The 48,736-nt window shown below is 70.8% G+C and carries 35 protein-coding genes, 1 rRNA gene and 2 pseudogenes; 16 read left to right on the top strand and 22 right to left on the bottom strand.

All coding sequences use genetic code 11. From position 1 onward, the window contains the following. Positions 1 to 169: ribosomal RNA gene (locus tag ACIPEK_RS37300) — 16S ribosomal RNA — on the bottom strand; the annotation flags it as partial. A gap of 701 nt (positions 170 to 870) precedes the next feature. Between ACIPEK_RS37300 and ACIPEK_RS37295 the strand changes: the two genes are divergently transcribed. After that, positions 871 to 1,320: a PTS glucose transporter subunit IIA gene (locus ACIPEK_RS37295; RefSeq protein WP_189281020.1), complete on the top strand. Its 450-nt coding sequence runs from the start codon at positions 871 to 873 to the stop codon at positions 1,318 to 1,320. 76 nt (positions 1,321 to 1,396) lie between these two features. Further along, on the top strand, positions 1,397 to 3,067 hold the full coding sequence (gene ptsP / locus ACIPEK_RS37290; protein ID WP_402005711.1) for a phosphoenolpyruvate--protein phosphotransferase: 1,671 nt from the start codon (positions 1,397 to 1,399) through the stop codon (positions 3,065 to 3,067). A 62-nt stretch (positions 3,068 to 3,129) separates the two neighbouring features. Here ptsP and ACIPEK_RS37285 read toward each other — a convergent pair whose 3' ends face one another. Both ACIPEK_RS37285 and ACIPEK_RS37280 read right to left on the bottom strand, forming a co-directional pair. After that, positions 3,130 to 4,065 carry a hypothetical protein gene (locus ACIPEK_RS37285; protein ID WP_402005709.1) on the bottom strand — a complete coding sequence of 312 codons (936 nt, stop codon included), beginning with the start codon at positions 4,063 to 4,065 and terminating at the stop codon, positions 3,130 to 3,132. Positions 4,066 to 4,132: 67 nt separating this feature from the next. Beyond that, positions 4,133 to 6,109, bottom strand: coding sequence for an acetoacetate--CoA ligase (locus ACIPEK_RS37280; protein WP_402005706.1), 1,977 nt, complete (start codon positions 6,107 to 6,109; stop codon positions 4,133 to 4,135). A 223-nt stretch (positions 6,110 to 6,332) separates the two neighbouring features. On the opposite strand from ACIPEK_RS37280, the gene ACIPEK_RS37275 reads away from it, so the two are divergent. Then, a complete protein-coding gene (locus ACIPEK_RS37275) occupies positions 6,333 to 8,684 on the top strand; it encodes a TIM-barrel domain-containing protein (RefSeq protein ID WP_402005703.1) in 2,352 nt (783 codons plus the stop codon). Positions 8,685 to 8,690: 6 nt separating this feature from the next. Here ACIPEK_RS37275 and ACIPEK_RS37270 read toward each other — a convergent pair whose 3' ends face one another. Next, complete coding sequence (locus ACIPEK_RS37270; RefSeq protein ID WP_402005714.1) at positions 8,691 to 9,251, bottom strand: NUDIX domain-containing protein; 561 nt, start codon at positions 9,249 to 9,251, stop codon at positions 8,691 to 8,693. A 69-nt stretch (positions 9,252 to 9,320) separates the two neighbouring features. Between ACIPEK_RS37270 and ACIPEK_RS37265 the strand changes: the two genes are divergently transcribed. From ACIPEK_RS37265 to ACIPEK_RS37250, 4 genes are all read left to right on the top strand, one after another. Further along, positions 9,321 to 10,127, top strand: coding sequence for a M15 family metallopeptidase (locus tag ACIPEK_RS37265; protein WP_402005700.1), 807 nt, complete (start codon positions 9,321 to 9,323; stop codon positions 10,125 to 10,127). 116 nt (positions 10,128 to 10,243) lie between these two features. Further along, complete coding sequence (locus tag ACIPEK_RS37260) at positions 10,244 to 10,591, top strand: Mpo1-like protein (protein ID WP_402005697.1); 348 nt, start codon at positions 10,244 to 10,246, stop codon at positions 10,589 to 10,591. Between the two features lie 49 nt (positions 10,592 to 10,640). Next, on the top strand, positions 10,641 to 11,138 hold the full coding sequence (locus ACIPEK_RS37255) for a Zn-ribbon domain-containing OB-fold protein (protein ID WP_402005694.1): 498 nt from the start codon (positions 10,641 to 10,643) through the stop codon (positions 11,136 to 11,138). Then, on the top strand, positions 11,135 to 12,325 hold the full coding sequence (locus ACIPEK_RS37250; RefSeq protein WP_402005692.1) for a lipid-transfer protein: 1,191 nt from the start codon (positions 11,135 to 11,137) through the stop codon (positions 12,323 to 12,325). Before ACIPEK_RS37255 ends, ACIPEK_RS37250 begins: the two co-directional genes overlap by 4 nt. 192 nt (positions 12,326 to 12,517) lie before the next feature. Here ACIPEK_RS37250 and ACIPEK_RS37245 read toward each other — a convergent pair whose 3' ends face one another. The 4 genes from ACIPEK_RS37245 to ACIPEK_RS37230 are packed head-to-tail and all read right to left on the bottom strand — an operon-like array spanning position 12,518 to position 16,876. Further along, the gene (locus ACIPEK_RS37245) at positions 12,518 to 13,123 is read right to left on the bottom strand and encodes a GTP-binding protein (protein ID WP_402005689.1); all 606 of its coding nucleotides are present in this window, start codon (positions 13,121 to 13,123) and stop codon (positions 12,518 to 12,520) included. Continuing rightward, entirely contained in the window at positions 13,104 to 13,526 is a 423-nt protein-coding gene (locus ACIPEK_RS37240; RefSeq protein WP_327276368.1) for a DUF742 domain-containing protein, read from the bottom strand. The genes ACIPEK_RS37245 and ACIPEK_RS37240 overlap by 20 nt, the downstream gene beginning before the upstream one ends. A 9-nt stretch (positions 13,527 to 13,535) precedes the next feature. Continuing rightward, complete coding sequence (locus tag ACIPEK_RS37235; protein WP_383079484.1) at positions 13,536 to 13,979, bottom strand: roadblock/LC7 domain-containing protein; 444 nt, start codon at positions 13,977 to 13,979, stop codon at positions 13,536 to 13,538. After that, positions 13,976 to 16,876, bottom strand: coding sequence for a nitrate- and nitrite sensing domain-containing protein (locus ACIPEK_RS37230; protein ID WP_402005686.1), 2,901 nt, complete (start codon positions 16,874 to 16,876; stop codon positions 13,976 to 13,978). Before ACIPEK_RS37230 ends, ACIPEK_RS37235 begins: the two co-directional genes overlap by 4 nt. A gap of 402 nt (positions 16,877 to 17,278) precedes the next feature. Between ACIPEK_RS37230 and ACIPEK_RS37225 the strand changes: the two genes are divergently transcribed. Further along, positions 17,279 to 17,761, top strand: a complete 483-nt coding sequence (locus ACIPEK_RS37225) for a hypothetical protein (RefSeq protein ID WP_402005683.1) — start codon at positions 17,279 to 17,281, stop codon at positions 17,759 to 17,761. Between the two features lie 294 nt (positions 17,762 to 18,055). Here ACIPEK_RS37225 and ACIPEK_RS37220 read toward each other — a convergent pair whose 3' ends face one another. The 8 genes and pseudogenes from ACIPEK_RS37220 to ACIPEK_RS37185 all read right to left on the bottom strand — a co-directional run bounded on the left by ACIPEK_RS37220 (position 18,056) and on the right by ACIPEK_RS37185 (position 33,457). Further along, entirely contained in the window at positions 18,056 to 22,867 is a 4,812-nt protein-coding gene (locus tag ACIPEK_RS37220) for a hypothetical protein (protein ID WP_402005680.1), read from the bottom strand. Between the two features lie 59 nt (positions 22,868 to 22,926). Continuing rightward, positions 22,927 to 23,859, bottom strand: a complete 933-nt coding sequence (locus ACIPEK_RS37215) for a hypothetical protein (RefSeq protein ID WP_402005677.1) — start codon at positions 23,857 to 23,859, stop codon at positions 22,927 to 22,929. A gap of 184 nt (positions 23,860 to 24,043) precedes the next feature. Then, positions 24,044 to 25,570 (bottom strand): hypothetical protein, encoded by a 1,527-nt coding sequence (locus ACIPEK_RS37210; RefSeq protein WP_383079489.1) that lies wholly within the window; start codon positions 25,568 to 25,570, stop codon positions 24,044 to 24,046. A 73-nt stretch (positions 25,571 to 25,643) separates the two neighbouring features. Continuing rightward, on the bottom strand, positions 25,644 to 29,300 hold the full coding sequence (locus ACIPEK_RS37205; protein ID WP_402005674.1) for a hydantoinase B/oxoprolinase family protein: 3,657 nt from the start codon (positions 29,298 to 29,300) through the stop codon (positions 25,644 to 25,646). Next, positions 29,297 to 30,286 (bottom strand): annotated as a pseudogene (locus tag ACIPEK_RS37200) (SGNH/GDSL hydrolase family protein). Before ACIPEK_RS37200 ends, ACIPEK_RS37205 begins: the two are co-directional and overlap by 4 nt. After that, positions 30,283 to 30,992, bottom strand: a pseudogene (locus ACIPEK_RS37195) (glycosyltransferase); the annotation flags it as partial. The pseudogenes ACIPEK_RS37195 and ACIPEK_RS37200, both read right to left, overlap by 4 nt. A 434-nt stretch (positions 30,993 to 31,426) precedes the next feature. After that, a complete protein-coding gene (locus ACIPEK_RS37190; RefSeq protein WP_383079490.1) occupies positions 31,427 to 32,845 on the bottom strand; it encodes a HEAT repeat domain-containing protein in 1,419 nt (472 codons plus the stop codon). A gap of 219 nt (positions 32,846 to 33,064) precedes the next feature. Next, on the bottom strand, positions 33,065 to 33,457 hold the full coding sequence (locus ACIPEK_RS37185; RefSeq protein WP_383079491.1) for an ankyrin repeat domain-containing protein: 393 nt from the start codon (positions 33,455 to 33,457) through the stop codon (positions 33,065 to 33,067). A gap of 314 nt (positions 33,458 to 33,771) precedes the next feature. On the opposite strand from ACIPEK_RS37185, the gene ACIPEK_RS37180 reads away from it, so the two are divergent. Next, entirely contained in the window at positions 33,772 to 33,966 is a 195-nt protein-coding gene (locus tag ACIPEK_RS37180) for a hypothetical protein (RefSeq protein ID WP_037696696.1), read from the top strand. 37 nt (positions 33,967 to 34,003) lie between these two features. Further along, a complete protein-coding gene (locus tag ACIPEK_RS37175) occupies positions 34,004 to 35,614 on the top strand; it encodes a hypothetical protein (protein WP_402005670.1) in 1,611 nt (536 codons plus the stop codon). A gap of 68 nt (positions 35,615 to 35,682) precedes the next feature. On the opposite strand, the gene ACIPEK_RS37170 is transcribed toward ACIPEK_RS37175, so the two are convergent. Then, positions 35,683 to 37,182 carry a PLP-dependent aminotransferase family protein gene (locus tag ACIPEK_RS37170; RefSeq protein WP_402005667.1) on the bottom strand — a complete coding sequence of 500 codons (1,500 nt, stop codon included), beginning with the start codon at positions 37,180 to 37,182 and terminating at the stop codon, positions 35,683 to 35,685. A 102-nt stretch (positions 37,183 to 37,284) separates the two neighbouring features. Between ACIPEK_RS37170 and ACIPEK_RS37165 the strand changes: the two genes are divergently transcribed. The 4 genes from ACIPEK_RS37165 to ACIPEK_RS37150 all read left to right on the top strand — a co-directional run bounded on the left by ACIPEK_RS37165 (position 37,285) and on the right by ACIPEK_RS37150 (position 40,840). Continuing rightward, a complete protein-coding gene (locus tag ACIPEK_RS37165; protein ID WP_402005664.1) occupies positions 37,285 to 38,010 on the top strand; it encodes a YitT family protein in 726 nt (241 codons plus the stop codon). After that, positions 38,007 to 38,771: a glycerophosphodiester phosphodiesterase gene (locus ACIPEK_RS37160; RefSeq protein ID WP_402005661.1), complete on the top strand. Its 765-nt coding sequence runs from the start codon at positions 38,007 to 38,009 to the stop codon at positions 38,769 to 38,771. The genes ACIPEK_RS37165 and ACIPEK_RS37160 overlap by 4 nt, the downstream gene beginning before the upstream one ends. Before the next feature lie 46 nt (positions 38,772 to 38,817). After that, complete coding sequence (locus tag ACIPEK_RS37155) at positions 38,818 to 40,191, top strand: MFS transporter (RefSeq protein WP_402005658.1); 1,374 nt, start codon at positions 38,818 to 38,820, stop codon at positions 40,189 to 40,191. Positions 40,192 to 40,465: 274 nt separating this feature from the next. Beyond that, positions 40,466 to 40,840 carry an RNA polymerase-binding protein RbpA gene (locus ACIPEK_RS37150; protein WP_007262928.1) on the top strand — a complete coding sequence of 125 codons (375 nt, stop codon included), beginning with the start codon at positions 40,466 to 40,468 and terminating at the stop codon, positions 40,838 to 40,840. Between the two features lie 94 nt (positions 40,841 to 40,934). Here ACIPEK_RS37150 and fxsA read toward each other — a convergent pair whose 3' ends face one another. From fxsA to ACIPEK_RS37130, 4 genes are all read right to left on the bottom strand, one after another. Then, positions 40,935 to 41,522 (bottom strand): FxsA family membrane protein, encoded by a 588-nt coding sequence (gene fxsA, locus ACIPEK_RS37145; protein ID WP_402005655.1) that lies wholly within the window; start codon positions 41,520 to 41,522, stop codon positions 40,935 to 40,937. 85 nt (positions 41,523 to 41,607) lie between these two features. Beyond that, on the bottom strand, positions 41,608 to 42,375 hold the full coding sequence (locus ACIPEK_RS37140; protein WP_402005652.1) for a polyprenol monophosphomannose synthase: 768 nt from the start codon (positions 42,373 to 42,375) through the stop codon (positions 41,608 to 41,610). Positions 42,376 to 42,925: 550 nt separating this feature from the next. Continuing rightward, entirely contained in the window at positions 42,926 to 44,572 is a 1,647-nt protein-coding gene (locus ACIPEK_RS37135; protein ID WP_402005650.1) for an amidohydrolase, read from the bottom strand. Between the two features lie 46 nt (positions 44,573 to 44,618). Continuing rightward, positions 44,619 to 45,059, bottom strand: a complete 441-nt coding sequence (locus ACIPEK_RS37130; RefSeq protein WP_024493538.1) for an Lrp/AsnC family transcriptional regulator — start codon at positions 45,057 to 45,059, stop codon at positions 44,619 to 44,621. Between the two features lie 203 nt (positions 45,060 to 45,262). Here ACIPEK_RS37130 and ACIPEK_RS37125 point away from each other — a divergent pair, with 203 nt between their 5' ends. Next, a complete protein-coding gene (locus ACIPEK_RS37125) occupies positions 45,263 to 45,661 on the top strand; it encodes a hypothetical protein (protein WP_402005647.1) in 399 nt (132 codons plus the stop codon). 465 nt (positions 45,662 to 46,126) lie between these two features. On the opposite strand, the gene ACIPEK_RS37120 is transcribed toward ACIPEK_RS37125, so the two are convergent. After that, the gene (locus tag ACIPEK_RS37120) at positions 46,127 to 47,299 is read right to left on the bottom strand and encodes an acyl-CoA dehydrogenase family protein (RefSeq protein ID WP_327276348.1); all 1,173 of its coding nucleotides are present in this window, start codon (positions 47,297 to 47,299) and stop codon (positions 46,127 to 46,129) included. A gap of 378 nt (positions 47,300 to 47,677) precedes the next feature. Between ACIPEK_RS37120 and ACIPEK_RS37115 the strand changes: the two genes are divergently transcribed. Next, the coding region (locus ACIPEK_RS37115) for a glycoside hydrolase family 18 protein (RefSeq protein WP_402005644.1) at positions 47,678 to 48,736 on the top strand (1,059 nt) is incomplete at its 3' end.

Raw genomic sequence — 48,736 nt, 5'->3', positions numbered from 1 at the left:
CCGGTATTAGACCCCGTTTCCAGGGCTTGTCCCAGAGTGAAGGGCAGATTGCCCACGTGTTACTCACCCGTTCGCCACTAATCCACCCCGAAGGGCTTCATCGTTCGACTTGCATGTGTTAAGCACGCCGCCAGCGTTCGTCCTGAGCCAGGATCAAACTCTCCGTGAATGTTTTCCCGTAATCGGGACACACATCACGAGAGCGGAACGATCAGCCGGAATAAGACCGATCGTTCACAGCGTCCTCGCTGTGTAAATTGCCTACCGGAACCGTGAGGCCCGGCAGGACTTTCAAAGGAACCACCAACCTGCCGAAGCAGGCCGGGGTATCAACATATCTGGCGTTGACTTTTGGCACGCTGTTGAGTTCTCAAGGAACGGACGCTTCCTTTGTACTCACCCTCTCGGGCTTTCCTCCGGGCTTTCCCTTCGGTCTTGCGTTTCCGACTCTATCAGACTCTTTCGTGTCCGATTCCCGGTCGAAGCGGCCCCCTGCAGAGCAGGAGAATTTTTACTGCGCTTTCCAGTTCTTCGCTTTCGCGTTTCCCTTTCCGGCGAGTCCGACTCTATCAGGCCTTTTCATTTCCCTTAACCAACCTCCTGCAGACATGCAGGTGCCGATCCGGGTTAGAGTCAGGGCTTAAAAGTCGCCGCCAACCCCCGACTTGAAGTCGCGCTGGGGCCAGGCAGGAGCACGACAGTACAGGGCGCCGGGAGTTGAGGCAAATCGTTTCCGGTGCCCCTCTAGGGCCGCGAACCGTCAGGACTCAGGCGGAACCGGAACTTCCTATGACTTACTCTGCTGAACAGTACGCCGTCGCCCACAAGCTGTGCCGGCGCCATTCAAGCTCCACCCCTGGGAGGTTCCCCATGACCACTGTGACGTCCCCTCTTGCCGGACGTGCCATCGGGCTCGCTGCGGTACCGGACCCGGTCTTCTCCGGCGCGATGGTGGGTCCTGGAACCGCCATTGATCCCGTGCGCGAGCCGTCCGAGGCCGTATCGCCGGTCGACGGCATCGTTGTCTCCCTGCACCCGCACGCGTTCGTCGTCGTGGACGAGCACGGGCGCGGCGTTCTCGTACACCTCGGTATCGACACCGTTCAGCTCAATGGTGAGGGTTTCGAGCTGCTCGTGAACAAGGGGGACACGGTCACGCGCGGTCAGGGGATCGTGCGTTGGGATCCTGCGGGCGTCGAGGCGGCCGGCAAGTCCCCCGTGTGCCCGATCGTCGCGCTGGAGGCCACCGCTGATTCCCTCTCCGACGTCCGCGAGGACGGGGACGTGAAGATCGGCGACACGTTGTTCGGTTGGCAGTAACGGACTCGGCGCAGTGATAGCCGACTGGATATCCACCGCGGAGGCACGGGCCGCCGCACAACCGGGGACGGGTGAAATGGAGACAACGCTGCGAGGCGTCGGTGTGAGCCACGGAGTGGCGATCGGCGAGGTGCGCCATATGGGCACGACGGTACTCGAACCGCCGGCCAAGCAGATCCCGGCCGAGGAGGCGGAGCGCGAACAGGGGCGCGCTCGCCAGGCTGTGGAGGCTGTGGCGGCCGACCTGATTGCGCGCGGCAATCTGGCCGGTGGCGAGGCTCAGCATGTGCTCGAGGCCCAGGCCATGATGGCTCAGGACCCCGAGCTGATGGCTGATGTGGATCGGCGCATTGCCGTCGGCAGCACTGCCGAGCGCGCCGTCTACGACGCGTTCGCCGCCTACCGGGCTCTGCTCGCCAACGCCGGGGAGTACCTTGCGGGTCGGGTTGCCGACCTCGACGACGTGCGCAACCGGATCGTGGCTCGCCTGCTCGGTGTGCCGATGCCAGGCGTGCCGGACAGCGACGAACCCTACGTGCTGATCGCACGGGATCTCGCGCCCGCCGACACGGCGCTGCTCGACCCGGCTCTGGTGCTCGGCTTTGTGACCGAGGAGGGCGGGCCGACCAGTCACAGCGCGATTCTGGCGCGGGCGCTCGGTGTGCCTGCCGTGGTGGCGCTCCCCGGTGCCGGTGAGCTGGCCGAGGGCACGGTCGTCGCGGTGGACGGCAGCACCGGTGAGATCTTCGTCCAACCCAGCGCCGAGAAGCGTGCGGAGATGGAGAGCGCCGCTGCGGCGCGCAAGGCCGCACTGTCCGCTTCGACCGGTCCTGGCGCCACCTCCGACGGCCACAAGGTCCCGCTGCTCGCCAATGTCGGTGGGCCGGGCGATGTGCCGGCGGCGGTCGAGGCCGGTGCCGAGGGCGTGGGTCTGTTCCGTACCGAGTTCCTGTTCCTGGACGACAGCAAGCAGGCACCGTCCGAGGAGAAGCAGATTGCGGCGTACCGGGCAGTGCTCGAGGCGTTCCCCGAGGGGCGTGTCGTGGTGCGGGTACTGGATGCCGGCGCCGACAAACCGCTGGACTTCCTGACGCCGGCGGACGAGCCGAACCCGGCGCTGGGTGTGCGCGGGCTGCGGACTCTGCTGGACCACCCCGAGGTACTGCGAACCCAGCTGACCGCGCTGGCGAAGGCGGCCGAGGGTCTGCCTGTCCACCTTGAGGTCATGGCTCCGATGGTGGCGGACCGTAAGGATGCGAAGGCCTTCGCCGATGCCTGCCGTGAGGCCGGGCTGCGGGCGAAGTTCGGCGCGATGGTGGAGATTCCGTCCGCGGCGCTGCGGGCGCGCTCGATCCTGCAGGAGGTGGAGTTCCTCTCGCTGGGCACCAATGACCTCGCGCAGTACACCTTTGCCGCCGACCGTCAGGTGGGTGCGGTGTCCCGGCTGCAGGATCCGTGGCAGCCGGCGCTGCTCGACCTCGTGGCCCTTTCGGCGGAGGCGGCCGGGGCGGAGGGCAAGAGCTGTGGTGTCTGTGGTGAAGCCGCCTCCGATCCGCTGCTCGCCTGTGTCCTGACGGGGCTGGGTGTGACGTCGTTGTCGATGGGGGCCGCGTCCATTCCTTATGTCCGTGCCACGCTGGCGAAGTACACGCTTGCGCAGTGCGAGCGTGCCGCTTCCGCCGCGCGCGCGGCGGACTCCGCCGAAGAAGCACGGGTGGCGGCTCAGGCGGTGTTGTCGGGCGAGTAGCCCTGCGGCGTCCGTGGTGAAGGGGCTCCCTGCTGATGGTGGCGGGGAGCCCCTTCGGCTTGTCAGTGGTGTGATTCCGGTTCGTCCGCGCCCAGGTCGAAGCCCGCGCAGTACTCCACATGTGACTCCGGGGCGACCGGTTCGCCGGTGTCCGCGTCGGTGCAGTAGGCGCTGAAGACCTCACCGGCGGTGAGCGGGACCAGGCTGCCGCGGGCCAGCCGCCAGCCGTGGACCCGGTCCTGGGTGCCGGGGTTGCTCGTGCGGAGTACGACTCCCCCGGGCTTTTCGAGGGCGATTCCGACGGCGAGCACCGTGACGAACTCGGCTCCTTCCGCTGTTTCGAGGCGGGCGGGTCCCGCGGTGTCTCGCTCGGTGTGCAGGACGGCGAGCAGATGCTCGTTCTCGGTGGGGGCGCTGCAGACGAGGTGGTGGGTGCCCGGGCCTGCCGCCTCCAGCATGCGCAGCAGCAGGTGGGAGGCACGATCGAAGGCGGCGCGCCCGATGTCCTGGCCGCAGTCCGCGCAGTCTCCGAGGCCGGCCAGAGTCATCGTGCCGTACTCCCAGGTGGCCTGGCGGACGGCTCGGCTGACCAGGAGCGGGATCAGGGTGTCGATGGGCTGCCCGGCGTACGCGACGGTGGCCCCGACTGAGGCGATCTCGGCGGTGAAGCGGCTGCGGCTGGCGGGAGCGTCGGGAGCGATTCCCGACTCGGTGCAGAACTCCGCGTACTCCTCCGGGTCGAAGAGAGCGACCGTGGCGTGCATGCCCTGTGCGGCGAGGGCTTTGAGCAGGCCCTCGACCTGCTGCAGATAGACGGTGTGGTCGTCGAACGTGAAGGTGCGGTAGCGCTGCATCGCCGCGAAGTCCTGCTCGTCGGCCAGGAGGCCGATGGTGCTGGGTGCTTCGCGGCGCAGCGTACGTCGCATGGATGTGCCGGAGCGGCTGTACCCGGCGGTCGCGCTGTGCTTGGCGTGCTTGGTGTTCCTGGTGTGCGCCATGACTCCCCCAGTGCGCTGTCGATCATTGCTCACTCAGAGTAATCAGGGGCACTGACAATGCGGACGGTCAGGCACGCTTGCGGGCGAGGTCCTCGTAGAAGCGGAGGAGTTCGAGGTTGTCGACCGAGCCGGGATTGACCGCCTTGGCCAGGGCCGTGCCTTGCAGAAGGCGTTTGACCGGAACCTCGATGCGCTTGCCGGTGAGGGTGTGCGGAATGCCTGGGACCTCGATGACCTCGTCCGGGACATGGCGCGGGGACAGGTTCTCGCGGATGGTCTGCTTGATGCTGTTGCGCAGGTCGTCGTCGAGCGCGGCCCCGTCGGCGAGGTGGACGAAGAGCGGCATCCAGTAGCCGCCGTCGGGCTCCTCGATGCCGATGACGAGGGATTCGCGGATCTCGGGGAGCCGTTCGACGGCTTCGTAGATGTCGGCGGAGCCCATGCGTACACCCTGGCGGTTGAGGGTGGAATCGGAGCGGCCGTGGATGATGACCGAGCCGCGTTCGGTGATCGTGATCCAGTCGCCGTGGCGCCACACACCGGGGTACATGTCGAAGTAGCTGTCGTGGTAGCGGCTGCCGTCGGGGTCGTTCCAGAAGCGGATCGGCATGGAGGGCAGGGGTGCGGTGACGACGAGTTCGCCGACTTCGCCGATGTGCGGCTTGCCTGCGGGGTCCCAGGACTGGAGGTCTGTGCCGAGGCACGGGGCCTGGAGTTCGCCGATGTGTACGGGGAGGGTGGGGACCGCGCCGGCGAAGCAGCTGCAGACGTCCGTGCCGCCGCTGACGGAGGCGGTCCAGAGATCGTCGGCGACTTCGTCGTGGAGCCAGCGGAAACCGTCGGGCGGGAGCGGGGAGCCGGTGGTGGCGACGCACTGGATACGGGAGAGGTCGAAGTCGCGGCCCGGGTGGATGCCGGCCTTGCGGCAGGCCATGACATAGGCGGCGGAGGTACCGAAGAGGGTCGCTCCGGTCTGTTCGGCGACGCGCCACTGGGCGCTGACGTCCGGATAGCCCGGGCTTCCGTCGTACAGCACGAGCGTGGTCCCGGTGAGCAGGCCGGAGACGAGGAAGTTCCACATCATCCAGCCGGTGGAGGTGTACCAGAAGAACCGGTCGTCGGGGCCGAGGTCGCAGTGCAGGCCGATCTGCTTGAAGTGTTCCAGCAGGATGCCCCCCTGGGACTGGACGATCGCCTTGGGGAGTCCGGTCGTACCGGAGGAGTAGAGCACCCACAGCGGATGGTCGAAGGGGACCTGCTCGAAGACGGGCTCGGTGTCCGCGGATGTGAGGGCGGACCATTCGAGAGCGCCTTCCGGGGCCTCGGTACCCAGCAGCGGGATGTGGACGACGGCGCGCAGAGTGGGAAGTTCGCGGCGAAGCTCCGCGACCGTGTCGGCGCGGTCGTGTTCCTTGCCGCCGTAGCGGTAGCCGTCGACGGCGAAGAGCACGACGGGTTCGACCTGCTGGAAGCGGTCGAGGACGCTGCGGGCGCCGAAGTCGGGGGCGCAGGAGGTCCATACGCCGCCGACGGCCGCGGTGGCGAGGAAGGCGACGACGGCCTGGGGGACGTTGGGGAGGTAGGCGCTGACACGGTCGCCCGGTTCGACGCCGAGGGCACGGAGCTCGGCGGCGAGCGATCCGACCCGGCCGCGGAGTTCGGACCACGAGATGGGGACCTGGGTGTGGGTCTCGTCGACGTGGAGCAGGGCGGGGGCGTCTGCGCGCAGGGGGTCCTCCGCAGCGCGCAGGGCGTGTTCGGCGTAGTTGAGGGTGGCGCCGGGGAACCACTGCGCGCCGGGCATGGTGCGGTCGCCGATGACGGACTCGTACGGGGCGGAGAACCGTACGTCGAACCAGTCGGCGACGGCCTGCCAGAACGTGTCGAGTTCATCGACCGACCAGCGGTGCAGGGCCGGATAGCCGCCGTCGGCCGGTGCTCCGTACCGCTCGGCCGCCCAGCTCTGGAAGCGGGTGACGGCCGCGGCCGCGATGCGGTCGGGGCCGGGCTGCCAGAGGGGGGCTTCGTTGGCTGCTGCGGTCATGGGGCGGCTCCCTGGCTTTACGGGTACGCGGGATGGGCGTGGGTCGCGCGCACACGTGCTGGGGTGTGCGCGTGAGGCGGCTTTTACGGACGATGCCATGTGATCGTCTTTCGCACCAGGGTTCGCCACCCATGGTCGCCTGTCCGGCTATGTGGTCCGGCCACGGGTGAACGGAAGTTGAACGGAGCCCGCTCCTGCCCTGTCGGGTGGCAGGGTGAATTGCATGAACGGTCGTGACCTGGTGCGCTCGGTGAAGATGGTCGGTTCGGTGCAGGGGCTGCGCGCGGTGCGCTCCTCCTTGCGGCGTCGGAATGCGGATGCGCGGGCGCTGCCGCGGCGCGGTGCGGAGCGGGCGAGAGTGCCGGGACTTGTGGTGGGGGCGGATCCGGGTCCGGGCGGGGGTGTGGTGCGGTTCGCGCGTTCGGAGTTGCGGGTCCGGGTGGCGGTGGGCGGTGCGGTGTTCTGGGGCTGGGACGGCGCGGAGCCGTTGCCGTCGTACGCACTGGCCGGTACAGCGCCCGAGGCGGATCCACGGGCCGGGCTGGAACCGGACAAGGACGGCGGCTGGCAGGTGGTCTCGGAGCGGCTGACCGTTGCGGTGTCACGGCACGGGGCCGTGGAACTGCGTACTCCTGGCGGGGTGGTGCTCCGGCGCGAGTTGCCGCCGCGCTGGTGGGAGCCGGTGGCGGGTGGTGCGGCTCGGTGGGTGCAGCGTTCCGAGGTGCCTGCGGACGCCCGGTTCTTCGGGCTCGGCGGACGGGCGTCGGGGCCGCGACTGCGGGACGGTGTGTACGAGCTGTGGAACACCGATCCGGGCGGGCACTTCGGGCCGGATGACGATCCGCTGTATCTGACGATGCCGGTGCAGATGGTGGTCTCCGATGCGGGGACGCATCTGGTGTTCCACGACAACACCTGGTCGGGGCGGGTGGCGTTGCGCGAGGGCGAGGAGGGTGCGGGGTCCGGCCATGACCGTCCGGGGATGTGTGAGGTGCGGATGGACGGGGGGCCGCTGCGCTGCTGGGTGACGGCCGGTACGCCGGCCCGGGTGCTGCAGGGCTGGACGGCGCTCACGGGTGCGCCGGCGCTGCCGCCGTCCTGGGCGTTGGGTCCGCAGCATGCCCGTTGGGGGTTCGGGAGCGAGCGGGAGGTGCGGCGGATCGTTGCCGGGTACCGGGAGCGGGGGCTTCCCCTCTCGGTACTGCATCTGGATATCGACCACTACGACGGGCATCGGGTGTTCACCGTCGACCGTGAGCGTTTCCCCGATCTGCCGGGGCTGGCGAAGGAGTTGCGGGAGGACGGGGTGCGGCTGGTGTCGATCGTCGATCCCGCGGTGAAGGCGGAGCCGGGGGATGCGGTGTTCGACTCGGGTAGGGCGGTCGGGAGCAGCGGGGCGTTCGTCCGGGATGCGCGGGGGCGGGCGGTGCGCGGGGATGTGTGGCCGGGTGAGTGCGTGTATCCGGACTTCACCGATCCACAGGTGCGGGAGTGGTGGGGCGGTCTGTACGAGGAGCGGCTCGCGCAGGGGTTCTCCGGTGTGTGGCACGACATGAACGAGCCGGTGTCGTTCGCGGCGTTCGGGGATCCGACGCTGCCGCGGTCGGCGCGGCACTCTCTGGAGGGTCGCGGGGGTGATCACCGCGAGGCCCACAATGTGTACGGGCTCGCAATGGCGCGTGCCGGGTACGAAGGGCTTCGCCGGCTGCGGCCGGAGACGCGCCCTTTTCTGTTCTCGCGTTCCGGTTGGGCGGGGATGCAGCGTTACGGGGGCACCTGGTCCGGTGATGTGGAGACCGGCTGGCCGGGACTGCGGGCCTCGCTGGCGCTGGTGCTGGGGCTGGGGCTGTGCGGGGTTCCGTATTCGGGGCCGGATGTGGGCGGGTTCGACGGCTCGCCGTCGCCGGAGTTGTATCTGCGGTGGTTCCAGCTGGGTGCGTATATGCCGTTGTTCCGTACCCATGCGGCGATCGGCGCGGGACGGCGGGAGCCGTGGGAGTTCGGACCGCAGGTGCTCGAGCATGCGCGGGCCGCGCTGGAGGAGCGGGAGCGGCTTCACCCGTACTTCGTGACGCTGGCGCAGCTGGCCCGGCTGACCGGCGCGCCGTATGTGCGACCGGTCTGGTGGGGTGCACCCGGGGAGCGGGCATTGCGGGAGTGCGAGGACGCGTTCTTGCTGGGTGACGCCTTGCTGGTGGCGCCGGTGCTGGAGCGTGGCGCCGATCGCCGGGCCGTGCGGTTGCCGCGGGGGCGTTGGTACGACACGGCAACGGGTGAGGTGTACGAGGGGCCGGGGCAGGTGTTGCTCGATGCGCCGTTGTCGCGGGTGCCGGTGTTGGCGCGGGCGGGTTCGGTGCTGCCGGTGCGAGGTGCGGACGGGGCTGTGGAACTGGAGGTGTGGGCTCCGGCCGCGGGGCGCAGTGGGGGCGGTCTGGTGGTCCGGGATGTGGGTGACGGCTGGGAGCGGGCGGAGGTCGAGCGGTATACGTCGCGGCTGGTGGACGGGGAGGTTCGGGTGGAGCGGGAGGGCGGGGAGGGGCCGTTGAACCACCCGGTGCGTGTGCGGGGGTTGTAGGCCGGGTCACGGTGTGCGGAGGGGCCGTCGGGCAGGTGAGTGGTAGCCGCCTTCGAACCACGTGCGGGCGGCCCGGGTGTGCAGGGGGAAGGCGAGCTCTGTGGGTGTGCGGAGCAGCTGGAAGCCGGAGGTCTCGTCGGTCGGGCCGGAGGGCGGGAGGCCGGTCGCGGGGCGTTCCGGAAGCAGGCCGAAGAGGAGCAGGTGGCCGTCCGGGGCGCTGAGGGCATCGGCGAGGCGGACGTCCTGTTCGTCGGCCTCGATGCCGGTCTCCTCGCGGAGTTCACGTACGACTGCGTGCTTCCAGTCCTCGTCGTGGTCGATGAAGCCGCCGGGAAGGGCGAGACCGCCGCGGTGGGGCGGGATGGTGCGGGTGATGACGACGAGTCCGGTGCCGTCCCGGTCGGTGACGGGGAGCAGGGCCACGGCGACCGGCAGCGGGTTGCGGTAGGCGGTGTCCCCGCAGACGGTGCAGGTGCGGGGCCAGGCCTTGGGGGACACCGAAACGACGTACGGCGCTCCGCAGGCACCGCAGTGGGAGTCCTTGACCGGCTTGTCGGGGTTGCTCATGGGCGCAGACACGCGCGGACTGTATCCGATCGCCTGCCGGCCTCCCCCACACTGTTGAATTATGTGCTCATGACAGTTCTCGCTTCCGCTTTCCGTATCCTGGCAGCCGCTGCCGCCACCCTGCTCGCCGTCACCGCCGCCGCCCCCGTGGCGCAGGCGAAGCCCGAGCCGAAGGCCCCCGAGGAGTTCGTCGCGCTGCGTTCGGTGGATCCGACGATCATCCAGGAGATGCGCTACCCCACCGCACACAACTTCATGGGCGTTCCGGTGGACGGCTACCGCCAGCCGCTCTGCATCCTGACCCGGCCGGCGGCCCGTGCCCTGCACCACGCACAGACCCGGCTGCTGAAGCAGGGCTACTCGCTGAAGGTGTACGACTGCTACCGGCCGCAGCGGGCGGTCGACCACTTCGTACGGTGGGCGAAGGACCTCGACGACGAGACCATGAAGGGCGAGTTCTACCCCCGGGTCGACAAGACGCGACTGTTCGCCGACGGTTACATCGCGGAGAAGTCCGGGCACAGCCGCGGCAGCACGGTGGACCTGACGCTGGTGAAACTGCCCGCCGCACCGACCGGACCGTACCTGCCGGGCCAGAAGCCGGTGCCCTGTTATGCGCCCGAGGCCGACCGCTTCCCGGACAATTCCGTGGACATGGGCACGGGATTCGACTGCTTCGACACGCTCTCGCACACCGATGACCCGCGCGTCCAGGGAACTCAGCGTGCCAATCGGCAGTTCCTCAAGAAGACACTCAACGACGCCGGGTTTGTGAATCTGGCCGAGGAATGGTGGCACTACACCTTCAAGCCCGAGCTGTTCCCGGACACCTACTTCGACTTCCCGGTGGCCAGGAGGTCCGTCGCGGGACACTGACGGGAGAGCGGAGAAAGGGCGGCCGGGACCACCCCCGTGGGTTCCGGCCGCCCGTTCTTCTTCTCGGACGTGGATCGGCCGTTTCCGGTTGCCGCTCAAGCCATTACGGTGCCCGTATGTCACAACAGACGTTCGATTCATACGAAGAGTTCTGGCCCTACTACGTCGCGATGCACTCCAGGGCCGCCACCCGCTGGGTCCATCTGACGGGCACCCTCACCGGTCTCGCGGTCACCGCGTACGGCCTGGCACGGGGGCGCAAGAGGTACGTGGCCGCCCTGCCGCTGATCGGGTACGGGACCGCCTGGCCCGCGCATTTCCTGATCGAGAAGAACAATCCGGCCACCTTTGGGCATCCCGCCTGGTCACTGCGCGGCGATGTACAGATGATCCGGATGATGCTGGCGGGCCGCGACGGGGAGCTGGCAGAGACCGCCGCCAAGTGGCTCGCCGACAACCGCTGACCGTGGCACACTTCTGACGTCTCGTCAGATCTCGTGCTGGGGAGGGGTTTTGCCACAGACGCGCACACCAGTGGTGGCCGGATGGTTCACCGGGGACAGCACCGACCGCGAATTCCGGCTGCTGGGCACCCGCTGCTCCGCCTGCTCGTCGGTCTTCTTCCCGCGTCAGGACGTCTTCTGCCGCAATCCGCGGTGCGCGGGCGGTGAGCTGGCCGAAGTGCCGCTCTCCCGGCGCGGCACGGTCTGGTCGTACACGGACGGCCGCTACCGGCCGCCTGCCCCCTACCTCTCCGACCCCGACGTGCCCTGGGAGCCGTACACGCTGGTGGCCGTCGAGCTGGCGGCCGAGCGCATGGTGATCCTTGGCCAGGCTGCGCCGGGGGTGGGCGTCGCGGATCTGGCGGTCGGGATGACCGTCGAGGTGGTGCCGGGCGTGCTGAGCGGGGGCGCCGCCGCCGGGACCGATTCGGCCCCGGTGTGGACGACCTGGCACTGGCGGCCGGTACCGTCCGAGGGCACCGGCGGGGCCCGGGGCGGTGCGGCATGACCGAAGAGGTGGCCGTCCTCGGCGCCGGGATGCATCCGTGGGGCAAGTGGGGGCGCAGCTTCGTCGAGTACGGCACGGTGGCGGCCCGGACGGCGCTCGGTGACGCGGGGATCGACTGGCGGGACGTGCAGTCGGTGGTCGGCGCGGACACCGTGCGCGGCGGCTACCCGGGCTATGTGGCCGGTGCGACATTCGCGCAGGCACTCGGCTGGCAGGGGGCGAGGGTCGCCAGCGTGTACGCGGCGTGTGCGTCGGGTGCCCAGGCGATCAACACCGCCAGGGCGCAGATCCTCGCCGGCCTGGCGGAGGTGGTGCTCGTGGTGGGTGCGGACGCCGCGCCCAAGGGGTTCTTCGCCCCGGCGGGCGGCGAGCGGCCGGACGACCCCGACTGGCTGCGCTTCCGGGTGCTCGGCGCGACGAACCCCGCGTACTTCGCGCTGTACGCCCGCCGACGCATGGCCGTACACGGAGACACCCCAAAAGACTTCGCACTGGTCAAGGTGAAGAACGCGGCGGCCGGCGCGCTGAACCCCAACGCCCGCTACCGCGCGCCCGTGACCGCCGAGCAGGTCGCCGCCTCCGCCGTGGTCGCCGATCCGCTGCGGCTGCTGGACATCTGCGCGACGTCCGACGGCGCGGCGGCACTCGTGCTGTCCGGCATGGAGTTCGCCCGGCGTCACGGGGCCGCGGATCCGGTCCGTATCCGCGCCGTCTCCACCGTGACGCCGACCTACCCGAAGGCCGTACTCGACCTTCCGGACATCGCGACCGATTCGGCAGTCGCCATGGAGCCGGCCGCGGAGAGCTTCCGCGCCTCGATCGCCCGGGCGGCGTACGAGGAGGCGGGCGTCGGACCCGAGGATCTGTCCCTGGCCGAGGTGTACGACCTGTCGACCGCTCTTGAGCTGGAGTGGTACGAGGACATCGGACTGTGCAGTGCGGGTGAGGGCGCCAAGCTCGTACGTGAGGGGGCGACGGCGCTCGGTGGCCGTATCCCGGTCAATCCGAGCGGCGGGCTCGCCTCCTTCGGGGAGGCCGTGCCCGCGCAGGCCATCGCCCAGGTCTGCGAGCTGACCTGGCAGCTGCGCGGCGCTGCGGGCCGACGGCAGGTTCCGGGCGCGCGGGTAGGGATCACTGCGAATCAAGGGCTGTTCGGCCATGGTTCCGCAGTCATCGCGGTCCGCTGAGCGCTTCCCGGCCACTTTGCAGTGCGCGACGGTCCGTACCGCACCTGTGGTGAACAGCACTTGGTGTCAACAGCCTTGACGGCCCATCACACAAGGAGAAAAATCCTTGCCCAGTCAGGCAACAACGCGCGGCCCGTACCCCGGTCGGCGGGGGTGCGGGCCGCGTTCCCGGCCCTGTGCCGGCCGATGGGCCTACGTCGTTGCGGGCTCGCGGGGACGCTCAGCGCGGGCCACTGCGTGCTCGACGACCGCCACCAGTACGTCCCGTGCGGAGGAGCGGTCACGTGCGTCGCACATGAGCACCGGCACCTCCGGGTCGAGGTCCAGCGCCGCCTGCACCGTCTCGGTGGGGAACTTGCCGGCTCCCTCGAAACAGTTGACGGCGACGGCGAACGGAATCGCTCGGCGCTCGAAGTAGTCGACCGCCGCGAAGCAGTCCTCCAGCCGCCGGGTGTCCGCGAGCACGACCGCTCCCAGCGCGCCCTGGGCGAGTTCGTCCCACAGGAACCAGAAACGGTCCTGCCCCGGGGTGCCGAAGAGGTACAGCACCAGGTCCTCGCGGAGTGTGATCCGGCCGAAGTCCATGGCCACGGTCGTGGTGGTCTTCGCCTCCACGCCCGCCAGGTCGTCCACCGGGCGGCCCGCCTCGCTGAGTCTCTCCTCCGTACGCAGCGGCCTGATCTCGCTGACCGCGCCGACCAGAGTCGTCTTGCCCACTCCGAAGCCACCCGCCACCAGGATTTTCAGGGTAACGGGCTCAACGGGCCGCCTGTTGCGGCTAGAGCGCCCGAAGGCCATTGATCACCTCGCGAAGAATGTTCACGTCCGGCAGCTCGGCCGGCGGAACGGGACGGGTTACGTGCACCAGCTCGTCCTCGACGAGATCACCGACCAGCACCCGGACCACCCCGACGGGGAGATCCAGGCCGGCCGCGAGCTCGGCGATCGACTGGGGCATGCCACTGCAGAGTTCGACGATCTCCACATGTTCCGGGGAGAGCGTCTGGTCCCGGCCGGGATCGTCGGCCGCAGGTTCCGGGACGACGATCGCGATCAGGTCGAGCCGATGACGGGAGGCGCTGCTGGTACGGCCCCGGGTCATCGCGTACGGACGGACCACAGGGCCCGCTTCGGCGTCGTACCAGCGCGATGCCTGCGGGTCCGTGGGCGTTGCCGGAGATCTGGAGGAGTCAGCACTCATGCCGTCCAGTCACCCCCCGGCGGTCAGACCGGTCGTCCGGGGGGCGTTGGCCAGGTGGGCGCCGACGCGCTTGACCATCAGCGTCATCTCGTACGCCACCTGGCCGACGTCGGAGTCGGCGTCGGCCAGCACGGCGAGAGCGCTGCCGTCACCGGCCGCTGTGACGAAGAGGAACGCCTCGTCGAGTTCGACGACGGTCTGGCGGACCCGGCCCGCGTCGAAGTGGCGTCCCACGCCCTTGGCGAGGCTGTGGAACCCGGAGGCGACGGCCGCCAGATGTTCGCTGTCCTCGCGGGTCAGGTCCTTGGATGTGCCGGTGGCGAGGCCGTCGCTGGAGAGCACCAGCGCCTTGTGGATGCTGGCGACGCGGTCGACGAGTTCGTCGAGCAGCCAGTTGAGCTGGCCTGAGCCCTGGCGTGCGGCGTTGGGTGCTGCGGCGTTCGGTGCGGTCATCGACCGTCCCCTCCCGGAGTGGTTCCTTGTGCTGTTTCACCGGGACCGGTCACGTCCTCGGCGTTCTGCCCACGGCCGCGCTGCCAGCCGCGTTGGAGCGAAGCCATGCGGCTGCGTACCTCGTCCGCATCGCGCTCGAAGTCCTGAGACGGTTCCGTTACGGCCGGCTCCGCATCGCGGCCGCCGGAGACGTCGCGAAGCTGCGGGGCGAGGCTGGCCTGCCGGATGCGCCGGGGCAGACCACCCACGGTCTCCCGGGCCGCGCTCGGCGCTGTCACAGGCGCGGGCTCAGGAGGTGTGGCCGGCCCGGCGGGTTTCCGGAAGCCGGTGGGCTGCCGGGGTCCGGTGGGGTGCCGCGGCTCGGTGGGTCTGCCGGTGTCGACGGCGGAGGGCCACGGGACGACGCCCGACGGCCTGATCCCGGCGTCGGTGGAGGCACTGCCGGTTTCGGCCGGCCCGGGTGAGGAGTCGGGCTCGGCGGTTGTGGGGTGGGTGCGGCCCGCCTCGTCGACCCGGCGTCCGTTGTCGGCGACCAGGGTCGGCGGTTTGCGGCGGGGCAGCGGCACCGGGCCGCCGGGGCGCATCGCCCGTACATCGGCCGCGGACTCCCCTGCCTGGTCGGAAGCCTGCTCGTGCTGTTCGCGGTCGCCCTCGCGCCGGGGGTCGCGGGCACGGAAGATGCCGCCGCGTTCACTCTCGGTGTCGTCGATGTCGCAAGCACCGCCCAGCAGAGGGTCGATCAGCGGATCGAGTACGGGGTCGTTCTCGAAGCCCAGCGGTCCGACGGGTCCCTCCAGCTCGACGGGCCCGTCCAGGAGGGCCGGGTCCACGAGGCCGGTGGGGACGGGGGCGAGGCCGGAGGGCCTGCCGGCGGCGCGGCGGTCCGGCACGCCGTCCCTGCGGCCCTTGTCGCTGCGCGGTCCTTGGCCGGCTGCCCTTCCGCCACTGCCGATCGCCTTCTCGGACCGGCGGTCGAGGCGGAAGCCGGTGCCGTGCGTCTCCGGGGCGTCGGTGAGCAGCGCCGCCGGGATGAAGACGACGGCGGTCGTGCCACCGTACGGAGAAGTCTGCAGCGAGACACGGACGTTCTGCCGCTGCGCGAGGCGGCTGACCACGAAGAGACCGAGCCGGTCGGTGTCGGAGAGTTCGAACTCAGGGGTCTCGGCGAGTCTCAGGTTGGCGTCGAGGAGGACGTCGGGAGCCATGCCGAGACCGCGGTCGTGGATTTCGAGCGTGAAGCCGTTGGAGACGCGTTCGCCGTGCACCTGGACCCCGGTGTGCGGCGGCGAGAACACGGTGGCGTTCTCCAGGAGTTCGGCGATCAGATGGGTGAGGTCGGCGACGGCGGGGCCGCCGACACCGATGCGGGGCAGTCGGCGGACCTCGATCCGCTCGTAGTCCTCGACCTCGGCGACCGCTGCCCGTACCACGTCCATCAGCTGGATCGGCTTGCGCCACTGACGGGACGGTGCGGCACCGGAGAGGATCACCAGGCCCTCGGCATGGCGCCGCATACGGGTGGTCAGGTGGTCGAGGCGGAAGAGGTCCGCGAGTTCATCGGTGTTCTCGGTGCGGCGCTCCATGGTGTCAAGGAGCGTCAACTGCCGGTGCAACAGGACCTGGTTGCGGCGGGCGAGATTGACGAAGACCTCGGAGACCCCGCGGCGCATGTCCGCCTGCTTGACCGCGGCTTCGACGGCGGCCCGTTGCAGGGTGTTGAGTGCCTGGCCGACCTGGCCGATCTCGTCCCGTTCGTACTGGAGGTGCGGTGCCTCGGTCTCGACATCGACCTGTTCACCCGCGGCAAGCCGGCGCATCACGCTCGGCAGCCGTACGCCGGAGACCTCATGGGCGTCCTTGCGGAGCCGGGAGAGGTCACGGATGAGCTCGCGGCCGATGCGTACGGAGACGAACACCGAGGCGAGCAGGGCGAGGAATCCGAGGACACCCGCGACCCCGGCCTTGATCAGGACGCTGTAGCCGGCGGGCTTGCCGCGGTCCTGGAAACGGTTGTTCATCTCGGTGGAGTCGTTGGCCAGCCGGTCCAGGACCGGCGGGGCCACCTCCTGCCAGCGCTCGGCGTCGACCGCTCGCGGGTCCTGGGTGGGGCCGCTGCTGATGAGGGTGTTCTCCGCGGTCCTCAGCGCTTCGCTGTCCGGGCTCGCCCAGTACTGCTCCACGCGTCGGCGCTCCGACGAGGGCAGCATCTCGCCATTTATCTCGTAGAGCAGCTTGCGATTGGCGACGAGGTCGGAGATCTGGCGCAGTTCGGAAGCGGTCAGCCGTCCGGCGATGAGTGACGAGGCGACCAGAGCGTCTTCGCGGGAGAGCATTTCGCGGGCTCGCGAGATGCCCACGAGTGCGCGGACCTGCTTGTCCATCGACACGTTCTCCATCGTGCGGAGGCCGGTCAGAAAGCGGTAGCAGGGGTCTATGAGACGGTCGTAGAACTCCATCGCCTTGAGGCGGTCGATGGTGCGTTTGCCGACCGCATCGCGGAGTGCGCCAAGGCCCTCGACCGTGCCGAGGACCGCGTTCAGCTGTGATTCGTCCTCGGGCCGCAGTGCATCGCGGATGCCCTTCTGCCGTGCGCTGTCCCTGACGTCCGCCACGACACGGTCGGTGGCTGCTCGTTGGCGCTCCAGCAGGGGCAGAGCGTTGGAGGCCCTGGGGTCGGCAAGGAAGACAAGGGTCTGACGGCGCTCGTCCTGAATGGCACGGACTGTGCCCTCCAGAGGATGACCGACCTTCTCCACGATGGTGCTCGCACTCATCAGATGGCCGGCCTCGCGCCCCGTCAGGAAAGTGGCGAAACCCCAGAGTCCGGTGAGGGAGACGAGCGGCACCAGCAGCAACGCCACGATCTTCCTGCGGATGGACTTCCCGCGAAAGCGCATGGCCTCCTCCAGCCCGGCCCCACGGGGCGGTGGTCGTGTTCCGTCAATAAACGGCGCGAGCCTACTACCGACAGAGAGACAACCCGAAGGGATGTCCGGACGATTTTCAGCCGCACTCCATGGCGTTGATCATGAGTTTTCCAGGTATTCCGGGCAATGAAATTCGCGAAAGCGGCAGAAGAGACCTGTCAGAGCATCACACTGTTCGGCAGGGCAGTTGGCTGGAATTCTTCGTTCGGTGACGGGTCGAGGGAATCTTCACAGCTGGTCACTCGTCTCTCTGTACGGGTCAGGGGGAACACGGGAAGCGCTCAGGGCAGGACGGTCCGGTCCGCTCGCGTAGAAACAGCACATGCCGGGCAGCAACCCTGAGGTTGGACACTGGTGGGGAGTTGAGAGTCCTTGGATACAAAAGAGCGTCGGAGTCCGGTGTCGTCGGCACCGGCGGCGACGGCGGTCTCGGCGGCGACCGGCGGGGCGAAGATCCCGTGCCAGCAGCACCGGCAGCTCTGGGTGGAAGAGCCTGCGACGCGGCGGCGGATGCCGGACCCGGTCCGCAGGGCTGCCGTGCGTGCCGTGCTCATCATGTCGCTGACGATCATCCAGGCCATGGTGGCGTTCCTGTGCACGCTGGCGGGGTCCTGGCTTGCCTTTCCGATGGTGCTGAGCAGTGTGGGCAGCACGGTGGTTACGACCTGGTCGGTGCTGGATGTCTGGGTCACCCGGCAGGTCTGGAATCAGCGCAACGGCGTGGTGTCCGTACCGAGCAGTTCGGCGCGGCAGTTGCGCCGTGAGCGGCGCAGAGCCCGGCGGGCGGCGCGGACCGCGCAGCGGGACGACGCGCGGATACGCCGCAGGGGCGCGGGCAGCCTCTCGCAGGCCTGAGCGCCGCCCGACCTGTCCCATGGGTCGAGCCGGGCTCTCTCGCGGCTTGCGGCCGCGCCGGTTCCTTACTCGTCGTTCCTGCTCGCCGTCCTTGGACCGACCGGCACATGGGGGGTGGGAGAAGGAGCGGGGCTGGGTGCGTGCAGCTGCAAGGCGGAGGAGGGAAGCAACGCGAAGGGGGTTTCCCCCATGCCTTAGGGCCCTCCAGGGCTATGGGGGAGTTGTCGACCGACGACAACGCCGCAGGTGTGCGTGCCCAGCCCCGCGACGCCGCCCCCCATGTGCCGGTCGGTCTTACTTGTCGGACGGGCCCTGAGCGGGAACCCGGGCGGTGTCGGGCGGCGTCGTGGCGCGCTTGAACATGCGGGTGGCGGTGATCTCGCCGTGCACCGTCTCGCCGTTCGGGTCCTGCTGCGGCAGCCCGGGGCGAAGGTGCTCCTCCACGCTGATGTACTTCAGCCCGGCCCGCAGGTCCGCGTCATTGCGCAGTCGGATGACCAGCGGGAATTCGGCGAGCGCCGTGGTGTCGAAGAGTCCGGTCGTGTAGAGCAGTTGTACGCCGAGGGCGTCCGACACCGCTCGCTGGAGCTCCAGCAGATAGGTGGCGTTGGCCCGGCCGATGGGGTTGTCCAGGAACAGCGTGCCCGCGTGCCGGTGCTCATGCCGGTCGCGGCCCCGGTCGTTGCTGCGCAGTGCGGCCATCGTGCAGTAGAGGGCGATGGCGGCAGTGAGCAGCTGACCGCCGGAGAAGACGTCCCCCATCTGTCCGACCGGGACGCGTTCGGCACGGAGTACCGCGTCCGGCTTGAGGATCTCCACGGCGATGCCCTTGGGCTCCAGCGCCGCCTGCACACCGCGCAGCAGAAGGGACATGCCGTCCCTTCGCAGATCGGAGTTCTTCTTCAGGGCGGCGCGGGTGGCCTCGTCGACGACCTCGCCGAGACGCTCGGTGAGCGTCGCCTGATCGGGTTCCTCGAAGCGGATCCGGAGGAACTCCTGGCCTGACCACTCCCCCAGTCCTTCGGGGAGCTGGGAGAGCCGCTGGGCGGAGCGCAGGGTGGTGAGCGCGGACTCCACGAGGCCGCGAAGCCGATCGACGATGGAGTCGCGGTTACGCTCCAACTGGGCCAGCTCGTCGGTGAGGACACGGAGCCGGGGTGCGAAGGCGGCGGCCCACTTCTCGGCGTGCTCGGGCAGTGCCGCGGCCGGCAGTTCGCGGATCTGCTGGCGGGCGGGGGTGCGGACCTGTTCGTAGCGGGTGGAGTTGGCGTGCCGTACGAGGACGTCGCTCGCTTCCCGTACGGCGCCCTCCGCGGCGGACAGGTCGGCGGCGCAGCCGCGCAGTGAACGGCGGGCCTCTGCGGCGGACTGCCGGGCCTCGTCGAGGCTGCCCGGGTACGGCTCGGGGGCCTCGGTGTCGTCGTCCGCGCCGTGGTCCCTGAGGAGGTCGCGCAGAAGTGCCGCGGTCTCGTCGAAGCCGCCTGCGGAGTCCTCGGCGGTGCGGTGGGCGTGCAGCAGCTCGGCGTGGGCGGCGCGGGCGGTGTCCAGGGTTGCGGTGGCGGAGGCCAGTTCGGCCGTGGCGGTCCGCAGGAGGGCCTGGGCCTGCTCGGCGTCGGCGGGGACCAGCTCGTCGGGGAGTTCGGTGTGATGGGTCTCGCCGTCGACCGGGGCCAGGCGCTCGGCCTCTCCCCGCAGCCGGCCCAGCTGCTCGCTCGCGGCGGAGGCCCTGGTTTCCAGGAGCTGCACCAGGGATTCGGCGCGGGCGGCGGCCGCCTGCCTGGAGGGGCCGTCGGCGCCGTCGGTGCCTTCGAGAAGCTGGGCGGCCCGGGTGCGGACCTTGTTGGTGAGCCGGTCCAGCTCGGCAAGGGCGGCACTCTCGTCGCTCTCCGCGCGGGCCTGTTCGGCGCGCAGGTCGGCGCCGACGCCCACCTTCTCGTACAGCTGGGATGCGGCTCGGTAGGCCTCCCGCAGCGCGGGAAGCGCGGGGCGTGGGGTGTCGCCCCCGGGCTCCGGGAGGTGCTCGGGGGCACCTGCGATCTCGGCACGTTCGGCGCGCAGGGCGCGGGCGGTGCGGCGGGCGTCGTCGGCGGCGCGCTGAGCGGCCCTGCGGTCTTCGTCGGCTGCGCGGGCCCGCTCCAGGCAGACGGTGGCTCGGGCCTCGGATTCGGCTGCTTCGTCGATCAGTTCGCGCAGTTTCGTCCGCCAGCCCGCGCGTTCGCGGAGTCGGTGAGCAAGGCCCGCGAGGGCGTCGGCGGCGCGGCGGGCGCGCTGGGCGGCCTCCTGGCGTTCGTCGCGGACGCGGGCGGTGTCCGCGGCGGCCTCGTCGCCCTCGGCGCGCACGGTACGGGCTTCGGCGAGTGCGGCCTCCGCCGCCTCGGCGGCCGAACGGGCGGTGCGGGCTGCTTCGGCGAGCTCGGAGAGCATGCCGGGCGGGCAGTCGGCGCGCCAGGAGCCGATGCGGGCAGCCAGAGAGCGGTCGGCGGTGAGGCGGGCCGCGAGGGTGCGGATGTCCTCGTCGCGGGCGGCGGCCCTGCTCCTGAGAGCCTGCCGCTCCTCGTCGGCCGCGTGTTCGTCGTGCATCGCCGGGTTCGGCGGAACGAGGAACACCCCTTCCGTGCTCGCGGCCGAGCCCGTGCCGGTGGCCGGGACGGGGGCGAGCAGTGCGGCGGCGGTGCCTACAGCGACGGCGGAGCGCGGCAGAAGGGCGGCGCCGCTCAGGACCTCGCGTGCGCGGGCATGCGAGTCGGGGTCGGTGATGACCACGCCGTCGACAAGTTCGGGACGGGCGGCGAGTACGGCCGCGTGGTCGGCGGGGTCGACGGCCTGGGCGAGGTATCGCCAGCCGGGAAGGGCGGGGATACCGTGCTCGCCGAGGTATTCGACGGTGGCCAGGACATCTGGGCCGGGCGGCAGCAGTCCGCCGTCGCCGAGTGCGCCGAGGATGCGGGAGTCGTCGGCGGCCGCGGTGCGCAGCTCGAAGAGGCGGCGCTCGGCGGAGGCGATGCCCTGGTCGAGCAGCTCGCGCAGTTCGTCGGCGCTGCGGTCCAGCTCCTGGGCGGTGAGCGGCTGTTCGTGTGCGGCGGGCTGTTCGGCAGTGACGGTGTACGCGGCGTGGGCGGCCAGGTCCGGCCGGCCCGTCCGGCCTTCCTGACCCGCCTGTGCCTGGTGCCGGTCCTGGGGGTCCTGACTGTGCGGGGCGTCCGGGCCCGTCTCCGCCCCGGCCGCTCCGCGGCGGGGCCGGGGCACGCCTGTGCCGTGCGTGGCGGGCAGGCCCAGCAGGTCGGCCAGACGGTGGTCGGCGGCGATCGACTCGGCGGCCCTGAGCTCGGCCTCGTACGACTGATCCGCGGCCAGTGCGGCATCTGCGGCGCGCGCCGCGGCGAGTTCGGCACGGCTCTCGGCGGCTGCGGCTTCCCTGGCCAGGTCGGCCGCCGAGCGGGCGGCCTCCCTGGCGGTGTCCCATGCGGCGACCGCGGACTGCTCGGCGTCGCTCGCGGCGAGCGCGGCGCGCGCCGGGTCGGCGTCCGGCGCGGTGTTGTCGAGCCAGCCGGCCCTTACCGCCTCTGCTGTCTCCTGCTCGACCTCGGCAAGGCGCTGGCGCAGATGTCCGGACTCGCTGCGGGCGCGCTGGGCCTCGGTGGCTGCCGTGGTGGCATCGCGGTGGGCGGTCTCGCCCGCCGTCTGGAGGGTGTCGGAGCGCTCCTCCTCCTCGTTGGCCAGGGTCTCGCCGGCCTCCGCCGCGGTGTGCAGGGCCCGTACGAGATCGGCGGCGGCCTCGGCGCGGGCGGCGAGCGCAGGCGCGGCGTCGCGCTCCGCCTCGCGGATGGCCACGGCTACGCGTGCGGAGCGGTCGGCGGCGGCGCGGTGTCGCAGTACGGCCTCGGCCGCCTGCCAGGCGGAGTGCAGGGTGCGGGCGTCGATCAGTTCGCGGCGCTGGGCGGCAGCGCCCTTCTCCGCCGCGGTCAGGGCCAGGGAGGCGTGCCGGTAGGCCAGTTCGGCCGCGATCAGGGCGCTGCGGCTGCGGGCCTCCTCGGCGGTGGTGACGGTGTGCGCGGCGCCCGTCACCTGTTGGGCGAGCTCGGCGGTCCGGCCGCGCTCCTGGTCGGCGCGGGAGGAGAGCCTGCGGGCGAGCATACGGGTGCGGCGCTCGGCGCCCGCGTGGATGTCCCGGGTGCGGGACCGGGTGCCAGCGGCCTCGACGATCCGGCCGAGCAGATCGACCGAGCCCGCGGTGAAGTCGCGCTCCGCGGTCAGCTCGGCTCGGCGGCCAAGCTTGTTGCCGAAGCCGCTCACCAGGTCGGCGAGCCCGTCCGTGTCACGGGTGTCCGTGACGGCGCGGAGGAGGAGGTCAGTGAAGTCGGAGTCCTTCTTGACTGCGAAGAGGCCGGCCGCCTCGCCCTCGTCGGCGTTCATCTCGCGCTGGTAGCGGAAGAGTTCGGGATCGAGACCGAGGTCACCGAGGTGCTCGTTCCAGCGGTCGTGGATCTCTTCCCAGTGCACATCGAGGTGCTGGTAGAACTTGCCCGCCTCGGTCAGGGCGTCGCGGAAGCCCTTCATCGTGCGCCGCCGGCCCTGCGCGCCGGAGACACCTTCGACGGGGCGGTGCACGGAAGTGGCCTCGGCGACCGGCAGGGAGTCCAGGCTGAGACCGGGTCCGGGGCGGAAGGAGTACCAGGCCTCGGCGAACTTCCGCGGGTCGTTGGAGACCTGACGTCCACGCCACTCGCTGACCTTGCCGACGACGACGCACTCGCCGGTGAGGGTGTGCTGCCACTCCAGCGCGACGTGCCCGCAGTCGTCGGCGAGCAGGAACTTGCGCAGTACGCCGGAGCTGGCGCCGCCGAGGGTGTTGCGGTGGCCGGGCAGCATCACCGAGAAGATCAGCTTCAGCAGCACCGACTTGCCGCCGCCGTTCTCCAGGAAGAGCACACCGGCAGGGGCGGGGCGGCGCGGCGGGCCGACCGGCTCCTCCTCGAAGAACTCCGCCTGTGCCGGGGCGGGGTTGGGCACGGGATCGCCCACTCCACGCAGGTCAAGCACGGTGTCGGCATAGCGCGCACCGGCAGGCCCGATGGAGTAGAGGCGGACCCGGGACAGCTCGTACATGGCGGCGGACTCTCGTCGTTCAGACAGCGGGGGGAGACGGCGGTGGTGGGGCGGGCCGGTCAGGCGTGGAAGGGCAGACCGGCGTCGGCGACCAGCTCCAGGTCGTCGGGGTCGGGCGGCGGCAGCAGTGTTGCCGTTCCGTCGGTCACCGGTACGACTCCGAGTTCCAGCAGTTCGGCCATGGCGGCGTTACCGGCCATGTCGCGGACCTGGAGTTGGTAGCGGGCGGTGGTACGGAAGGCGCCTCCGGCGTCGTCGCCGGTGCGCTGGAGGAAGCCGGAGTCGGTGAGGAAGGCGACGGCCTTGCCGACGATGCCGGTGGTGGAGCCGGCCAGCCTTCGGGCGTCCTTCGTGGCTCCGGTGGAGCTGCGCCGGGCATAGATCCGCCAGGCCGCCTCCAGTCCGGGGGCGTCGGTGGCCGGGTCGGTGTTGTCGCCGTGCTCCTCGGCGCGCTCCTCCAGGCGGTGGCACGCCTGGCGTACGAACGAGTCGACGCCGTTGACGGTGATCCGGCCGATGTACGCGTCGTCGGCGAGGTCCTCGGGGCGGGGGAAGGCCATCGCGGCGACGGCGAGGTGCGCAAGCCCGTGCAGGAAGCGGTCGGCGGAGTCGGACGAGGCGCGGCGGGCGTAGTCGCCCATGCGGACGGCGAAGACCGAGTCCTCACCGGCGGTCACGGCCATGCCGGCGCGGGTGGACACTTCCAGGACGACCAGGCCGAGTCCGGTCGCCACTGCGTCGGCGAGCCGGGCGAAAGCGGGCTCCTCCCGGTAGCGGCGGAGCAGTCCGGCGTATTCGGCGTCGCGTGCGGGCAGCAGTTTGGGCTGCAGCCCGAAGGCGACGAGCCGGGCGGCGTCGGCCGCGTCAGCCGGGGTGACGGGTGCGGTGGCGGCTGTGGGCCCTGCCGGGTCGGCGGGCGTCTGGCTCTCGGTCGCGTACGCGGCGGTCGGCTCGCTCCACGCGTCGGCGTGCTGTGCGCGGTGGTCGCTCACGACTGTCGCTCCTCGATGCGGAATCTCTTCGGTACGGGGTGGAGTGCGCCGGTTCTCGCGGCATCCGTCCTGGGCGGCGCGGTCCTGCCCGCGCACACCGCGTGGGCGGGGGCAGGCCGACGACGTGCCTGGCCGACGTGCGCCCGCCGGGTCGGCGAGGCATGTGCCTCACGGGGCGCGCCGCTCATGACGCCTCGGAGCGGTCCGCGGCCATTCCCGCCGCGTCCAGCAGGGCCGTACCCACTATCAGGTCCGCACCGCCGAACTCCGGGTCGTCGAGCTGTGTCCCGTCGTCGACGGAGAACAACAGGTGCTGCTCGCCCTGCCGGTAGGCGGTGCCGACCGGCGGACTCGCGGCGTGCACCGCGAGCAGAGCGACCAGATAGGGCAGTTCGGGATCGCGGCGCCGGGCCTCCGCGAGGAGTCCGGAGAGCCGGCGCGGGGCATCGTGCTCCAGGTCGAGGAGTTCCATGGCGCTCACGAGCTGCTCCTCGCTGAACCTGCTGTCGTCCGGGGTGGCGATCAGATCGGGTTCGGGCATTTCGGCGCCCAGGTGTTCCCGCTCCAGGGGCGGGGTGAGCAGCATGTCGACGAGGTCGCCCACCCGTACCGAGGTCGGGGTGCGCAGCCCGGTGCCGTGGGCGAAGAACGCGTCCGTGACGCGGATGGCCTGTTCGACGGGGAGCGGCAGCAGCGGGGCGACCAGCTGACCGTAGAGATCGAGGCCTGTGCGGGTCGTGGGGGTGGCGAACGCCTGCCGGTCCTGTTCGGCGCGGAAGAGCGGTCCGGCTTCCAGCAGGCGGGACTGCAACTGGGTGTGGCGGCGGATGCAGTCCTTGACGATGTCGACGAGCTCGGCGGCGCGCCGCTTGTGCTCGGGCTCCTCGGCCTCGTCACGCGCCTTGCGGATATTGGTGAGGATCGCGTTCTCGTGGCGGTAGCGGTCGGCGACGTGATCAAGCGCTTCGGCGATCATGTCGGGTACCGCGTTGAGCCAGTCGACGGCCCGGACGTTGCGCCGGGTGGCCTCCAGCGTCTTGCGGAGGGTCTCCGCGTACTGCACGGTGCGGTAGCGGGCCTGCTCGGCGGCGAGTTGCGCGTCCGCCAGGCGGCCCCGGCTGATGAGGACCTCCAGCTTCACCTCGGCGGCGATCTGGGCGCTGGTGACGTCCGTGTCGAGGGCGCCGACCAGAACGTTGACCGCCTCGTCGGTGGCCCGGAGATAGACGGTGCCGCCATATCCCGGGACCTCTTCGATCAGCTTGAAGTCGTAATCTCGGCGGACATACACCCCATCGGGGCCGAAAGTGCCGTACACCGCACGGAATCCGCGGTCGACGCTGCCGACATTGATCAGGTTCTCCAGCACCCAGCGGGCGACCCGCTCGTGCTCGGCGGCCGGGCGGCGCGGGGCCTGGGCGGCGACGCGGGGAAGCAGCCTGGTCACTATCTGATCGTGGTCGGCACCCGTGTCGAAGTCCATGTTGAGGGTGACGAGGTCGATCGCGGCGAGCGCGACCTCGGCCATCGCATAGACGGTGTACTCGCCGGCCAGATTCGCCTTGCGCACATCGAGGTCGTGCAGCGGCGCCGTGCAGGCGAGCGCGCGCAGCCGTCGCGAGAGCCCCTCGTCGGCGGCCGGGCCCGGGGCAGGCCGCGGCCCCGCGCTGAGCTGGGGCGCAGCGTTGTCCGTGTAGGCAGGCGAAGTCACGCTGCACAGATTAGGTCCTCACACTGACAACGGTCGAAACGGCGCAGAAGCGACCCCTTGCCCGGAGCCGGCTTCACAGCTGTTCCCCGGCGCGTTCCGGGCGGTCGTTCCGGCCCTGCTCCGGGGCTCCGTAGCCCCCGCCGCCCGGTGTGCGGAGCACGAGTACGTCCCCCCGCTCCAGCTCGGCCGTGTCGCAGCCGCGCAGTGGTGTGACCGCCCCGCCGTCGGAGCGCTCGATGTGCTGCTCACCCAGCGCGCCGGGTTCACCGCCCGCCATGCCGTACGGCCGGACCCGGCGGTGGCCGGAGAGCAGCGCCAGGGTCACGGGTTCGAGGAAGCGGATTCTCCGCTCCACACCGCAGCCACCGTGCCAACGCCCCGTACCCCCGCTGCCGTCCCGTACCCGGAAGCTCTCCAGCAGCACGGGGTAGCGCCATTCGAGGACTTCGGGGTCGGTGAGGCGGGAGTTGGTCATATGGGTCTGCACGGCGTCGGCGCCGTCGAAGCCGTCGCCCGCGCCCGAGCCGCTCGCCACGGTCTCGTAGTACTGGACCCGTTCGTTGCCGAAGGTGAGGTTGTTCATGGTGCCCGAACCCTCGGCCTGGATGCCGAGCGCCGCGTACAGAGCACCGGTGACGGCCTGGGACGTCTCCACGTTTCCCGCGACGGTGGCCGCCGGATGGACGGGGGACAGCATGGAGCCCTCCGGAATTCTGACCTCCAGGGGCTTGAGGCAGCCACTGTTGAGCGGGATGTCGTCCGCGACCAGGGTCCGGAAGACGTACAGGACAGCCGCCATCACCACGGATTTCGGCGCGTTGAAGTTACCCGGCTGCTGCGGTGAGGTGCCGGTGAAGTCGACGACTGCGCTGCGGGTGGCCTTGTCCACGGTGAGGGCGACCTCGATGACCGCGCCGTTGTCGGTCTCGTAGCGGTAGGCGCCGTCGTGCAGTTCGGCAATGATCCGGCGGACGGACTCCTCGGCATTGTCCTGTACGTGCCCCATGTACGCGGCTACGGCCTCGGGCCCGAACTGTTCGACCATGCGCCGGAGTTCGGCGATCCCCTTCTCATTGGCGGCGATCTGGGCGCGCAGATCGGCGAGGTTGGTGTCCGGGTCGCGGGAGGGGTACGCGGCGGTGGTGAGCAGCTCGCGCGTCTCGGCCTCGCGGAGTCTGCCGTCCCGTACCAGCAGCCAGTTGTCGAACAGCACTCCTTCCTCGTGGATGGTGCGGCTGAAGGCGGGCATGGAGCCGGGGGTGATGCCGCCGATCTCGGCGTGGTGTCCACGTGAGGCCACAAGGAAGCGCAGCTCCGGCTTCTCACCACCGGTCTCGTCGAACACGGGTGTCACAACGGTCACATCGGGCAGATGCGTGCCCCCGTGGTACGGATCGTTGATGGCGTATACATCGCCCGGCCGCATCACGCCACTGTTGCGCCTCAGCACCTCCTTGATCGACTCCCCCATCGAACCGAGGTGCACGGGAATGTGCGGAGCATTGGCGATCAGATTGCCGTCCGCGTCGAACAGGGCGCAGGAGAAGTCGAGCCGCTCCTTGATGTTGACGGAGTGCGCCGTGTTCTCCAGGCGCACCCCCATCTGCTCGGCGATCGACATGAAGAGGTTGTTGAAGACCTCCAGCATGACGGGGTCGACCCGGGTACCGACGGCCGTGCGGTCCGGGCGCGGGCGGACCCGGGTGAGCAGCAGATGGCCGGTGCCGGCGAGAGCGGCCTGCCAGCCCGGGTCGACGACAGTGGTGGCATCCGCCTCGGCGATCACGGCGGGGCCTGCCACGGTGTCCCCGGGACGCAGTTCCTCGCGACGGTGGAGCGGGGTGTCCTGCCATCGGCCGTCGGCGAACATCCTCACGGTGTCGTGCGGTTGAGGTTCCGCGCTCTCATGGGGTGTCCGGGCGGCCGGGTGCGGTTCGTGCTGTCCCGCCGTTCCGATCGCCTCGACCGACACGGCCTCGAGGACCAGGGGTTTGTCCATGGTGAACGCGTAGCGTGCGCGGTGCTGTGCGGTGAACGCCTCGGCCATGGCGGGTGCGCTGTCCAGGCCGACGGGCAGGCTCGAGTCCGTACCGGCGTACCGCAGGAGCACGCGCGCACGCGTGCTGATCGCGCTGTCGGGGATGGCGTCGGCGCGCAGTTCGGCGCGGGTGCGGGCGGCGAGATCGTCACAGAGTTCGCCCACCGCGGTCCGGGTCGCCTCGTTCAGTTCCGCCTCGACGGACTGTTCGCGCATCGCGGTGGCGTCGGCGAGACCGATGCCGTACGCGGAGAGCACACCGGCCAGGGGCGGCACGAGGACCGTGTCGATGCCCAGGGCGTCGGCAACAGCGCAGACGTGCTGGCCTCCGGCGCCGCCGAAGCCGGTCAGGGCGTAGCGGGTGATGTCGTGTCCGCGCTGCACGGAGATCTTCTTGACCGCGTTCGCCATGTTCAGCACGGCGATCTCCAGGAACCCGGCGGCGACCTCGGCCGCCGTGCGCCGCGTTCCGGTGGCGCGCGCCACGTCCTCGGCGAGTGTGTCGAAGCGTTCGCGGACGAGCTCCGCGTCGAGTGGAAGGTCGCCGTCCGGTCCGAAGACGGCCGGGAAGTGCGCGGACTGGACCCGGCCGAGCATCACATTGGCGTCGGTGACGGTCAGCGGCCCGCCGCGGCGGTAGCAGGCCGGGCCGGGAATCGCGCCCGCCGAGTCGGGGCCGACGCGGTAGCGGTGGCCGTCGAAGTGCAGGACGGAGCCGCCGCCGGCGGCGACGGTGTGGATGTTCATCATGGGGGCGCGCATCCGCACGCCGGCCACCTGAGTGCCCAGTTCGCGCTCGAACTCGCCTGCGTAGTGCGACACATCGGTGGAGGTGCCGCCCATGTCGAAGCCGATGACCCGGTCGAATCCGGCCTGTCCGGACGTACGGGCCATACCGACCACGCCACCCGCGGGGCCGGAGAGCACCGCGTCCTTGCCCCGGAAGTGGGAGGCTTCGCGCAGCCCGCCGTTGGACTGCATGAACATCAGCCGGATGCCGTCGAGTTCGCGGGCGATCTCGTCGACGTACCGGCGCAGGATCGGCGAAAGATAGGCGTCGACGACGGTGGTGTCGCCGCGTGGTACGAGCTTGATCAGCGGGCTCACCTCGTGCGAGCAGCTCACCTGGGTGAAGCCTGCCTCGCGGGCTGCGGCGGCCACGACGCTCTCGTGTCCGGGGTGGCGGTAGCCGTGCATCAGGACGACCGCCGCGCTGCGCAGTCCGTCGGCCCGGGCCGCCATCAGCCGCTCGGCCACCGCATCCCGGTCGAGCGGTGTGACGACCCGGCCGTGGGCATCGATCCGCTCGGGGACCTCGATCACCCGCTCGTACACGGCCTCGGGCAGCAGGATGCGGCGGTCGAAGAGTCTCGGCCGGTTCTGGTACGCGATGCGCAGCGCGTCGCGAAAGCCTTCCGTGATGACGAGGACGGTCGGCTCACCGCGCCGCTCCAGCAGTGCGTTGGTGGCGACCGTCGTGCCGATCTTCACCGTGCCGACCCGGTCGGCGGGGACCGGGTCGGTGGGGCCGAGGCCCAGCAGCCCCCGGATTCCGGCCACGGCGGCGTCGCGGTAGCGGTCGGGGTCGTGGGAGAGGAGCTTGCGGGTGACCAGGTGTCCGTCGGGATCCCGGCCCACGACATCGGTGAACGTCCCGCCACGGTCGATCCAGAAATCCCAGCGTCCGGTCATCCCTCCATACTGACCCGTGGCACGGACAACGGCCCGGACGGCACGGCCTGTTCCCCGGCAGCCGGCGCACCGGCCGGCTGTACGGCGGCCAGCGCGCTCCGCAGCGCCGCCTCGGCCCGCCGGTCCAGGCGTCCGCCGGTGCCGCACACCCCATGCCGTATCTCCGCTCCGGCCAGGCACAGCAGCTGAGGCAGCAGATCGGCGCTTCTGCGGGCCGGCCAGCCCGTGCCGGCGGTGGCCAGCCAGAGCCATGTGTCGGCACGGCTCGGGGAAAGGCTGCTGGGGTTCGAGCCCCGGCCTGGTGCCGTGTGCCAGGCCTGGTGCCGTGTGCCAGGCCTCGGGCGGCCAGCAGATCGTGGAATCCGGCCGCGACCTTCCGATGACCGTGTTCGGCCGGGTGGAGCCGGTCGGCACTCCACAGGGAGCGGTCGCAGACCCAGGCCCGGTCGGCCATGTGCAGATGAACGGCGTCGTGGCGTTCGGACAGTGCGTGCACGACGGTGTTCACCGCGGCCTGGCGCCGGGCGAGCGGCCTGCCCAGGGGCGCGGGGAGCCCGAGCACGGCGCCGGGGTCGGGCGGACAGGCGGTCAGGAGTACGGCTCCGCTCTCCGTCAGGAGCGCGCAGACCTCGTCGAGACGCCGCGCGAGGAGCCGGATGCCGAACGTGCGGCGCAGGGTGTCGTTGACGCCGGCGACAACGGACGCGAGGTGGGGCCGGAAGGCGGCCGCCGTCGCGGCCTGCAGGTCCAGGACGTCACCGGACTGCGCACCGCTGACGGCGAAGTTCCGGAATTCCACGCCCCGCCGGCCGTTCCGCGAGCCCTTCGGCGAGCAGTGCGGCCCAGCCCCGTCGGCCACCGGGGACGGGGTCGTCGGCGCCTTCGGTGAACGAGTCCCCGAGCGCGGCGAACCGCACCGTGGAGAAGCTCGGCGCAGTGGAAGCGCGCGGTCCCGGGGTGCCTGACGGCACCGACGCCCCGTTCATGTCCGTACCCCCGGAATCCCTCCCCGGTCCGGCACTTCGTGCGCGGCCAGGAACGCGGCCACCGAGCGGTCCCAGCCGAAGAGTTCGGCCCGTTGCCTCGCCTCGGCGCGACGCCTGCGGGCGCCCGAGCAGCTCCCGTACCGCGGCGGCGAACGCCTCACCCGTGTCCGCGGCGGCCACTCCGGCACCGCCGATCACCTCCGGCAGCGCGGAACTCGCGCTCGCCACCACCGGGGTGCCGCAGGCCAGTGCCTCCAGGGCCGACAGGCCGAACGTCTCGGCGAGTCCGGGCGCCAGGCAGATGTCGGCCGCCGCTGCAGATCCGCCAGGGTCTCCCGGTCCCGCACATGGCCCAGGAATTCGACCGCAGCCGCTGCGCCCGAGCTCTGCTCTCCAGGCCCGCACGCAGTGGCCCGTCGCCCGCGACGACCAGCGCCGCGCGCACCCCCCGGCGCCGCAGCTCGGCAATCGTCTCCAGGGCCCGGCCGGGGCGTTTCTCGACCGAGAGCCGCGAGCACAGCAGAAGCAGCACGTCCCGGCCGTGCAGGTGCCGGGCGCGCAGCACCGTGCTGCGCCGGTGGGGGCGACAGCGCCGCAGGTCCACGCCGAGCGGGGCGCGCACCACATTGCGGGCGCCGATGCGCAGGAACTCGCGCTCCGCCCATCGCGTGGTGCACACGATCCGCGTGTACGCGTGGGCGCTGCGCGGTGAGGGCGGCCGTCAGCCGCCGGCTCGGAAGTGCCACCCGGACCTGGGGATAGCCGGGCAGGGGAAGTGAGGGGACCCGCACCACGGGGCACGGTGCGTCGGCTTCGAAGGCGTCGGAGTGGTCCGAACGGGATGTGGTCGTCGGGCCGGCCGTGGCCGGGGCGACGACGAGCGGGTCGTAGCCGCGGCCGGCGAGATGCCGGGCCGTCTGCAGGGTGCAGTGGGCCACGCCGTTGATATCGGGCGGGAAGGATTCGGTGACGATGACGACACGCGTACCCGTGTTGTCGCCACGCCGGACGTGTCCGGGCCGACTTGGATCTTTCCGTCCGGGGAACGTCCCATGAGCGTTTGAGCCGAGCGCGCCCCCGACGCGCTGCTCGCCCGTTCGCGCCGCGCGCCCCCGACGCGCGCCGCTGTGCGTACTCCGGTCAGACCGCTGGGGTGTCGGGCCCGATCCTGCTGCGTACCGCTGTCTGCACCTCGGCCTCCTCGGCCGGGTCCGCGGCGAGTCGGCGCAGTCGCTCGGCGACCCTGATGTCGCCGGTCTCGGCGTGGAGTGCGGCGACCTCGCGGGTGGTCTCCTCGCAGTCCCACAGGCATTCGACGGCGAATCCGGTGGCGAAGGAGGGGTCGGTCGCGGCCAGTGCGCGGGCCGCTCGGCCGCGCAGGTGCGAGGAGGACGTCTCCCGGTAGACATGGCGCAGTACGGGGGCCGCACAGGCGATGCCCAGCCTGCCCGTGCCGTCGACGAGGGTCCACAGGCATGGTGCGTCCGGGCCTTCGCCCCGCACGGCCTCGCGGAGTGCTCCGAGGACCAGTGAGGCGTCCTGGGCGCCGCCCCGGCAGGCGAGCACACCGGCCGCGGAGGCGCCGAGCGCGTCGGGCCGTCGGGCCCAGCGCCTGGCGCGCTCCACCGCCGCGTCGCCGCACATCCGCTCGAAGGCGGCGACGGCCGCGTCGGCGACGGTGCGCGAGGCGCCGACCGCGGCGATCTCGATCAGGTCGAGCACGGCAGGATCCCTGGCCTCGGCCAGAAAGTGCAGGGCGGCACAGCGTGCGCCTTCCGGGCCGCTGCGGGCGGCCTCGGTGATCGTGGACCGGTCCTCGGGTCCGGCGACGGCGGTGAGGCAGCGGGCGGCCGGGACATGGAGGACGCTGCCGCGTTCGAGTCCCTGCTGGGCCCAGTCGAGGACGGCCTGGACGCTCCAGCCGGGGCGGGGGCCGCCGGGCCGCATCTGCCGCTGCCAGCGGTCGAAGGAGCCCTGTTCGGAGGCGGCCCTGACCCTGGCGCCGACCTCCTCGCGCGGGTCGTCCGCCCAGAGCCGCCAAGGGCGGGGTTCGAAGGCGTCCCGTACGGCGGCGGCCAGCTCGGCGGCCCCCTCCTCGGTGGCCGGGAACCGGCCGAGCACGGGTACGGCGAGGGCTCGCAGCCCCGCGTCGTCGTCACGCAGGGCGAGCTCGTCGAGGGCCCAGGCCCAGTTGGCTCCGGTCGCGGCGTACCGCCGCAGCAGAGCCAGGGCGTCGTCCCGTCCGTACGAGGCGAGGTGGCCGAGCACGGCGAGGGCCAGCCCGGTGCGTGAGTCGTCGGTGTCGAGGTGGTCGTCGGGATCGCACAGATGGCGCTCGATCTCTTCGATACCGCCGTCGAGGTCGAGATACAGGCGCGCGTAGTAGAGCGAGCGGTTCTCCACCTGCCAGTCGTGACGCGGATCGCTCAGGACGCAGTGGTTGAGAGCCGCCAGGGCCTCGGGGCGTGGTGCGGCGAGCGCGTGGAGCGTGCCGTCGCCACGGCCCCTCTGCAGCAGGCCGAGCAAGGTGCCGCTCGGCGCTATGAACGGATCAAACATGGAAAAAGCCTCACATCAAGCTGTCGACGCAACCGGGACTGTGCAGTTCCAAGTGCCGGGTGGGGCACTACGCCGCGCAGCAACATGATCGGCCGACCGCCGTCTTCTGCTTGGTGTAGACCATCTTCCTCTGCCTCTCGTCGGTGGCCCGAACCGGGCCCGCGACGTCATGATGACCCAGCCATTTCGCCACCGCGACCACATTTACGGCGTACCCGGTCAGCGGGAGCCGAAGAGTTCCAGCAGGTCGGCCTTGCCGAACATGCGTGCAGTGTCCAGTGCGGAGGGTGTTCCGGCCGCCGGGTCGGCCCCTGCGGCGAGCAGCGCCTCGATCACCGCGCCCTCGCCCTTGAAGACGGCTCCGGCGAGCGGTGTCTGTCCACGGTCGTTGGCCCGGTCCGGGTCGGCGCCACGGCCGACGAGGGCGGTGACCGCGGCGGCGTGCCCGTGATAGGCGGCAAGCATCAGCAGCGAATCGCCCCGGTCGTTGGTGAGGTTCGCGGGAACACCCGCGTCGACATAGGCGGCGAGTGCTTCGGTCTCACCGCGGCGGGCCAGGTCGAAGACCTTCGTCGCCAGCTCGACCACCTCGGGATCGGGGGTTTCGCTCATCGGACGGACCGCCTTCCATCAACCGTTTTCACACTGTCGACCTGCCGGGACGTACGGCGTCGGGGCCGTACGAGTGAATCGACAGGGTACTGCTCAACCGCGCACATGACCCGGTCCGCCCATGTCCAAAGATCACGTCCGGTGACAGCGGAACAGCGCGCGACATCGAGGTTTCCGTCCTGCCGACATCCCCACATGGGCTATTCAGGTGAAAATGCAGACTTTTCACCTGAATGCAGCTTTTATCGTATAGATACTTCCGGTGAACCTGGAAGGACTCATGGTGACCGTCCCCCTAACCAGGAGAACCTCTCATGATCCTGTCCATGTCAGGCGTAGTCATCCTCGGCATCATCGTCTTCCTGTTCTTCAGGAAGGACGGCCTCAAGGCATCGCACGCCGTCGTCACCGCCATGTTCGGCTTCTATCTGGCAGGCACCGCCATCGCACCGAGCATCACCGCGGGCGGCGCGAGTCTCGCCGGCCTCTTGGGCGGGATCAAGTTCTGACCCCCCGCGACCACTCCCACCCCGTCAGGAGACCGACGTGGCCCGGCGACCACTCCCCCGCATTCTGAGCAGCGGCAGCGCCTCGATCACTCGCAGTCGCGAGTTCGCGCGCACGGCCACCGACAACGCCGCCGACGTCCTCCATCCGCTGATCATGATCACTCGTGGTCTGCGACTGCTGGCCGGAGCCGGACGGCAGAAGTGGGCCGCGACGCCCAAGGACAAGCGTGGTCCGACGCTGTTCTCCGTCGCGGCCTGCGTATTCGTGGTCGCGCTCATCCCGTACGGGTCCGTACTCACCCTGGTCACGGTGATGGGTGCAGCCGCATGGAAGGGCCGGGAGCGGACTCCCGCGAAGACCGGCCCCGACGAGGCGCAGACCGGGCGGTTGCGGTCCCTGTACGAGGCACTCGTGCCGTACTTCTCCGTGGCCGACGACCCAAGTCCGCTGTTCGCCCACGGCGGCGACTGGGACAAGGTCTTCAGCGGTTACGCATTCGACGGCAACGGGCGCCTGACACGTCTCCAGGTGGCGTATCCCGCTTACTTCACCGACAGCGAAGCCGCCTCCCGCATCCGGATCGAACAGCTGCTGCACGCAAAGTCGGGCCGTGGCCGCGAATACCACTTCGCCTGGGACGAGGAGGGCAACCGGCTCGTCATGAGCGTGCTCGACGCCCTGCCCACCACGATCGGGGCCCAGCGCTTCGTCACCGCCCCCGGCGAGACCGTGCTGGGTTTCACCGACGGCGACGCGGTGCAGCGCACCGTTCCGGTGAACGACGGCGACGAGACCCGCGACGCACCGCCGGTCGTCTGGCGGACCGGCGCCCGCTCCACCGAGCCGCATCTGCTGGTCGTCGGACAGCCCGGCAGCGGCACCACCACGCTGATGCGCTCCATCGCCCTGCAGGCACTCCAGCACGGCGACATCCTGATCATCGAAGGCAGCGGAACCGGCGAGTACGCCTGCATGACCGGGCGCGACGGCGTACTGGCCGTGGAGTGCGGTCTGGCGGGCGCGCTGGCGATCCTGGAGTGGGCGGCCCACGAGACGGAGCGACGGCTGATCGCGGCGAACCGGGCCCGGCAGTCCGGCCACCCCGCCCCCGACGACATCAAGCGCCCGCTCTGGATCCTGCTCGACCGGCCCAGCGTCCTCGGCCACCTGGCGGCCGCCGACGGCAAGCCCGACCCCCAGGAGCTGCTCCAGGTGCCGCTGCGGCACGGCAGGGCGGCCAACGTCACCGTCGTCATGGCCGATCAGTTCGACGGCCTGGACACCCTCGGCGAGACCGTACGGACCCACACCAGGGCCCGGGCCGTGCTCGGCCACTGTTCCCGAGACCAGGTCGAGTCGGTGCTCGGCACGGAGCCGCACACAACGCCGACACCGGACGTCCCGCCCGGCCGGGGGTACGCGCGGCTCGGCACCGGTCCCGTACTGCGGCTTCAGGTCCCGGCCACACCCGATCCGTACGACGAGGCGACCAGCGAGGCGCAGCGGCAGGCGGTCCTCGGCCTGCTCCCCGGGCTGCAGGCGCCGGCCGAGGAGACCGCACCGGTCGGGCCGAGCGTCCCGGACCCGGCGATGCCGCGCACCGTGATTGCGGCCGTGGCCGTCGAGGGCATGGCTGTCGGCGACTGAACGGACGGCACAGGGCTGCTCAGGGGTGACGGACGGGCCGATCCGTCACCCCTGAGCAGCCCTGTCGATCAGGCGACGAACGTCCGCGGCGCCTCCACCCCCGCACCCGCCCCCGAACCCACCAGCTGCGCCGCCGCCGCGAGCCGTACCGCCGCTTCGTCCGCGACCGGCCCGGCGACCGTGAACGGCAGCCGTACGTACCCCTCGAAGGCACCGTCGACACCGAACCGGGGCCCGGAGGGAACGCGTACGCCGACCCGCTCCCCCGCCACAGCGAGCCGGGAGCCGGAGAGGCCGCCGGTACGCACCCAGAGGGTCAGACCACCGCGCGGAACCGAGAACTCCCAGTCCGGCAGCTCCCGGCGGACCGCGGCGACGAGCGAGTCCCGGTTCTCCCGCGCCTGTTCGCGCCGGACCTCCAAGGCATGCTCCCAGCCGCCGGTACGCATCAGCCAGTTGACGGCGAGCTGTTCAAGGACGGGCGTCCCCATGTCGGCGTAGGCGCGGGCGGCCACCAGACTGCGGATCACGTCCGGGGCGGCGCGCACCCAGCCGATCCGCATGCCGGCCCAGAAGGCCTTGCTCGCCGATCCGACGGTGAGCACGGTGGAGCCCGCCGGATCGAAGGCGCAGACCCGGCGCGGCATCTGCACATCGGCGTCGAGATACAGCTCGTTCATGGTCTCGTCGACGACCAGGACCGTACCGGCGGATCGGGCGGCTTCCACCAGGTCACGTCGCCGGTCCTCGTCGGCCAGCGCACCGGTGGGGTTGTGGAAATCGGCGACGACGTAGGCGAGCCGCGGCGCCGCGTCCCGCAGCACCTGCCGCCACCGGTTCATGTCCCAGCCGCCGAGCCCCTCCTCCATCGCCACCGGCACCAGCCGGGCGCCCGCCTCCCGCATCAGCTGCAGGATGTTGGCGTAGCTCGGGGACTCCACCGCGATCCGTTCGCCGCGGCCCGCGAAGAGGTGGCAGATCGCGTCGATCGCGCCCATCGCCCCGGTGGTGACCATGATCTGTTCGGGCATGGTCGGGATGGAGCGCTCTGTGTAGCGGTCGGCGATCATCTGCCGCAGCGCGGGCAGACCGGCCGGGTAGTCGCCGTGGGTGTGGGCGTACGGTGCCAGCTCCTCCAGGGCGCCCTGGACCGCCCGGGTCAGCCACGGTTCGGGGGCGGGCAGCGAGGCGCAGCCCAGGTCGATCATCGAACCGAGCGACTCCGGGGGAAGCGGTTCCAGACCGCGCGCGGGCAGCGGATTGCCCGCGGGCACGGCGGTCCAGCTGCCGGCGCCCCGGCGGGACTCCAGGAACCCCTCGGTCCGCAGGGCCTCGTACGCGGCGGCGACGGTGGTGCGGCTGACGGACAGGGCGAGCGCCAGTTCACGCTCGGCGGGAAGCCGGGCGGCCACCGGCACCCGGCCTTCGAGGACGAGCAGACGGACTCCGTCGGCGAGCGCACGATAGGCGGGCGGCCTGCGGGCACCCGGTCCGGCGGGCCGGGGCTGTTGGGCCTGGAGCTGCCGGGCGAGCTGTGCCGCACCGACTGCCGAAGTCCACTGCGCCATGAAAATCAGTCCACCTTCCTCGGATTGGCCATAGTTGGCGACCAATCCCCTGCCACAGAGTGACATGCGGCAGTCCACTTCCACCACTCCAGGGGGCACTTCTTGTCCATCACGCCTGTCCCTCGCGGGACGCACCTCACTCGAAGGCTGATTCAGCTGTACGTCGGCCTTGCGCTGTACGGGGCAAGCTCGGCGCTCCTGGTCCGCGCCGGTCTCGGCCTCGAACCCTGGGGGGTGCTGCACCAGGGACTCGCCGAGCGCACCGGACTGTCCATCGGGGTCGTCTCGATCATCGTCGGCGCCGCCGTTCTGCTGCTGTGGATACCGATCAGGCAGCGTCCCGGCCTCGGCACCGTCTCCAATGTCTTCGCCATCGGCATCGCCATGGACGGCACGCTGACCCTTGTGCCCGACGTGCACGGCCTCGCCGCGCAGATCGCCGCGATGGTCGCCGGCGTCGTGGTCAACGGTGTCGCGACGGGGCTGTACATCGCGGCGCAGTTCGGCCCGGGCCCGCGCGACGGGCTCATGACCGGTCTGCATCTGCGTACCGGCCGCTCCATCCGGCTCCTGCGCACTCTGATCGAGGTGGCGGTCGTGGTGACCGGCTTCGTGCTCGGCGGCTCGCTCGGCGCGGGCACGGTGCTCTACGCCCTGGCCATCGGCCCGCTCGCCCAGTTCTTCCTGCGCTTCTTCGCAATCGGCGGGAAGCCGGCAGCAGCGGCCGCCGCCGGGTCCGATGACGAGGCGGCCGTCGCATCCGGGCCGGACAGCGTCGACACCACCGTCACCGCCCGGACAACGAAGCAGGCCATACTGCCGCAGTGACCTCCGTACGCCACCCCTATCTGGACCATCCCGCGACAATCCCCTTCGCTCATCGAGGCGGTGCCGCGGACGGGATCGAGAACACCACGGCCGCGTTCCGCCGGGCCGCCGATGCCGGGTACCGCTACTTCGAGACCGATGTGCACACCACGGCGGACGGCCGTCTGGTGGCCTTCCACGACGCCACTCTGGACCGGGTGACGGACGCCCGGGGCCGGATAGCCGAGCTGGCATGGAGCGAGGTGCGGCAGGCCAGAGTGGCGGGCCGGGAGCCGCTGCCGCTGTTCGAGGAGCTGCTGGAGACGTTCCCCGAAGCCCGCTGGAACGTCGACATCAAGGCCGAGTCCGCCCTGGTCCCGCTGGTCGATCTGATCCGCCGTACGGATGCCTGGGACCGGGTGTGCGTCGGCTCGTTCTCGGAGACCCGGGTCGCCAGGGCACACCGTCTCGCCGGGCCCCGGCTCGCCACCTCCTACGGCGTCCGCGGCGTGCTGGGCCTGCGGCTGCGCTCGTACGGGATTCCGGCGGCGCTGCGAGCCGGCGCGGTGTGCGCGCAGGTACCGGAGAGCCAGAACGGCGTCCGGGTGGTCGACCGGCGCTTCGTACGTGAGGCACACGCGCGCGGACTCCAGGTGCATGTCTGGACGGTGAACGAACCCGAGCGGATGGCAGCGCTCCTCGATCTCGGTGTGGATGGCATCATGACCGATCACATCGAGACGCTGCGTACGGTGCTGAGCGAGCGGGGGGCCTGGGCCTGACGTCGGCCGTGCGAGGTCTCCACGGGGAGAGACGAGGGGGTGCGGGTTGAGCGCCGAGACCGCGGACACCGCTGAGCCGACTGGACTCACGACGGGTTCCGTCGACGCCGCGAGCCGCAGACGTGAACAACGCGGCTGGTATTTCTACGACTTCGCCTGCTCCGTCTACTCGACGAGCGTCCTGACGGTATTCCTCGGCCCCTATCTGACGTCGGTCGCCAAGGCGGCCGCCGATGCCGACGGTTTCGTGCACCCGCTCGGCATACCGGTGCGCGCAGGTTCGCTGTTCGCCTACGCGGTCTCCGTGTCCGTCGTGGTCGCGGTGATCGTCATGCCGGTCGTGGGCGCCGCCGCAGACCGCACAGGGCGGAAGAAGCCGCTGCTGGCGGCCGCCGCCTACGTGGGGGCCGCCGCGACCACCGGCATGTTCTTCCTGGACGGCCATCGCTATCTGCTGGGCGCGTTCCTGCTGATCGTGGCGAACGCCTCGATCTCGGTGTCGATGGTGCTCTACAACGCCTATCTGCCTCAGATCGCCGGACCGGACGAGCGGGACGCGGTCTCGTCACGCGGCTGGGCGTTCGGATACACCTCGGGCGCGCTCGTCCTCGTCCTGAATCTGGTCCTGTACACGGGCCACGACTCCTTCGGCCTCTCCGAGTCCGACGCGGTGCGGATCTGTCTCGCGTCGGCGGGCGTCTGGTGGGGCGCCTTCACCGTCGTACCACTGCGACGGCTGCGCGACCGGCGGGTGACGCCGGGCGGCGAGGGGGCGGTCGGCTCGGGGTGGCGGCAGCTGATGGCCACCCTGCGCGACATGCGCCGCCATCCTCTGACGCTCTCCTTCCTGCTGGCGTACCTCGTCTACAACGACGGCGTGCAGACGGTGATCTCCCAGGCCTCGGTGTACGGCTCGGAGGAGCTGGGCCTCGACCAGACGACGCTGATCACGGCCGTGCTGCTGGTGCAGGTGCTCGCCGTGGCCGGGGCGCTGGGGATGGGCCGGCTGGCGCGGGTGTACGGCGCGAAGCGCACGATCCTGGGCTCGCTCGTCGTCTGGACCCTGATTCTCGTCGCCGGCTATTTCCTGCCCGCCGGCGCGCCGGTCTTCTTCTATGTGCTGGCGTCGGCGATCGGTCTGGTGCTCGGCGGCAGCCAGGCGCTGTCGCGCTCGCTGTTCTCCCATCTGGTGCCGCACGGCAAGGAGGCCGAGTACTTCTCCGCGTACGAGATGAGCGACCGCGGACTGAGCTGGCTTGGGCCACTGGTGTTCGGTCTCGCGTATCAGCTGACCGGAAGCTATCGGGATGCGATCATCTCGTTGGTGATCTTCTTCGTGGTCGGTTCCGTACTGCTCGCGAGGGTGCCGATCCGACAGGCCGTGGCGGCTGCGGGGAATCCCGTTCCGGAACGGATTTAGACGTTGAAGTGAAAGGCCGGTAGTGTACGTCTTTGGCCTGCCCGGAGGACCGATACTGCGAGCGGAAGAAGCCAAACCGTTGGGTGACAACTTCTGCCAGATGTGACAAACCGGGCATTGGCGGGTACTTGGACCCTGGGAAACCTGATAAAGCAGCGGCACGACGGGCGACGCATGACCGGAAACGGGAATCTTTGCCGCCGACCGGACGTTGACCGGATGACGACGACAGCGACACCTGTCCTGTGGGCGACAAGCCCGGGAGGCACGATTCATGAGTGAGCGAGCTCTCCGCGGCACGCGACTCGTGGTTACCAGCTACGAGACGGACCGCGGCATCGATCTGGCCCCGCGCCAGGCGGTGGAGTACGCATGCCAGAACGGACATCGATTTGAGATGCCGTTCTCGGTAGAGGCGGAAATTCCGCCGGAGTGGGAGTGCAAGGCGTGCGGCGCCATGGCACTCCTGGTGGACGGGGATGGCCCCGAGGAGAAGAAGGGCAAGCCTGCGCGTACGCACTGGGACATGCTCATGGAGCGGCGCACACGCGAGGAGCTGGAGGAGGTGCTGGCCGAGAGGCTGGCGGTTCTGCGCTCCGGAGCCATGAACATCGCCGTGCATCCGCGGGACAGCAGGAAGTCTGCCTGACCGCGTAACACCGCAATACGACAGAGCCGCGGGCTGTGACACACCGAGCGTGTGTCACAGCCCGCGGCTCTGTCGCGTCACGGTCCGGTATGTATCAGGGGGTCAGCGGCGGCCGGGGGCCCTCGTCGGGGCGCGAACCCGCCTGTGCGCCTTCCTGGCGGATGACCTCACCCTGCACGATCTTTCCGTCCGGCCGGTGAATACGGGCCTGCTGGAAGGCGTCGGAGAGGCTGCCGGGGTTCGCGGCGCGCATCCGGCGCTCCAGCGACCGCTCCGCGTACCGGCCCATCATCGAACGGACCGGCGGCACGAGCAGCAGAAGCCCCGCCGCGTCCGAGATGATCCCCGGAATCATCAGCAGCAGTCCGGCCAGCATCAGGAAGCCGTTGCCCTTGCCGCCCGAGGGTGCGGCCTGCGGAGCGGCGGCCCCGGGCTGCCCCGGCATCTGCTGGAGCGTCTCGGTGAGATTGCGGAAGGCCCGGCGGCCGGCCCGCTTCATCACCACGGCCCCGAGCACGATCCCCGCCACCAGGAGCAGCAGCACGGTGAACCCGCCCGCCGTGTCGGCCACGACGGTGAGCAGCCAGATCTCCAGCACCGCCCAGGCGGCGATGGCGAGGGGGACGAAGGTACGGGCGCGTGAGCGCCTGGGGGCGGTCTGGGGCGGTGTGCCGATCGTCATGGTCCCCAGTGTGCCCGTACAGGCGTCCGATCGGCGTATGGGGGTGATCACGAGCGGCGGACCGGCGCCCGCCGCCTTCGGTGGCTCAGGTCGCCTTGCGGCCGAGGGCCCGGTTCGTACGGGAGGTGACACCCCAGGAGGTGACCCGCCAGAGCGCCTCGACCAGGATGTCGCGGCTCATCTTCGAGTCGCCGATCTCGCGGTCCACGAAGGTGATGGGGACCTCGACGACGTGATACCCGGCGTCGATGGCGCGACGGGCCAGGTCGACCTGGAAGCAGTAGCCCTGCGAGGCGACCCGGTCCAGGCCGATGCCCTCCAGGGTCTCGGCGCGGAAAGCCCGGTAGCCGCCCGTGACGTCCCTGGTCCGCAGCCCGAGGAGGAGCCGGGAGTACGTACTGCCGCCGCGGGAGATCATTTCCCGGGACTTGGGCCAGTTGACCACCCGCCCGCCCGGCACCCAGCGGGAACCGAGCACCAGGTCGGCACCCTTGAGCGCGGTGAGCAGACGGGGCAGCTCCTCGGGCTGGTGGGAGCCGTCGGCGTCCATCTCCACGAGCACGCCGTAACCGTGCTCGGTGCCCCAGCGGAAGCCCGCGAGATAGGCCGCGCCCAGCCCTTCCTTGCCCTTGCGGTGCAGCACCTGGACCTGGCCATCGGCCGAGGCGAGCTCGTCGGCGATCTTGCCGGTGCCGTCAGGGCTGTTGTCGTCGGCGACAAGGATGTCGGCTTCCGGCACAGCGGCGCGCACCCGGCTCACGATCGGCTTGATGTTCTCGGCCTCGTTGTAGGTCGGAATGATCACCAAGGTTCTGCCGAGCGGGCCGTATCGCCTCTGACCGCCGTCGTTCACTTACTGCCCCTTAAGTCCGTACGCAGGTGCACACCATATCCAGCGGGCGGGGGCCCGATACCGACGCGGTCGGGCGGGAGCGGGCGCCGCCACGGACAGAAGGAGGGAAGTACGGACAGACCCCCTGCCGGGAACCGACGGGAACTACGGATGGGGGCCCAGCGCCCTTCGGGCCGACCTGGGACCCGCTGGCTGCGGGTCGACCTAGAGCCGTTGTCTACTGAACGTCCGGGCCCCACCCGGGTCGCACCTACCGTCCGGCTGTACCCTCCCCTCGCCCCCGAGGCGCGGGCGCTGAACCTGGCTGTCAGTGGTGGTGCGCCGGTGCGGCACACCACCCCATGACCCAGCGGCGTTCGACGACTGCGTGGAGGTTTAACCGGTCGGACGTCCTGTGGTGGACTCGGCCGAACCTACCGGCCGGTGGGCGCTTTCTGTCAATAGCCGCCTGACCTGCAATGTTTACGAAACTTGCCTGGTCAGTAGCGAAGATCCGCAGGTCGCGGCGGAGCGGGGACGTCTTCGATCGGCGGTACGAAATGTCCGGACGTCACTCGTTCGGCCGTACGTAGACATTTTGTCCGAAGACCGCGGTGCTCAGGCAGACCGGGAGCTCGGCACCCGGGGTGAGGTCCGGCAGGCCGGGCGTCCCCGACCTCGGGTCGGTCGACCAGCGGGCGACCCGGTCGTCCGGGGCCTGGACCACCAGGTCAGCGGTGCGCCAGATCGCATAGTCGGCCGGGGCGCCGGGCACCAGGATCCCCGCGTCGTCGCGGCCGACGGCCCGCCAGCCGCCCCTGGTGTGGGCGGTGAAGCCGGCCCGTACGGAGATCCGGTGCTCGGGCGTGCGATGGAATGCGGCGGCCCGTACGGTCCCCCACGGATCCAGCGGGGTCACGGGGCTGTCCGAGCCGAAGGCCAGGGGCACACCGGCCCGCAGGAGCGCCGCGTACGGGTTGAGGGTCCGGGCCCGCTCGGCGCCGAGCCGATGCACGTACATGCCCTCCTCTCCGCCCCAGGCCGCGTCGAAGGCAGGCTGCACGGAAGCGGTCAGACCCAGCTCCGCGAAGGCGGCGACGGTCTCGGGGGTGAGCATCTCGGCATGCTCGATACGGTGCCGGGCGGCCCGGATCCGGGCCAGGCCGAGCGTCTCGGAGGCGGCCCGGACGCCCTCCACCACGGCGGAGACCGCCGCGTCGCCGATGGCGTGGAAACCGGCCTGCAGCCCGGCCTCGGTGCAGGCGGTGACATGGGCGGCGATCCGCGCCGCGTCCAGGTGGGCGGTACCCGTGTGTCCGGCCGGACCGTCGGCGTACGGCTCGTGCAGGCATGCGGTGTGCGAGCCGAGCGAACCGTCGACGAAGAGGTCCCCGGCGGCGCCGATCGCACCGAGTTCCCGGATGCGGCGGGCGTCCTTCTCGTCGCCGACCTGCTCGGCCCAGTAGCCGAAGACCCGTGGCCCGCTCTCCGTCGCGGCGAGCTTGAGCAGCGCGACGAAGTCCTCCTCGTCGGAGATGTCCGGGCCGCCGCACTCGTGGACGGTGCCGATGCCGAGCGACGCGGCGCGGCGCAGAGCGGCGCGCTGGGCGTCGGCGCGCTGCTGCGGCGAGACGGCGCCGTGGGCCGCGGAGCGCACCGCGTGGTGGGCGGCGCCGGTCAGCGGGGCGCCGGGGTGGTACCCGGTCAGTCGGGTGACGCCCGGGACCAGATCGAGCAGGGCGGTGGTGACGACCGCGGAGTGCACATCGATACGAGGCAGGTACACCGGCCGTCCGCCGGCGGCCGCGTCGAGCTCGCCGCGCGACGGCGGGCGTTGCTCCGGCCAGCGTGTGGCGTCCCAGCCGTGGCCGAGGACGACCCGGTCCGCGGGGTGCGCCGCCACGTACGCGCGCAGGAGACCGAGCGCCTCGTCGAGGGTCCGGGCACCGGAGAGGTCGAGGCCGGTGAGGGCCAGGCCGGTCGATGTGGTGTGGACGTGGGCGTCGGTGAACGCGGGGGTGACCAGCGCCCCTTCGAGGTCGATCACTTCGTCGACGCCGCTCGCGAAGGCGTCGGCGGCTCCTTCCGAGCCCACCCAGGCGACATGGCCGCGTTCGACCACCATGGCGGTGGCGAAGGGGTCGGCGGGGCTGTGGACGTCTCCACCGCGCAGCAGCACGGTGCGGTGTTCGCTCTGGGGGGCGGTGCTCTCGGTCATGGGACCAGTCTCCCGCCTGCCCGGACCCGCGCGTTCCGCGGCCCCCTCAGATCTGCGGGGGCCGGGCCTCGTACGGCGTGGAGAGTACGACGGTGGTCCGGGTGGAGACACCGGCCAGCGAGCGGATCCGGGTGAGCAGGTGTTCCAGCTCCAGCGGGGTCGCGACACGCACCTTGAGGATGTAGTTCTCGTCACCCGCGACGCTGTGGCACGCCTCCAGCTCCGGGACGCCCGCGAGCCGCTCCGCGATGTCGTCCGGCGCGCTCGGGTCGAAGGGTTTCACCGAGATGAACGCGGTGAGCGGCAGGCCGACGGCCTCGGGGTCGACGACCGCGGCATAGCCCCGGATCACCCCGCGCTGCTCCAGCCTGCGGACACGCTGATGAACCGCCGAGGTGGACAGGCCCGTGGCCTTGCCCAGGTCGGTGTAGCTCATCCGCCCGTCCTTGACGAGCAACTCCACGATCTGTCGGTCCAACTCCTCCATACGGATCAACCTATTGCCCCAGGCCCCTCCAGGCACAGCGGTGAGGGCTCCAAAGGGGCACCTGCGGCGGTCATGTGACGAATGCCACAGGTTTACGGGTGGGTAGTCGACCCCCTCGTGGTTACGGCCGATGCCCGACGGGAAGTGCTTGCTGTGGTCGAGGCCGTGGCGCCTTGTCGGCCCACCTGAGGGGGGAATTTCCCATGCAGAGCCTGAAGCTCACCGGACGCACCGACCCGGAGCCCGTTGATCCGGTCGAGGACACCGCTCCCGACGCGTACGACATGTTCGAGATGTACCGGGTGATCTGCCCGGACTGCGCGCAGCCGATCGCGCTGCTGGCGGACGAGGACGTACTGCCGGAGCACGCGCTGTGCCCGACTCCGTGGAATCCGTTCGTTCTGACGGTCTGTGCCGGCACCGGCCGCGCGGCGTCCCGGGCGCGGCCCGCCGACGAGTCGCTCGACGTCCAGGAGCAGGAGACGGCCCTGCTGTTGACGCTCCCCCAGGGACTCGACTGGCGCATGCAGCCGTTCTCGCATGCCGGCGGCCCCGGCTCGCGCCCGCTGCGGGTGCCGCAGATGCGGCGCGACGCCGCCTGAGGGCCCTTCCCGCACCCGTGCGGGACCACCCGGACGCATCCGGGCTCATCCGGCACATCTGCGCTGCACCACGACGGCCCGGCCGGCGTGGTGCCCGCTGTCGATGAAACTCCGCCGCCCGGGGACCCGGCGAACGGGCTCTCGAATCGGCCGCGCAGTGACCCGGGCCCGCCCCACACCGTTGGCCAGGCATGACCCTGCTGCACTCAACGGCCGGCCCCGGTCGCCGCCGTCTCGCCGCTCCGACCGCCGAAGAATCGGTTCCGCAGCCCGGTTCACAGCCGGTGCCGCAGCCCGTGCCTCCCCGGTCCACGCCGCGACCGGCGCCGCACTCCACCGATCCGCCCATCTACCGGTCCCTGTTGCGTCATTGGGAGGGCACGGGACGGACCCTGCCGGGCCGCCATGACCAGGAGTGGAACCGGATCATGACGACGCCCGTGTGGTCGGAGCGACCGCTGCGGGTCAGCGCGTCTCAGGACCTGCGAGGTGGCGCGCGATGACCATCCGCTGGATCTGATTGGTGCCTTCGACGATCTGCAGCACCTTGGCCTCGCGCATCAGCCGCTCGACGGGGAAGTCGAGCGTGTAGCCGTATCCGCCGAGCACCTGGACCGCGTCGATCGTCACCCGCATGGCCGCGTCCGTGCAGAACAGCTTGGCCATGGCCGCCTGGCGCGAGAAGGGCCTGCCCTCGTCACGCAGCCGGGCCGCCTCCAGGTAGAGCGCCCGGCCCGCCTCGATCTGGGTGGCCATGTCGGCGAGCATGAAGCGCAGGCCCTGGAAGTCCGCGATGGGGCGGCCGAACTGCTGCCGCCCGGTGGCGTAGGCGACGGCCTCGCTCAGGGCGGCCTGGGCGACGCCGATCGCACAGGCGGCGATGCCCAGACGTCCGGAGTCGAGTGCGGACAGGGCGATCGCGAAGCCCTGGCCCTCCTCGCCGATCCGGCGGGCGTCGGCGACCCGTACGCCGTCGAAGTTCAGCTGGGCGGTGGGCGAGCCCTTCATGCCCATCTTCTTCTCGGGTGCGGCCGCGTTCAGCCCCTCGGCGTCGCCGGGGACCAGGAAGGCCGTGATGCCTCGGGCGCCCTCGGCTCCGGTGCGGGCCAGGACCGTGTAGAAATCGGCGATGCCGCCGTGGGTGATCCATGCCTTGGTGCCGGTGATGACCCAGTCGTCGCCGTCCCGTACGGCCTTCGTACGGAGCGAGGCGGCATCCGAGCCCGAAGCGGGCTCGGAGAGGCAGTAGGCGCCCAGCAGGCCCCCTCCCAGCATCGCCGGGAGGTGTTCGGCCTGCTGCTCCTTGGTGCCGTATCCGGCGAGCGCGTGGCAGGCGAGGGAGTGGACGCTGACACCGAGACCGACCGTGAGCCGGGCGGCCGCGAGCTCTTCGAGGACCTGGAGGTAGACCTCGTACGGCTGGTCACCACCGCCGTGGGCGGAGTCGTAGGGCAGTCCGAGCAGTCCGGACTCGGAGAGCAGAGTGAAGACTTCGCGCGGGAACCGGCCCGCGTCCTCCTCCTCGGCCGCCCGCGGCGCGATCTCTCGCTGGGCGATGTCGCGGACGAGCGCGACGAGTTGCCTGGACTCCTCGGTGGGCAGACGGCGTTCCACCAATTGCGGGGCACGGTCGGTCATGACGGCGCTCTCCTCCCTGTCGGGCGTTGCGACGGTCGCGCGCGCGGGGGTATGGGCGGCGCCGCCGGGGGGCTTCCGGGCACGGCCCGGAGAAGCACTGCTGCCCAGCCGATGCCGACCTCCCGGATTACGAGAGTCGCTGGCCAGCGGCTGTGGCGGCTTGAGTATGCCCGATCGGACGATATCCGTCACGGGGTGACGGAGCGACTCGGCGGCGAGCGGGGCGGTCACCGGAATTGGTCCGAACCATTGACCCAACTGGTCTAGTCCATCTACGGTTCCATCGAACCGGCCTTTTCGTGTTCATGCCAAGTCCATGAGATGCCCGAAAGCACGCCCCCCCCCACTACCGAGTTCCCTCCCCCACGAGGAGACAAGATGTTCGGACCGCATAAACCCCGCGCCCGCCTCCGGGCGCTCGCCGCAGCCGCCTGTACCGTCGCCCTCGGCGCCACCCTGCTGGGTACCGCGGGCACAGCATCGGCCGGCGCGGCCCCTGCAGCCGACGCCACCCCCACCGGCGGCAAGGTGGTCGGATACTTCACCAACTGGGGTGTCTACCAGCGTAATTACCACGTCAAGAACATCGAGAAATCGGGCTCGGCCGGCAAACTCACGCACATCAACTACGCCTTCGGCAATGTCACCGGCGGCAAGTGTGCGATCGGCGACTCGTACGCCGACTACGACAAGGCGTACACGGCCGACCAGTCGGTCGACGGCGTGGCGGACACCTGGGACCAGGACCTGCGCGGCAACTTCAACCAGCTGCGCAAGCTGAAGAAGCTGCACCCGAACCTCAAGGTCATCTGGTCGTTCGGCGGCTGGACCTGGTCCGGCGGCTTCGGCGAGGCGGCGAAGAACCCGGCCGCGTTCGCCGAGTCCTGCTACAACCTGGTGAAGGACCCCCGCTGGGCCGATGTCTTCGACGGCATCGACATCGACTGGGAGTACCCCAACGCCTGCGGTCCGACCTGCGACACCAGCGGACGTGACGCTTACGGCAACCTGCTGGCCGCGCTGCGCTCCACGTTCGGTGCGGGCAACCTGGTCACCTCGGCGATCTCCGCCGACGGCTCCGACGGCGGCAAACTCGACGCCGTCGACTACGGCGGCGCGTCGAAGTACGTCGACTGGTACAACCCGATGACGTACGACTTCTTCGGCGCCTGGGACGCGAAGGGGCCGACCGCCCCGCACTCCCCGCTGACCTCCTACAGCGGCATCCCGAAGGAGGGCTTCAACAGCGAGGCCGCCATCAACAAGCTGAAGGCGCAGGGCGTCCCCGCGTCGAAGCTGCTGCTCGGCATCGGTTTCTACGGCCGCGGCTGGAGCGGCGTCGCCCAGGACGCGCCCGGCGGCACCGCCACCGGAGCAGCCCCCGGTACGTACGAGGCGGGCATCGAGGACTACAAGGTCCTGAAGACCAGTTGCCCG

The organism is Streptomyces sp. NPDC088246, assembly GCF_044741025.1.
Classification (GTDB): Bacteria; Actinomycetota; Actinomycetes; order Streptomycetales; family Streptomycetaceae; genus Streptomyces.
Note: the sequence above shows the minus strand (reverse complement) of the source record. Positions and strands in the feature narration are given on the sequence as shown.

Excerpts from the sequence above, each read along its gene's own strand:
- ACIPEK_RS37295 (WP_189281020.1), top strand. The coding sequence starts at position 871 with ATGACCACTGTGACGTCCCCTCTTGCCGGACGTGCCATCGGGCTCGCT.
- ptsP (WP_402005711.1), top strand. The coding sequence starts at position 1,397 with ATGGAGACAACGCTGCGAGGCGTCGGTGTGAGCCACGGAGTGGCGATC.
- ACIPEK_RS37285 (WP_402005709.1), bottom strand. The coding sequence starts at position 4,065 with ATGGCGCACACCAGGAACACCAAGCACGCCAAGCACAGCGCGACCGCC.
- ACIPEK_RS37280 (WP_402005706.1), bottom strand. The coding sequence starts at position 6,109 with ATGACCGCAGCAGCCAACGAAGCCCCCCTCTGGCAGCCCGGCCCCGAC.
- ACIPEK_RS37275 (WP_402005703.1), top strand. The coding sequence starts at position 6,333 with ATGAACGGTCGTGACCTGGTGCGCTCGGTGAAGATGGTCGGTTCGGTG.
- ACIPEK_RS37270 (WP_402005714.1), bottom strand. The coding sequence starts at position 9,251 with ATGAGCAACCCCGACAAGCCGGTCAAGGACTCCCACTGCGGTGCCTGC.
- ACIPEK_RS37265 (WP_402005700.1), top strand. The coding sequence starts at position 9,321 with ATGACAGTTCTCGCTTCCGCTTTCCGTATCCTGGCAGCCGCTGCCGCC.
- ACIPEK_RS37260 (WP_402005697.1), top strand. The coding sequence starts at position 10,244 with ATGTCACAACAGACGTTCGATTCATACGAAGAGTTCTGGCCCTACTAC.
- ACIPEK_RS37250 (WP_402005692.1), top strand. The coding sequence starts at position 11,135 with ATGACCGAAGAGGTGGCCGTCCTCGGCGCCGGGATGCATCCGTGGGGC.
- ACIPEK_RS37245 (WP_402005689.1), bottom strand. The coding sequence starts at position 13,123 with ATGGCCTTCGGGCGCTCTAGCCGCAACAGGCGGCCCGTTGAGCCCGTT.
- ACIPEK_RS37240 (WP_327276368.1), bottom strand. The coding sequence starts at position 13,526 with ATGAGTGCTGACTCCTCCAGATCTCCGGCAACGCCCACGGACCCGCAG.
- ACIPEK_RS37235 (WP_383079484.1), bottom strand. The coding sequence starts at position 13,979 with ATGACCGCACCGAACGCCGCAGCACCCAACGCCGCACGCCAGGGCTCA.
- ACIPEK_RS37230 (WP_402005686.1), bottom strand. The coding sequence starts at position 16,876 with ATGCGCTTTCGCGGGAAGTCCATCCGCAGGAAGATCGTGGCGTTGCTG.
- ACIPEK_RS37220 (WP_402005680.1), bottom strand. The coding sequence starts at position 22,867 with ATGTACGAGCTGTCCCGGGTCCGCCTCTACTCCATCGGGCCTGCCGGT.
- ACIPEK_RS37205 (WP_402005674.1), bottom strand. The coding sequence starts at position 29,300 with ATGACCGGACGCTGGGATTTCTGGATCGACCGTGGCGGGACGTTCACC.
- ACIPEK_RS37190 (WP_383079490.1), bottom strand. The coding sequence starts at position 32,845 with ATGTTTGATCCGTTCATAGCGCCGAGCGGCACCTTGCTCGGCCTGCTG.
- ACIPEK_RS37185 (WP_383079491.1), bottom strand. The coding sequence starts at position 33,457 with ATGAGCGAAACCCCCGATCCCGAGGTGGTCGAGCTGGCGACGAAGGTC.
- ACIPEK_RS37180 (WP_037696696.1), top strand. The coding sequence starts at position 33,772 with ATGATCCTGTCCATGTCAGGCGTAGTCATCCTCGGCATCATCGTCTTC.
- ACIPEK_RS37170 (WP_402005667.1), bottom strand. The coding sequence starts at position 37,182 with ATGGCGCAGTGGACTTCGGCAGTCGGTGCGGCACAGCTCGCCCGGCAG.
- ACIPEK_RS37150 (WP_007262928.1), top strand. The coding sequence starts at position 40,466 with ATGAGTGAGCGAGCTCTCCGCGGCACGCGACTCGTGGTTACCAGCTAC.
- fxsA (WP_402005655.1), bottom strand. The coding sequence starts at position 41,522 with ATGACGATCGGCACACCGCCCCAGACCGCCCCCAGGCGCTCACGCGCC.
- ACIPEK_RS37135 (WP_402005650.1), bottom strand. The coding sequence starts at position 44,572 with ATGACCGAGAGCACCGCCCCCCAGAGCGAACACCGCACCGTGCTGCTG.
- ACIPEK_RS37130 (WP_024493538.1), bottom strand. The coding sequence starts at position 45,059 with ATGGAGGAGTTGGACCGACAGATCGTGGAGTTGCTCGTCAAGGACGGG.
- ACIPEK_RS37125 (WP_402005647.1), top strand. The coding sequence starts at position 45,263 with ATGCAGAGCCTGAAGCTCACCGGACGCACCGACCCGGAGCCCGTTGAT.
- ACIPEK_RS37120 (WP_327276348.1), bottom strand. The coding sequence starts at position 47,299 with ATGACCGACCGTGCCCCGCAATTGGTGGAACGCCGTCTGCCCACCGAG.